Source organism: Sphingobium sp. CECT 9361, from assembly GCF_918741285.1.
Taxonomy (GTDB): Bacteria; Pseudomonadota; Alphaproteobacteria; order Sphingomonadales; family Sphingomonadaceae; genus Sphingobium.
In genome coordinates, this window is record NZ_CAKKNC010000013.1 from 57,672 (window position 1) to 111,363 (window position 53,692).

General features: G+C 60.2%; 66 protein-coding genes (2 of these 66 only partly in view). 33 read left to right on the forward strand and 33 right to left on the reverse strand.

Annotated elements, in window-relative coordinates; all coding sequences use genetic code 11:
• The 3 genes from LQ220_RS16760 to LQ220_RS16770 all read left to right on the forward strand — a co-directional run.
• Nucleotides 1-841, forward strand: the 3' portion of a protein-coding gene (locus LQ220_RS16760) for a hypothetical protein (protein ID WP_230189275.1). 284 nt of this gene lie to the left of the window's left edge; 841 of the gene's 1,125 nt are visible here — the last part of the coding sequence; its start codon lies off the left edge, out of view; the stop codon is at nucleotides 839-841.
• Between the two features lie 184 nt (nucleotides 842-1,025).
• Nucleotides 1,026-1,193, forward strand: coding sequence for a hypothetical protein (locus LQ220_RS16765; RefSeq protein ID WP_230189276.1), 168 nt, complete (start codon nucleotides 1,026-1,028; stop codon nucleotides 1,191-1,193).
• A 9-nt stretch (nucleotides 1,194-1,202) separates the two neighbouring features.
• A complete protein-coding gene (locus tag LQ220_RS16770) occupies nucleotides 1,203-1,364 on the forward strand; it encodes a hypothetical protein (protein WP_230189277.1) in 162 nt (53 codons plus the stop codon).
• A gap of 6 nt (nucleotides 1,365-1,370) precedes the next feature.
• Here the strand turns inward: LQ220_RS16770 and LQ220_RS16775 are convergent, their stop codons facing one another.
• The 4 genes from LQ220_RS16775 to LQ220_RS16790 are packed head-to-tail and all read right to left on the reverse strand — an operon-like array spanning nucleotide 1,371 to nucleotide 2,914.
• A complete protein-coding gene (locus tag LQ220_RS16775) occupies nucleotides 1,371-1,652 on the reverse strand; it encodes a hypothetical protein (RefSeq protein ID WP_230189278.1) in 282 nt (93 codons plus the stop codon).
• Nucleotides 1,570-1,926, reverse strand: coding sequence for a hypothetical protein (locus tag LQ220_RS16780; RefSeq protein WP_230189279.1), 357 nt, complete (start codon nucleotides 1,924-1,926; stop codon nucleotides 1,570-1,572). The genes LQ220_RS16775 and LQ220_RS16780 overlap by 83 nt, the downstream gene beginning before the upstream one ends.
• Nucleotides 1,923-2,324 carry a hypothetical protein gene (locus LQ220_RS16785; RefSeq protein ID WP_230189280.1) on the reverse strand — a complete coding sequence of 134 codons (402 nt, stop codon included), beginning with the start codon at nucleotides 2,322-2,324 and terminating at the stop codon, nucleotides 1,923-1,925. The genes LQ220_RS16780 and LQ220_RS16785 overlap by 4 nt, the downstream gene beginning before the upstream one ends.
• On the reverse strand, nucleotides 2,321-2,914 hold the full coding sequence (locus LQ220_RS16790; RefSeq protein ID WP_230189281.1) for a peptidoglycan-binding protein: 594 nt from the start codon (nucleotides 2,912-2,914) through the stop codon (nucleotides 2,321-2,323). Before LQ220_RS16790 ends, LQ220_RS16785 begins: the two co-directional genes overlap by 4 nt.
• Nucleotides 2,915-3,084: 170 nt before the next feature.
• On the opposite strand from LQ220_RS16790, the gene LQ220_RS16795 reads away from it, so the two are divergent.
• Entirely contained in the window at nucleotides 3,085-3,849 is a 765-nt protein-coding gene (locus tag LQ220_RS16795) for a glycoside hydrolase family 16 protein (protein ID WP_230189282.1), read from the forward strand.
• On the opposite strand, the gene LQ220_RS16800 is transcribed toward LQ220_RS16795, so the two are convergent.
• Nucleotides 3,770-4,927, reverse strand: coding sequence for a hypothetical protein (locus tag LQ220_RS16800; RefSeq protein ID WP_230189283.1), 1,158 nt, complete (start codon nucleotides 4,925-4,927; stop codon nucleotides 3,770-3,772). The genes LQ220_RS16795 and LQ220_RS16800 overlap by 80 nt on opposite strands.
• A gap of 218 nt (nucleotides 4,928-5,145) precedes the next feature.
• Between LQ220_RS16800 and LQ220_RS16805 the strand changes: the two genes are divergently transcribed.
• From LQ220_RS16805 to LQ220_RS16820, 4 genes are all read left to right on the forward strand, one after another.
• Nucleotides 5,146-5,481: a head-tail connector protein gene (locus LQ220_RS16805; RefSeq protein ID WP_230189284.1), complete on the forward strand. Its 336-nt coding sequence runs from the start codon at nucleotides 5,146-5,148 to the stop codon at nucleotides 5,479-5,481.
• Between the two features lie 2 nt (nucleotides 5,482-5,483).
• Nucleotides 5,484-5,996, forward strand: a complete 513-nt coding sequence (locus LQ220_RS16810; protein WP_230189285.1) for a phage head closure protein — start codon at nucleotides 5,484-5,486, stop codon at nucleotides 5,994-5,996.
• Nucleotides 5,997-6,004: 8 nt separating this feature from the next.
• Nucleotides 6,005-6,220: a hypothetical protein gene (locus tag LQ220_RS16815; RefSeq protein WP_230189286.1), complete on the forward strand. Its 216-nt coding sequence runs from the start codon at nucleotides 6,005-6,007 to the stop codon at nucleotides 6,218-6,220.
• A 116-nt stretch (nucleotides 6,221-6,336) separates the two neighbouring features.
• Entirely contained in the window at nucleotides 6,337-6,483 is a 147-nt protein-coding gene (locus tag LQ220_RS16820) for a hypothetical protein (protein WP_230189287.1), read from the forward strand.
• A 44-nt stretch (nucleotides 6,484-6,527) separates the two neighbouring features.
• On the opposite strand, the gene LQ220_RS16825 is transcribed toward LQ220_RS16820, so the two are convergent.
• The 5 genes from LQ220_RS16825 to LQ220_RS16845 are packed head-to-tail and all read right to left on the reverse strand — an operon-like array spanning nucleotide 6,528 to nucleotide 8,350.
• Complete coding sequence (locus LQ220_RS16825; RefSeq protein ID WP_230189288.1) at nucleotides 6,528-6,845, reverse strand: hypothetical protein; 318 nt, start codon at nucleotides 6,843-6,845, stop codon at nucleotides 6,528-6,530.
• On the reverse strand, nucleotides 6,835-7,263 hold the full coding sequence (locus tag LQ220_RS16830) for a phage tail tube protein (RefSeq protein WP_230189289.1): 429 nt from the start codon (nucleotides 7,261-7,263) through the stop codon (nucleotides 6,835-6,837). The genes LQ220_RS16825 and LQ220_RS16830 overlap by 11 nt, the downstream gene beginning before the upstream one ends.
• 3 nt (nucleotides 7,264-7,266) lie before the next feature.
• Complete coding sequence (locus tag LQ220_RS16835; RefSeq protein WP_230189290.1) at nucleotides 7,267-7,647, reverse strand: DUF3168 domain-containing protein; 381 nt, start codon at nucleotides 7,645-7,647, stop codon at nucleotides 7,267-7,269.
• Nucleotides 7,647-8,141, reverse strand: coding sequence for an HK97-gp10 family putative phage morphogenesis protein (locus LQ220_RS16840; RefSeq protein ID WP_230189291.1), 495 nt, complete (start codon nucleotides 8,139-8,141; stop codon nucleotides 7,647-7,649). Before LQ220_RS16840 ends, LQ220_RS16835 begins: the two co-directional genes overlap by 1 nt.
• Nucleotides 8,141-8,350, reverse strand: coding sequence for a hypothetical protein (locus tag LQ220_RS16845; RefSeq protein WP_230189292.1), 210 nt, complete (start codon nucleotides 8,348-8,350; stop codon nucleotides 8,141-8,143). The genes LQ220_RS16840 and LQ220_RS16845 overlap by 1 nt, the downstream gene beginning before the upstream one ends.
• Nucleotides 8,351-8,376: 26 nt before the next feature.
• Between LQ220_RS16845 and LQ220_RS16850 the strand changes: the two genes are divergently transcribed.
• Genes LQ220_RS16850 through LQ220_RS16870 form a run of 5 tightly spaced genes read left to right on the forward strand, consistent with a single transcriptional unit; the run spans nucleotide 8,377 to nucleotide 15,362 of the window.
• Nucleotides 8,377-10,371 (forward strand): phage tail tape measure protein, encoded by a 1,995-nt coding sequence (locus tag LQ220_RS16850; protein ID WP_230189293.1) that lies wholly within the window; start codon nucleotides 8,377-8,379, stop codon nucleotides 10,369-10,371.
• Nucleotides 10,368-10,961, forward strand: coding sequence for a hypothetical protein (locus tag LQ220_RS16855; RefSeq protein WP_230189294.1), 594 nt, complete (start codon nucleotides 10,368-10,370; stop codon nucleotides 10,959-10,961). The genes LQ220_RS16850 and LQ220_RS16855 overlap by 4 nt, the downstream gene beginning before the upstream one ends.
• Nucleotides 10,961-11,581, forward strand: coding sequence for a hypothetical protein (locus tag LQ220_RS16860; protein ID WP_230189295.1), 621 nt, complete (start codon nucleotides 10,961-10,963; stop codon nucleotides 11,579-11,581). Before LQ220_RS16855 ends, LQ220_RS16860 begins: the two co-directional genes overlap by 1 nt.
• Nucleotides 11,581-12,003 (forward strand): hypothetical protein, encoded by a 423-nt coding sequence (locus LQ220_RS16865; RefSeq protein WP_230189296.1) that lies wholly within the window; start codon nucleotides 11,581-11,583, stop codon nucleotides 12,001-12,003. The genes LQ220_RS16860 and LQ220_RS16865 overlap by 1 nt, the downstream gene beginning before the upstream one ends.
• A complete protein-coding gene (locus LQ220_RS16870) occupies nucleotides 11,991-15,362 on the forward strand; it encodes a hypothetical protein (RefSeq protein WP_230189297.1) in 3,372 nt (1,123 codons plus the stop codon). Before LQ220_RS16865 ends, LQ220_RS16870 begins: the two co-directional genes overlap by 13 nt.
• Before the next feature lie 182 nt (nucleotides 15,363-15,544).
• On the opposite strand, the gene LQ220_RS16875 is transcribed toward LQ220_RS16870, so the two are convergent.
• The 19 genes from LQ220_RS16875 to LQ220_RS16965 all read right to left on the reverse strand — a co-directional run bounded on the left by LQ220_RS16875 (nucleotide 15,545) and on the right by LQ220_RS16965 (nucleotide 30,630).
• Nucleotides 15,545-16,843, reverse strand: a complete 1,299-nt coding sequence (locus LQ220_RS16875) for a phage major capsid protein (protein ID WP_230189298.1) — start codon at nucleotides 16,841-16,843, stop codon at nucleotides 15,545-15,547.
• A gap of 23 nt (nucleotides 16,844-16,866) precedes the next feature.
• Entirely contained in the window at nucleotides 16,867-17,490 is a 624-nt protein-coding gene (locus LQ220_RS16880; protein WP_230189299.1) for an HK97 family phage prohead protease, read from the reverse strand.
• Between the two features lie 2 nt (nucleotides 17,491-17,492).
• Nucleotides 17,493-18,767 carry a phage portal protein gene (locus LQ220_RS16885; RefSeq protein WP_230189300.1) on the reverse strand — a complete coding sequence of 425 codons (1,275 nt, stop codon included), beginning with the start codon at nucleotides 18,765-18,767 and terminating at the stop codon, nucleotides 17,493-17,495.
• Complete coding sequence (locus LQ220_RS16890) at nucleotides 18,764-20,566, reverse strand: terminase large subunit (RefSeq protein ID WP_230189301.1); 1,803 nt, start codon at nucleotides 20,564-20,566, stop codon at nucleotides 18,764-18,766. The genes LQ220_RS16885 and LQ220_RS16890 overlap by 4 nt, the downstream gene beginning before the upstream one ends.
• Nucleotides 20,511-20,933, reverse strand: coding sequence for a hypothetical protein (locus tag LQ220_RS16895; RefSeq protein ID WP_230189302.1), 423 nt, complete (start codon nucleotides 20,931-20,933; stop codon nucleotides 20,511-20,513). Before LQ220_RS16895 ends, LQ220_RS16890 begins: the two co-directional genes overlap by 56 nt.
• Before the next feature lie 163 nt (nucleotides 20,934-21,096).
• Nucleotides 21,097-21,357, reverse strand: coding sequence for an HNH endonuclease signature motif containing protein (locus tag LQ220_RS16900; protein ID WP_230189303.1), 261 nt, complete (start codon nucleotides 21,355-21,357; stop codon nucleotides 21,097-21,099).
• Nucleotides 21,358-21,708: 351 nt separating this feature from the next.
• Nucleotides 21,709-22,314, reverse strand: a complete 606-nt coding sequence (locus tag LQ220_RS16905) for a hypothetical protein (RefSeq protein WP_230189304.1) — start codon at nucleotides 22,312-22,314, stop codon at nucleotides 21,709-21,711.
• A gap of 28 nt (nucleotides 22,315-22,342) precedes the next feature.
• The gene (locus tag LQ220_RS16910; RefSeq protein WP_230189305.1) at nucleotides 22,343-22,840 is read right to left on the reverse strand and encodes a hypothetical protein; all 498 of its coding nucleotides are present in this window, start codon (nucleotides 22,838-22,840) and stop codon (nucleotides 22,343-22,345) included.
• Nucleotides 22,812-23,390, reverse strand: a complete 579-nt coding sequence (locus tag LQ220_RS16915) for a hypothetical protein (protein ID WP_230189306.1) — start codon at nucleotides 23,388-23,390, stop codon at nucleotides 22,812-22,814. The genes LQ220_RS16910 and LQ220_RS16915 overlap by 29 nt, the downstream gene beginning before the upstream one ends.
• 14 nt (nucleotides 23,391-23,404) lie before the next feature.
• Complete coding sequence (locus tag LQ220_RS16920; RefSeq protein ID WP_230189307.1) at nucleotides 23,405-23,782, reverse strand: hypothetical protein; 378 nt, start codon at nucleotides 23,780-23,782, stop codon at nucleotides 23,405-23,407.
• Between the two features lie 71 nt (nucleotides 23,783-23,853).
• Nucleotides 23,854-24,375, reverse strand: a complete 522-nt coding sequence (locus LQ220_RS16925; protein ID WP_230189308.1) for a hypothetical protein — start codon at nucleotides 24,373-24,375, stop codon at nucleotides 23,854-23,856.
• The gene (locus tag LQ220_RS16930; protein ID WP_230189309.1) at nucleotides 24,372-24,551 is read right to left on the reverse strand and encodes a hypothetical protein; all 180 of its coding nucleotides are present in this window, start codon (nucleotides 24,549-24,551) and stop codon (nucleotides 24,372-24,374) included. Before LQ220_RS16930 ends, LQ220_RS16925 begins: the two co-directional genes overlap by 4 nt.
• The gene (locus tag LQ220_RS16935) at nucleotides 24,551-24,793 is read right to left on the reverse strand and encodes a DUF2312 domain-containing protein (protein WP_230189310.1); all 243 of its coding nucleotides are present in this window, start codon (nucleotides 24,791-24,793) and stop codon (nucleotides 24,551-24,553) included. Before LQ220_RS16935 ends, LQ220_RS16930 begins: the two co-directional genes overlap by 1 nt.
• 15 nt (nucleotides 24,794-24,808) lie before the next feature.
• Entirely contained in the window at nucleotides 24,809-25,210 is a 402-nt protein-coding gene (locus LQ220_RS16940) for a hypothetical protein (RefSeq protein WP_230189311.1), read from the reverse strand.
• Nucleotides 25,211-25,220: 10 nt separating this feature from the next.
• Nucleotides 25,221-26,390: a DNA polymerase III subunit beta gene (gene dnaN / locus LQ220_RS16945; RefSeq protein ID WP_230189312.1), complete on the reverse strand. Its 1,170-nt coding sequence runs from the start codon at nucleotides 26,388-26,390 to the stop codon at nucleotides 25,221-25,223.
• An 11-nt stretch (nucleotides 26,391-26,401) separates the two neighbouring features.
• Nucleotides 26,402-27,163, reverse strand: coding sequence for a hypothetical protein (locus LQ220_RS16950; RefSeq protein ID WP_230189313.1), 762 nt, complete (start codon nucleotides 27,161-27,163; stop codon nucleotides 26,402-26,404).
• Nucleotides 27,160-29,838: a DNA methyltransferase gene (locus tag LQ220_RS16955; protein WP_230189314.1), complete on the reverse strand. Its 2,679-nt coding sequence runs from the start codon at nucleotides 29,836-29,838 to the stop codon at nucleotides 27,160-27,162. The genes LQ220_RS16950 and LQ220_RS16955 overlap by 4 nt, the downstream gene beginning before the upstream one ends.
• Before the next feature lie 40 nt (nucleotides 29,839-29,878).
• The gene (locus LQ220_RS16960; RefSeq protein ID WP_230189315.1) at nucleotides 29,879-30,400 is read right to left on the reverse strand and encodes a hypothetical protein; all 522 of its coding nucleotides are present in this window, start codon (nucleotides 30,398-30,400) and stop codon (nucleotides 29,879-29,881) included.
• The gene (locus LQ220_RS16965) at nucleotides 30,400-30,630 is read right to left on the reverse strand and encodes a hypothetical protein (protein ID WP_230189316.1); all 231 of its coding nucleotides are present in this window, start codon (nucleotides 30,628-30,630) and stop codon (nucleotides 30,400-30,402) included. Before LQ220_RS16965 ends, LQ220_RS16960 begins: the two co-directional genes overlap by 1 nt.
• 155 nt (nucleotides 30,631-30,785) lie before the next feature.
• Between LQ220_RS16965 and LQ220_RS16970 the strand changes: the two genes are divergently transcribed.
• From LQ220_RS16970 to LQ220_RS17035, 14 genes are all read left to right on the forward strand, one after another.
• Nucleotides 30,786-31,511 carry a S24 family peptidase gene (locus LQ220_RS16970; protein WP_230189317.1) on the forward strand — a complete coding sequence of 242 codons (726 nt, stop codon included), beginning with the start codon at nucleotides 30,786-30,788 and terminating at the stop codon, nucleotides 31,509-31,511.
• A 38-nt stretch (nucleotides 31,512-31,549) separates the two neighbouring features.
• Nucleotides 31,550-32,245, forward strand: coding sequence for a HipA family kinase (locus tag LQ220_RS16975; RefSeq protein ID WP_354958041.1), 696 nt, complete (start codon nucleotides 31,550-31,552; stop codon nucleotides 32,243-32,245).
• The gene (locus tag LQ220_RS16980) at nucleotides 32,242-33,087 is read left to right on the forward strand and encodes a DUF3037 domain-containing protein (RefSeq protein ID WP_230189319.1); all 846 of its coding nucleotides are present in this window, start codon (nucleotides 32,242-32,244) and stop codon (nucleotides 33,085-33,087) included. Before LQ220_RS16975 ends, LQ220_RS16980 begins: the two co-directional genes overlap by 4 nt.
• 4 nt (nucleotides 33,088-33,091) lie before the next feature.
• The gene (locus LQ220_RS16985; RefSeq protein ID WP_230189320.1) at nucleotides 33,092-33,484 is read left to right on the forward strand and encodes an HIRAN domain-containing protein; all 393 of its coding nucleotides are present in this window, start codon (nucleotides 33,092-33,094) and stop codon (nucleotides 33,482-33,484) included.
• Between the two features lie 115 nt (nucleotides 33,485-33,599).
• Nucleotides 33,600-33,758 carry a hypothetical protein gene (locus tag LQ220_RS16990; protein WP_230189321.1) on the forward strand — a complete coding sequence of 53 codons (159 nt, stop codon included), beginning with the start codon at nucleotides 33,600-33,602 and terminating at the stop codon, nucleotides 33,756-33,758.
• Entirely contained in the window at nucleotides 33,755-33,895 is a 141-nt protein-coding gene (locus LQ220_RS16995; RefSeq protein ID WP_230189322.1) for a hypothetical protein, read from the forward strand. The genes LQ220_RS16990 and LQ220_RS16995 overlap by 4 nt, the downstream gene beginning before the upstream one ends.
• Entirely contained in the window at nucleotides 33,892-34,092 is a 201-nt protein-coding gene (locus tag LQ220_RS17000; RefSeq protein WP_230189323.1) for a hypothetical protein, read from the forward strand. The genes LQ220_RS16995 and LQ220_RS17000 overlap by 4 nt, the downstream gene beginning before the upstream one ends.
• 548 nt (nucleotides 34,093-34,640) lie before the next feature.
• Entirely contained in the window at nucleotides 34,641-35,036 is a 396-nt protein-coding gene (locus LQ220_RS17005) for a hypothetical protein (protein ID WP_230189324.1), read from the forward strand.
• A complete protein-coding gene (locus tag LQ220_RS17010) occupies nucleotides 35,036-35,839 on the forward strand; it encodes a hypothetical protein (protein ID WP_230189325.1) in 804 nt (267 codons plus the stop codon). Before LQ220_RS17005 ends, LQ220_RS17010 begins: the two co-directional genes overlap by 1 nt.
• Complete coding sequence (locus LQ220_RS17015) at nucleotides 35,839-36,108, forward strand: hypothetical protein (protein ID WP_230189326.1); 270 nt, start codon at nucleotides 35,839-35,841, stop codon at nucleotides 36,106-36,108. Before LQ220_RS17010 ends, LQ220_RS17015 begins: the two co-directional genes overlap by 1 nt.
• Complete coding sequence (locus tag LQ220_RS17020) at nucleotides 36,108-36,356, forward strand: hypothetical protein (RefSeq protein ID WP_230189327.1); 249 nt, start codon at nucleotides 36,108-36,110, stop codon at nucleotides 36,354-36,356. The genes LQ220_RS17015 and LQ220_RS17020 overlap by 1 nt, the downstream gene beginning before the upstream one ends.
• Nucleotides 36,343-37,356 carry a site-specific integrase gene (locus tag LQ220_RS17025; protein ID WP_230189328.1) on the forward strand — a complete coding sequence of 338 codons (1,014 nt, stop codon included), beginning with the start codon at nucleotides 36,343-36,345 and terminating at the stop codon, nucleotides 37,354-37,356. Before LQ220_RS17020 ends, LQ220_RS17025 begins: the two co-directional genes overlap by 14 nt.
• 125 nt (nucleotides 37,357-37,481) lie before the next feature.
• On the forward strand, nucleotides 37,482-38,576 hold the full coding sequence (locus tag LQ220_RS17030; protein WP_230189329.1) for a DUF2336 domain-containing protein: 1,095 nt from the start codon (nucleotides 37,482-37,484) through the stop codon (nucleotides 38,574-38,576).
• Nucleotides 38,573-39,913: a HAMP domain-containing sensor histidine kinase gene (locus LQ220_RS17035; protein ID WP_230189330.1), complete on the forward strand. Its 1,341-nt coding sequence runs from the start codon at nucleotides 38,573-38,575 to the stop codon at nucleotides 39,911-39,913. The genes LQ220_RS17030 and LQ220_RS17035 overlap by 4 nt, the downstream gene beginning before the upstream one ends.
• 54 nt (nucleotides 39,914-39,967) lie before the next feature.
• Here LQ220_RS17035 and LQ220_RS17040 read toward each other — a convergent pair whose 3' ends face one another.
• Nucleotides 39,968-41,254 carry a citrate synthase gene (locus tag LQ220_RS17040; protein WP_230189331.1) on the reverse strand — a complete coding sequence of 429 codons (1,287 nt, stop codon included), beginning with the start codon at nucleotides 41,252-41,254 and terminating at the stop codon, nucleotides 39,968-39,970.
• Between the two features lie 21 nt (nucleotides 41,255-41,275).
• Entirely contained in the window at nucleotides 41,276-42,730 is a 1,455-nt protein-coding gene (gene gltX, locus LQ220_RS17045) for a glutamate--tRNA ligase (RefSeq protein WP_230189332.1), read from the reverse strand.
• A 109-nt stretch (nucleotides 42,731-42,839) separates the two neighbouring features.
• Between gltX and LQ220_RS17050 the strand changes: the two genes are divergently transcribed.
• Entirely contained in the window at nucleotides 42,840-44,900 is a 2,061-nt protein-coding gene (locus tag LQ220_RS17050) for a ComEC/Rec2 family competence protein (RefSeq protein WP_230189363.1), read from the forward strand.
• A gap of 54 nt (nucleotides 44,901-44,954) precedes the next feature.
• Here LQ220_RS17050 and LQ220_RS17055 read toward each other — a convergent pair whose 3' ends face one another.
• Nucleotides 44,955-45,425: an Hsp20 family protein gene (locus LQ220_RS17055; RefSeq protein ID WP_230189333.1), complete on the reverse strand. Its 471-nt coding sequence runs from the start codon at nucleotides 45,423-45,425 to the stop codon at nucleotides 44,955-44,957.
• A 449-nt stretch (nucleotides 45,426-45,874) separates the two neighbouring features.
• Between LQ220_RS17055 and LQ220_RS17060 the strand changes: the two genes are divergently transcribed.
• The 5 genes from LQ220_RS17060 (at nucleotide 45,875) to LQ220_RS17080 (ending at nucleotide 53,595) form a co-directional block, all read left to right on the forward strand.
• Complete coding sequence (locus LQ220_RS17060; RefSeq protein ID WP_230189334.1) at nucleotides 45,875-47,125, forward strand: lipoprotein-releasing ABC transporter permease subunit; 1,251 nt, start codon at nucleotides 45,875-45,877, stop codon at nucleotides 47,123-47,125.
• Nucleotides 47,118-47,789 carry an ABC transporter ATP-binding protein gene (locus LQ220_RS17065; protein WP_230189335.1) on the forward strand — a complete coding sequence of 224 codons (672 nt, stop codon included), beginning with the start codon at nucleotides 47,118-47,120 and terminating at the stop codon, nucleotides 47,787-47,789. Before LQ220_RS17060 ends, LQ220_RS17065 begins: the two co-directional genes overlap by 8 nt.
• Before the next feature lie 11 nt (nucleotides 47,790-47,800).
• Nucleotides 47,801-48,277: a glutathione peroxidase gene (locus tag LQ220_RS17070; RefSeq protein ID WP_230189336.1), complete on the forward strand. Its 477-nt coding sequence runs from the start codon at nucleotides 47,801-47,803 to the stop codon at nucleotides 48,275-48,277.
• 93 nt (nucleotides 48,278-48,370) lie between these two features.
• Nucleotides 48,371-51,928, forward strand: coding sequence for a DNA polymerase III subunit alpha (dnaE, locus tag LQ220_RS17075; RefSeq protein WP_230189337.1), 3,558 nt, complete (start codon nucleotides 48,371-48,373; stop codon nucleotides 51,926-51,928).
• Nucleotides 51,929-51,990: 62 nt separating this feature from the next.
• Entirely contained in the window at nucleotides 51,991-53,595 is a 1,605-nt protein-coding gene (locus tag LQ220_RS17080) for a long-chain fatty acid--CoA ligase (RefSeq protein ID WP_230189338.1), read from the forward strand.
• A gap of 2 nt (nucleotides 53,596-53,597) precedes the next feature.
• Here the strand turns inward: LQ220_RS17080 and LQ220_RS17085 are convergent, their stop codons facing one another.
• A protein-coding gene (locus tag LQ220_RS17085; protein ID WP_230189339.1) for a PA0069 family radical SAM protein crosses the window boundary here: on the reverse strand, nucleotides 53,598-53,692 show its final stretch. The gene runs 973 nt beyond the window's last position; the window shows 95 of its 1,068 coding nt (coding positions 974-1,068); the start codon falls outside the window, past its right edge; it ends in the stop codon at nucleotides 53,598-53,600.

Genomic DNA, 53,692 nt, shown 5'->3' on the forward strand with positions numbered 1-53,692 from the left:
CGTCCTGCTGGCGGTAGACGACAGCAGAGTAAGTGCCCCGTTCGAACGGATCGATGGGCAGCACAGATGGGCCGGGCTGCTGCGTGCTACGCCGGAAGTGCTGTTCGGTACGCTCGATATGCTCGGGGACTGGGATCTTGAACTGACGCTCATGCGCGCGGTGGTGCAGGCTGGCGCGCATCGGCTTATTGTGTCGCAAGAAGATATACTGGAAGGCCGGGTCGCGCTGATCGACAGTCAGGCGTCGGCCGATCTCGTCTCGCAGGGGCTGTTGAGCAAAGGGTCCGATGCTCTGTCGACCGACGGTGGGGCGGAGCATTACATTCTGTCTCACGCTGCGACGCGACTGGCCCCCATGCTGCTGCGCACGCAAGTTCCCGCGTCGCAAATCCGGATCGGCGGCATGGCCCTGTCGACGATCGGTGTTGTCGCAGCCGCACTTGGCTGGCCGGTATTCGCTATCCTGTTGATGCTAGGCGGTCTGATATTGTCCCTGACGTCGGACCGTTTGGGACTTTTGGCCCGACGTAGCCACGACACCGGATGGGCGGCGCTGGCGCCCGGGATCATTGCGCTCATCGGCTTTACAGTGATCGGCAGTGAAGCAGGCGCACTGATGGATGGCCTGTATCTGTCGTTACTGGTGGGTGTAATCCTGCTGGCGGTGCGGTGGCGTCGCACAAGTTTCGCCAAGCCCTGGGCACTTTTCACTCCGGGATCGGCGTTGCTGGTGGCTCTGGTCGCGATCATTCTGTCGGGCGTCAATGCAGCGTTGGCGGTCGCCACTCTGTGTGCCATCGGATCGATAGGAACGATCGTATTGACTGACCGAAAGAGCTGATCGCCCCTCGCCATGTGATATAGTTTTCACGGCATCTCTCGGTTTATCGCAAATAATCCTTAATCCGCTCAATTCTGCCGTTTCTTATCAGTCGATACGCAAAACCACCCATATATTTATCAACGGGGTAGGGGGCATAGGCAAAACTTTTTCAGTGGCGTATGGTTTATTTTCGGAGGCTGAATTGACCCGATATAGATACGTCAATCCCACTAAACGCGGTCGCTGGCACGACACAAAAGAGGCTGCCGAGGATGCGGCCGTGAAAGCGGGGGAGGGGCATCGCGACGACTGGGGACAGCGCCGGTTCTACCCATCGGTCCTGACCCGCATTGAAATCGACGAAACATAGGAGAGCCAGATGAATGAAGCACTCAAAGCCAGCTTCCGCACCTTTGCCGACAGTTGGAGCGCTGAAGATCACGTCGACGATAGTGGCCTGACCGGTGCCGATTTGAAGATCATCGCAGACCAGTTGGAAGGCGTCGTCCTCATCGAGCGAATCACGCTTGACGGCAAATAGCGCAGGTCACCGCTGCCCCTGCCAATAATCCCGGTTCCAGCCCAGTTGCGACCGACAGTCCTGGCCGGCTTCGCGTAGCGCCATCATGTAGGTCACCGTCGCCATTTCACGGGCATTGACCATCGATCGGATCGCGGTCACGTCGCCTGACCAGTCGACCTTTGGAAAGCCCACACCTTCGGGCTCGCCCTTGCAGGACAGGCGTTCACTCGGGGGCCTTATCTGGCTTGTCGCGCAGCCCGTCAAAATAAGCATCGAGAGGGCTGCCGCCAGTGTCGTGAGCTTCATCGACTTTCTCCTTCAGGTGGTCTTGCGAGGCGCGGAAATCGGCCTGCCGTTTGGTGTCCTTCGCCGTTGCGGCTTCGGAAGAGGTTCGCGACTGGGCCTGCGCCTTGGCATCCTGCCGGGCATCGTGGTTGGCGATCAGCGTGCTGTCATAAACGCACTTCGCGACACCGGCGCCCACGATAAGCAACACTGCAAGCGTCACCCATATCCCGGCACGCGCCAGTTTCTCGCCGAACAGGCGGGTTCCCAGGTTCAATAGAAACAGGGGCATCATTTCGCCTCCACAGTCGGGACAGGATCTTTGGTCGAGTTGGCAACCGTCACGGGCAGCGGCTCGTCGGTCGCTGGCGATGCCGATGCGGAAGCGGCGATGGCTTCGAAAGCCTTGCTCGTCGTCTCTGCGCGCTTGGCGTCCAGCGCATCGGCCCCAGCCTTCGTTGTGAAGTAGAAACCCAGCGCCATCGTCGCCATGCCGGAAAGCTGACCGACGATGTAAGTGATGATGTCCTTGTTATCCTCCGGGATCGACTTGAAGAACATCAGGGGTAGCACGCTGACGAAGGCGGAAATTAGGAAGAAGGCCAGCCAGTTGCGGAACCGCTCTGTATCTCGCGCCTTCGTCGGCCTCCCCAGTATACGGCGCACCGCAGCGTCGAGGTCAGCGTCGGTCATCGCGCCCAATCCCCGGTTTTACGATGCAGCCAGGTCAGGAAGTCGCCGACGGTCTTGCCGCTGAGGATGGACATATTCGCCTGCGTTGCTGCCGAGCCGGCGATCTTGTCGGCTTGCGCACTCACGTCGGCCCCGATCACCGCAGCGGCCGTCACAGGTCCGAAGAAGTGCGATGCGTAGAGCGATGCCTTGTTGATCGGGATATTGCGCTTCCGCAGATAGTCGGCGTTCTTTGCGGTGAACGTCTTGGCGCGCTGTGTTTGCTCTTCAACGGAGGGCGTGAGGCCGCCGAACGCAGCTCCGTTGTTCGATCCCCATTTCCCGCCCTCGCCGATCCATGTCCCCCGAATGAACTGGTACAGCCCGGAGGCACTGGACGTCGACGCCTTGATGTAAGGCCGGTCATTGCTTTCGATCTTGGAAAGCATCGGCCAGTAGTCATCGGGAATCCCGATAACCGGCACAGGCTTCGGAGGCGCGATCGCGTCCAGCGCGGCGAGAACGTCCTTTCCCGCCCAACCATCGACCGTCAGCCCAAAGCGCTCCTGGAACAGGCGGACAAAAGCGTCGTCGGTGATCGTGTCCGTCATTTCTCACTCCCATGAAAAAGGGCGCCCGAAGACGCCCTGTGCTGCGGTCCTGCCGCGAAATTGGTGTTTGGTTTTAGCCTAGGGTCGAACGGGTGCTACCGAACGAGAGGCGCTGGATAGAGCGATAGGGCATGCTATCAGCTACTGGACGGGGTTTGGCGAGGGCGAGGATGACACTAAGACGATTCGCATTTGCTGCCATCGTGCTATGGTCGCCATCACCTGCCCAAGCGCTTCCCCCGGAGGCGCGCAAGGCCGGTTTCTCCAAACTCGTTTTCAGTGACGACTTCTCAGTGCTTGATCTAAGCCCCGATGGTGGCGGCAACCATCGTTGGTTCAACGGTCTCTGGCAACGCGGGCCCGTAAATCCCAAACAGTTCGAACTGATGAATGGATTCGTACGGCTCAAAACTCACGTTGAGCCTCGGCGGATCGTCATGACGACGGCACTTACTACTATGCCGCGAACAAAAGGCTCCTCAACAACTTTTCGCTATGGCTACTTTGAAGCGCGACTCAGGTTTTCTCCCGGACCATATGCTTGGCCGGCCTTTTGGCTACTCTCCGAACAAAGACCTAAAATAGATGACAAGGCCATGAAAAGCCGTTGGTGCGAAATAGACATTTTCGAAGGGGGGCGAGCGACGCACTTCCAAGGCACGGTGCATGACTGGCGGGACTTCAAGTCAACTTCGAATGCAAATCAACATTTCCTTTTGCCGGCGCCGATTGATAAATCCCAATGGAACAACTACGGCATGCTGTGGACACCGAGGACAATATCTTGGTTCTTCAACGGGCGCCTGCTTGGCTCAGCACCAACTCCAGTGGTGTGCAAGCAGCAGAGTTTATTCATCATAATAGGTGCGCAGAAGCGGCAAAACGGCCCAGCGCAGGAGGTGCTCGATGTCGACTGGGTTCATGTCTACCGCTGATGTCGCGCCACAGTCCAAGGCGCGGCGGCGGCAAAATTACGCACCGTCCAAAGGCATTGTAGCCATATGGCTTGCGTCTGTCATGGTAGCGCCATTGCTTATTGGGGTCGCTTGGCCGCTGGCATATGCCTTGGCTCACCCGGATCGTTTGATAGGCTGTTTGCGCCGTGCAGCGCTCCCAAATGACCACATCAGCTTCTTTGCCCGCGTCCTCTTGGCCTAGCGCATCTGCATGTTCCTGCGCATCGAGATAACCTCCCGGCGCACTCGCGCCTGCGCCCATTAAATAGGCCGTCCCCGATGTGAAGTTCGACCCAATGCCGGGCCGGGTAAGCAGGTTCCATGCCGAGGCGATGGTGAAGAAAGTGGTCAGCTTCAGCCGGAAGCTCGTGGGCGAAAGAACTTCGATACATTCGAAGTCGCCATGCGGGCCGGTTAGCGGATCGAAACCCGGCACCTTGGCGATCTTGAATTTACGTGCCGAAGGAATGGCCTGCCCGGCTGTCAACGGCTCTGGGAAAGGTGCGGCAATCTCAAGACGCCATTCGTTCAGTGATAGGCGCTCGAAGCGCGTGATCGTGGCCTTGTTCTCCTGACCGTAATACTTCCAGCTATTGCGCGGTCCCCAGCTTCCCCACGCCCGGCTGTTAAAGACGACACCGGACTGCGGGCGCGCAGCCGTACCGCCAAAGGCGAAGCCGTCCGTCGATTCCGCATCCGTCGCGTCGTGGCTGAACATCGCGGCGAACCACAGATTATCCGTGATCTGTAGCTGCTTCGCGCCCATGTTTGGACCGACAACCCAACCTCGCCGCCCGCCCTTGTATTGGAGCGTGCCCGTGCGCTTGTCGGCGGTGATGTGTGTACCCGCGATAGAAACGTAATCGCGATCATCTTCGTAGGTGAACGCGAGGTTCCCCGCGCGTAGGTCGATCTTCTCTTCAGGGTCGATCAGCGCCTTCCACCATGTCTTCGCACCCGCATCGCCGACAATGGCATTGCTGTTCTGGGTCGCGTGCGCGCCATCGGCGCCTGTCGCTGTTTCGCGCCACACCAGCGTTGCCGTGAGGTACGGCATAGAGCGCTCGAAGCTAGTGGCGGTTACCCCCGTTTCAACGTTGTTTGAAAGCCACTCGCCGATGACGCCTCCGGACGCGCCGCTCCACGGCGCACATTGATGGCCCGGCTGGATGGCTTGGTCGCGCCCTTGGCCCGCAAACGCTAGAGGCCCGGTTCTATCTCGACACATGCCCCGTCGTTCGCCTTCCTTATGGCCCGGTCATCGATCTGGTTTCGGTGAAGTATCTCGATGCCCTTGATGCCGAACAAACTGCAGACTTGGGCGACTTCAAGCTCTTCGGATCAGAAGTTGAGCCTGTAGCCGAATGGCCGTGGCTTGGAGGGTCCGCCCGCCGGGAGGCCGGCAGTATCCGTTATCGCGCGGGCTATGCCAAAACACCTTTGACCGATCCCCTCGAACACAATGTTCCTGCACCGATCATCGCTGCGATCCTTCTGATGACCGGGGATCTATACGCTAATCGCGAAACTGCCATCGTTGGCAGCGCTTCCGCGATCCCGATGTCTACGACGGTGGAGAACCTATTGTCGCCATATCAGGTCTGGCGCTGAAAATGCCATCTCTTCGCCCCGGCGACCTTGACCAGCGGCTGACGCTCCTTGTGCCAACCTTGACTGAGAATGCGTTGAACGAAGAGGTCTCCACCTGGACAGTTCTGCGGACGATCTGGGCGGGGGTGAAAGAGGGATTGGGTAGGGAGTTCCTGCAATCTGCGCAGGTGTCGGCACAGAGCAAAGCAGCCTTCAGAATCCGCTATGCCGCCGACATCACGACCGCCAATCGTGCGCGGTGGGGCAATACGGAATATGAAATCGTCGATGTGACCGGCACCTATCGGTCCGGTGAAGCCTTCAATCGCCACATAGGATGCGGCCAGTGCCTTGATACCATTACTGGTGAAGGATGCCGCCTGCTCGATCTTCTGAAGCGACCGCTGCATGCCGGCAGCCTGGCTGTTGAGGTTCTGCGCCGCTTTGGTGATATTCGTGTTGAAGCTGGCCGTCTGGGCAATCAGGTCAACGACAAGACTTCCGACTTGTGTCATGCTAACTGCCTTTATCGATAGGGGAAATTATGACTGTGATTCTGGATGCCGTCGCAACCATAGGTGCGTTGATCGGCTTACTTCTGGTATTGAGCGGCTTCGGAATGGAAATGTCCGCACCGCAGCAGGCGGTGTCCGCGGCGATGGGCATCGGTATTGCTGCCATTCCCTATTTCATAGCGTCGCTTAATCACCGTCAGGTGCTGCTGAAGGAAATCAAGAATCTGGTTGCCGCTCAGCGCTGAGACCGGGCAGCCGCCCGATCCAGCACAGCATCCCAGACATCCTCGTCGCATTCCTGCTCATCAAACCTGTCGTCCTTGAAAAGCAGAAAGCTTTCAAATTCGACAGAGCCTGTGACATGCGGCGCCTGCGAGGCAGCGGCAATGACAGCAGCACGAAGATCGGCGCGCTTATCGCCGAACGGTTCAATGGCCGCATAGGCCTGCCATTCGGCATATTCGGCATAGCTGAGACGCCGCCCCAGCTCGGCAACGGTACAATGTAAAGCGAGCGCGAGCCGAAACCTGAACCGCCGGTCCGCGCTCGCCTTTAGTTTTTTACCAGATCCTCGGCGGCAGTGCCGCCCATATTATTGACCTTGGTCACCTGCCGCGAAAGCGTGTTGAAGGCACCAGCGCGCAGCTTACGAAGCTTGATCACGTCTTTTTCATCGAACAACCGTACACCTTTGTCGTCAACGATCGCCATGGTCAGCATGACGATACCACTGTTTTTCGCGATATCGGCAAGCTGGTCCACCTCATCGATCGACAACGTCCGGATGAAAGCGCCCTCGACACCGTCCAGCGGCACGAGCGGCGCTTCAGTGGCCAGCGCCAGAATGGCGGCCTTCGGATCAGGCGACACGGGTGATTGCCCCCGAAATGCGCAACGTGGCAGACGATGGCACGACGCCGTCTACTTCCATGCCGATGTCCGTCATCTTCAGGACGACAGCCTTGAAATAGCGTACCTTGGCGTCGGAGCGCGTGATCTTGAACCAGCGCAGCTCCTGTGCGTCGCGTGCTGCGAACAACTCTGTATGCCCCACATCGGTCGTCACCGCATTCATACCGATCGCGACCTTGCCATTGTCGTTGAGCCCCATCAGGAACTCCTTATCGGTCGAATCCAGATCGGTCGTGTCAATCTCGGAGGCTTCGCCATCGGGTTCACCGATCGACTTGACCTTGCCGATCTTGACGAAGGTCGCGGCCGCATAGGCGGTAGCATCCGCATCCTCTTCCGAAATGTGGATGGTCGAACCTTGGCTCTTGATTGCCATGGCTTAAGTCCTTTCCTGCCAGATGAAATAATCGCTGGGCACACCCCAGTGTCGCGTTTCCACGTCCAGGGTGGCACCCTGTTGCGTGATGAATGTGGCGATGCTCTCACCCTCTTCGGGTGCGATGCAGTCGCGGATCGCCTTCGCCAGTTCCAGCGCCGCGAGCGCGGTTGTGGCCCAGGCGGTCACTTGCATGCGCACCTGGTCGAGCGATCCCCCGCCCGTCAGATGGCCTGTCCCCGTCGTCGATATTCGCTGATAGGCGGCGTTTGGCAGCGCCTTTCCGGTTGTCCCGCCTGCCGGAAAGACCCGGTCGCCTGCCAGCGTGCCAAAGCCTATGTCGGCTTCAAGCGCCGATACCAGCATCGTCTCTGCCAGAGCCATCAGCGGATCCGTTTGCCGGTCACGAAACTGGTCTTGCCACTCGCCAGCTTCTTGGCTTCACGTTCGACCCCGCGACCCATGAACTCACCGATCTTGGCGATCGCCTCCACGGCCTTCTCGTCCAGCGCGGGACGCAACCAAGGCTCGGCAGGCATGGTCTTCGTGCCGAATTCGGTGAAGTGCGCATAACGCGAGGGTGTGGCCTTCGTGGCCTTCTTCTCGCCCTTACGCACGATCATGGCGGTAACCCGCGCGACGCCGACTGCGACCACGGCAGAGCCTTGTTTGCTGCGACGACGCGCGCGACTGGTGATGTTCTTTTCGAGTAGCCCACTATCTATCGAAGGATTGGTGCGGACATTGGCCCGTGCTTGCTTTGCGATGATGCGTGCGCCGGCGCGCAGGCCGTTCACGGTGACGTTCTTCGCGACTCTCTCAGGTATCTGCTTCAGCAGCGATTCGAGCTCCTTTGCGCCACGGACATTGACGGCCATCAGTCGTCATCCTCGATAAGCGATCCATCCAGCACGACGGTGTCGCCGTTCACCCTGAAGGCGACGGTCACCAGAATGGCAGCGTGTTCTTCCTGTTCGATCGTCACCGCCGCCTGTTCCGGCAACATCACGCCATGTTCGTCACACAGCACCAGCGCCCGCCCGCCGGGCAGGTTCGCCCCTTCGACCGTACGCACGACCAGCTTCATGATTTAACCTCCGGCAGAGACTGGCAATGCAGCCACATTTCCGCGTCGCACAGTCGGCCCTCGATTATGCATCCGGTCTGGGTGAGGTATCGCAGCAGATCGGCATAACCGTCGAGGATCTGCAGGTGTATCGCTATGCCGCGACACAAGTCGGCGTTTCCCAGGAGGAAATGGAGAAGGGGTTGGGCAAGTTCACCCAGACCCTCGGCAAGGCGCAACTGGGTAGCGCTTCCAGCGCCGAAGTGTTCAGCGCCCTGGGTGTGAGTATCCGGAGCGCGGACGGTGCGCTGCGGACGACCAGCGATATTCTGCCCGATGTCGCCGACGCGATTGCGCGTATTCCCGATCCTGCAAAGCGGGCTGCTATCGAAGTCGCCCTGTTCGGGCGCGCGGGCCAGAAGCTCGACACGCTTTTGTCCAGTGGCAGCAACGCCATCAAGGCGCAGGCCGCCGAACTGAGCAGCTATGGCATTGTCACCGAGGAAATGGCCGCGAAGGCGGACGAAGCCGCCGACAAGATCAGCAAGATGAAGTTCGTGCTGGAAACGCAGATATCTGCGGCTGTTGCGAACAATGCCGATGCCATCATCAAGCTCGCGAACGGGGTTGAGATGCTGACTGGCAAGGCTGTGCGGTTCGTAGCGGAGTATCCCCGCTTTGCCGCTGCTCTTGCAGGTGCTGCCGCGGGATCTCGCTATGGTCTGGTGGGTGCAGGCGTTGGTGCTTTCGGGGGCTATGCGGGTGGCGATGCCGCCGCGAATGCCTATGCCGATGCCGGGACGGATATCGGTTTTCGTAAAAAGCAGCTTCAACAGTCGTTGGCTGAACTGCGCGCCATACAGCGTGCGCAGGCGCCCTCGCAACTTGTCGGCTTGCGCCGGTCCAGTGCCTCGCGCAGCGGTGCGACAGTGGCATCGGCAGCCGCCGAAGTGCGTCGGCAGACTGCTCTCCTCAACAGAGCCGTTGCAGCTTCACGCGCTCCGAAGGTCACATTACCCCCGCTTCCCGCCAATGACGATATCCCTGATTTTCTGGCGGGCAGTGGCGGAAAGCCGAAGGGTGGCGGATCGTCGCGTGCAAAAGTCGATAACAGCGCCGCCAAGCTGGTCGCCGATACCAAGGCGTTCAACGAGGAGATCCGACAGCAGATCGCGCTGCTGACGTTGCGCAACGATGGCTTCAGCTATTCGGCTGATCTGCTCGAAGCGCAGTATGATATCGAGCGGCGCTTTCCGCAGCAGGCGAAGGAAACCAACGATGCCTATCAGGCGCGCATCGCGCCGCTGATCGCGTCGAAGAAGGAACTGCTGAATATCGGCGAGGCGGCGAAGCAGCTTTCGGTCGATCTGAATGCCGGTCTGGAACTGAGCACCAGTGCTCAATGGCGCGTCGATGCCCAGTGGACCCAGATGCTCAACGGCCTGGGCATCTCGACGGAAGAGAAAACGCAGGCCATCAGCCAGAGCTTCACCGAGATGGCGAGCAACATCAACCAGTCGCTGTCGAGCCTCGCCAACGGCATTCGTAGCGGCGGCTTCCTCGACATATTGGGCGGCGTGCTGAATCTGGTGACGCAGTTGGGGAGTGCCGGGCTCTTCGGGGCCGGGGTAGCAAAGAAGCTAAACGCGCCTGCGTTCAAGGGATTTTCGTCGGGTGGCTACACCGGCAGCTTTGGCGTCGGCGATGTCGCCGGCGTCGTGCATGGGCAGGAATATGTGTTCGATGCCGATGCCGTGCGGCGGATCGGGGTGCCTGCGCTGGAAGCGCTGCGGGCAGGTAAGCTCGCAGGGTTCAAGTCGGGCGGCTATGTCGGGTCGGGATCGGTCGGGCGGTACATCAGTCGGCCCGGTGTCAATGACAATGGCCTGCGGGTGCAGGTCGTCAAGGGCGATCTGTTCGACGTGATCGTCGACGGGCGGGCCGCGAATGTTGCCGCGCCGATGGTCGTCGCCGGATCGCAAGCCGCAAGTGCAGGTGCGCAGAAGGCCGTCGCAAAGCGCGGTAGCCGGAGGCTTGCATGATTACATTTCCTGCGGGCCTTGTGCCCAACAACGCGACGCCATCGATGCTGGAATATGGCGGCGTCATTCGTCCCGCTACCGGTGCGGAGACGCTGAATCTGCGGCGCAACGGCAATCGCTTTCGCGTCGACATGACGCTGGCGCCGCAGACGGCGGAAGCGCGGCGGGTGGCCGTGGCGCGTTTGCTGGCGGCGAAGACCGAAGGCCTGCGCGTCGCCTATCCCTTGCAGGGGGTCGACCAGTCGGGCGGGGGTTCGCTGGTGGTCAATGGCGCTGGCCAGTCGGGTAACGCCATTGCGTTGCGGGGTGGCACGCCGGGCTTTGTCATCCGCGAAGGCTGGTGGCTGTCCCTCGTGCGCGCGGACGGTCGGCATTATCTGCACAATGTACGCGCGCCCTGGACCATTGGTGGTGATGGTGCGGCTTTGGTGGCGATCAGTCCGAACCTGCGCCATCCCTTTGCTGACGGCGCGACGGTTAATCTGGCGATGCCGATGATCGAAGGGCTGGTCGACGGGGCAATAAGCTGGAACCTGCAGGTCGGCGGCATCATCGACGGCATCGGTTTTTCGATCGAGGAAGTTGCCTGATGAGCGCGGTCAAGCTTGTAGGGCTGATGAAGATGGAACTGCGCGACGGGCGAACGATCCGCCTGTGCGATGGCGGGTTCGTGAATGCCAATGTTGGGGCGGGGACAGAAACGTTCCTGTCCGCCGATCCGACCTTCGGCGTTATCGGATCGATGGAGACATTCAACGAAGGCGTGGGCGACGAAGTGCCGGCATTCCAGTTGACATTCCTGCCCAACAGCACGGCATCCGCCACCGAAATATCCGCACCGGGCATGCAGGGCAGCGTCACGCGCTTCTGGATCGCCGAACTGGACGTCGCCACCGATGTGCCGGTCGAAGCACCCGACCTGCTGTTTCATGGGCAGATCGATACGGCGCTGCTGCGCACCGGCAAAGGCAAGCGCGAGCTGGACATCAGTTTCGTTTCGACCGCCGAGCGGCTGTTCGCGGGGAATGAAGGCAACAGCCTTAATCCGCTATTCCACAAGCGCGTCTATCCCGGCGAGCTGGGCGAGGACAATGCCACCGGGCTGGGCACGGCGGTCGCGTGGGGGACCGAGGCGCAGCCGGGGGCCGGTTATGGCACCAGTATTCCGCGCACTTACAGCAGCGACGTGCTGCGGGAGATTTACCGCTGATGTCCGACCTGCTGCGGCGCAAGATGGCCACCGAAAAGACGATGCAAAAGTACCGTGCGCGGGCGTTTGACTGGCGGAACCGGTCGACCTGCATCCACCTCGCGCGGTTCCAGATGCGGCAGATGGGGCATCGCCCCCCGGCCATTCCCGATCTGCGGTCGCCACTGGGTGCACGATCCGCGCTGAAGGCCACCGGGCATGACCATCTGGCAGCGCTGCTCGACAGCCTGCTGCCCCGGATTGCGCCTGCAGCGATGCTATTGGGCGACCTGGCGCTGGTGGCGGGCGATCCGGAGGATGCAGGTGGCTTCGACAGCATCGTGGTGTCGGCAGGCGACAAGCTGCTGGGATGGCATCCCGACGATCCGAGCGGAATCAAGCCGCTGATCGTGCGGGAACTGATCGGAGCATGGCGGCTGTGAGCAAGACGTTACGTACGGTCGCGGTGATTGCAGGTGCGGTGGCATTGGTCGCGACCGGTGTCGGCGCTGCGGCGGGAGCGGGATTGATCGGCACAGCGGGCGCAACTGCCGGTGCGGCGACCGTCGCGGGGATTTCCGCCAGCACATTGGCGACGATAGGCACGATCGCGTCGGTGGCCGCGACGGTTGCCAGTATCGGTGCACAACTGACGGCGAAGAAACCGCCTGCCCGCGGCGCCGTCAACCAGGTGCTGATCGCCAGCGACGCGCCGTCGCCCTATGTCATGGGACGCACCTATATCGGCGGTATCTTGCGGCACGATGTCGGCTATGGCGCGACACTGAAGAAAGTCCCGAACCCCTATCGTGCCATGGTGCTGCTGCTGTCGGTGGCAGGGCCGGTGCAGTCGGTGGAAGCGACCTATCTGGACTATGCACCCGTGTCGTTCAGCGCCAACGCCGCCACGGGCTATTATTCGGGCTTCCTGTATCGCGATATCCGACTGGGACAGGGCACCGAAACCGCGCTGACGCCGAGTTTCGCGGGTGTCCCGGGTTGGTCGAGCGCGCACAAGCTGTCGAGCAAGTGCGCTGTGATGTTGAACCTGAAGTTCGACAAGGACGGCAAGCGCTTCGCCAGCGGCGTGCCCTCGATCGGGCATGTGGTGCTCGGCGTGAAGGTGTACGATCCCCGCCTCGACAGCACCTATCCGGGTGGGTCGGGCGCGTGCCGCATCAATGATGAATCTACGTGGGTCTATTCGGAAAATCCCGGCCTGCACGCGCTGAGCTACGCGCTGGGGCGCTATCGCGTGGGCAAGAAGGTGTTTGGCGTCGGCCTGCCCGGCGAAGGCATCCGGATCGCCGATTTCGTCACGCTGGCCAATGTGTGCGATGCCAATGGCTGGAAGGTGGGCGGCGGGATTTACGAACCGGGCGACCGCTGGGCGAACCTGAAGGAGATACTGCAGGCCGGTGGCGCAGAGCCGCTGTTCACCGGCGGCAAGCTGGGCTGCAAGATCAACGCACCGCGCGTGTCGCTCGACACCGTCACGGCCGTCGACCTGGCCGACGACGATGCCGAGACGACGCCGATGCAAAGCTGGCGCAATCGGCGCAATGGCATCATACCGAAGTATCGGTCTGAAGCGCATAAGTGGGAATATGTGCCTTCCGATCTGGTGAGCGTGCCCGCCTATGTCACCGAGGATGGTGAGGAGAAGATCGAGGAGCGCCAGTATAATCTGGTGCAGCAGAAGAACCAGGCGGCGCAACTGGCTGCCTATGAACTGGTGAACGGGCGAGAGCTGTTTCCGATCACGCTGGTGTGCAAGCCGCGTCTGCGCAAGTTTGGACCCGGCGACATGCTGACGCTCAATCTACCGACCGACCATGGGCTGGCCGATGTTGATGCCGTGATCGTCGATCGCTCAATAGATCCGGCGACCATGAAGGTGACGCTGACCTTTGTATCGGAGACCGATGGCAAGCATGATTTCGCGCTGGGCCGCATCGGGACCGCGCCGCCGACACCGTCGCTGACCTCGCCGGAGGATCGCGACAACATCGCGGCGGAAGTGGCTTTTGGCACAGATGGCGCACCAGGCACTCCTGGAGCAGACGGAGTGACGCCGTACACTTGGATAGCCTATGCCGACAGCGCCGATGGCCAGATCAACTTCTCAACCGGATCGCCCGGCGGTCGCGCCTATATCGGCATCGCAGTAAACAAGACGACACCGACGGAATCTACGAACCCGGCAGATTACCAGTGGTCCGCTTATCGCGGTCCTTCAAATTTCGGGCTGGTCAATTTCAACGGCAACTCGATCGTAGGGCCCAACTTTGCGCAGAAAATAGCGGGCAGCGGTTTCCCGACATGGGGCGAAGCATCCGTTTATTCCAGCGAAAATTTCAGGGGCGGCGCTCAGACAAGCTTTACGTTCAACGCCGGCCAAGAGGTAATGGCGGGCCTGAATACCGACCCAACCACGACAGCCAGTTACACGGATATCGATTATGCTTTCCACCTCGACGCGGGGGGCGGCAACATCAATATATTCGAGAATGGAACGTATATTCAGTTGGTCGGAGCATACGTTGCCGGAACGCTTATGCAGATCGTCTACAACGGCCGAACTGTAAAATATCTGTACGGCGCCGCGCTGGCGAGAGAAGTGCCTGCCCCGCCCAATTTGCGGTTATATTTCGACAGCGCCATTGCTCCGATTGGGGGAAGGATCGAAAACATAACATTTGCGGCCGCGGGAACGGCTGGCAGCGACGGCAGCGATGGCGCCCCCGGTGCGCCAGGTGCGGATGGCTTTACGCTTTATGAATGGAACGCCTATGCCGACAGCATAGACGGGGCCGTTAATTTCACGACTGGTGCGCCCGGAGGCCGTGCGTTTATCGGCCGCGCCATCAACAAGACGACGTCCGTCGAAAGTACAAACCCGGCGGATTATCAGTGGGCTCAATACACCGGCCCGGCCAATTTCGGCTTGGTCAATTTCAATAGCAACACGATCGTCGGCCCGAATTTCATCCAGAAGGTAGGCGGGTCGCCGGTGATTTGGGATGCCTCAGCTTATTCGTCGGAGTCGTTCACTGGAGGTGCGGCGCTTAGCTTCAAGAACCCTACAAATGTTCACGGCATCATGGTCGGGTTGAACTCCGATCCGACCACCGATGCCAGCTACGCCAGCTTGGATTATGCCTGGTATATGGCGGAAAATAGCCACCTTCAGATATGGGAAAGCAATTCCCTGATTGCAGATTATGGCGTGCAGCCCGCCGGGGTAACGATGCAAATCGTCTACAACGGCAAAACCGTTCGCTATTACCACGGCGCCACGTTCGTTCGAGAAGTCGCAACCACAGCTGACCGCCGGTTTTGGTTCGATACTTCCCTAATTACGCTTGGCGCGCGTATCGAAAACATCACTTGGGCGGCGGCGGGCGCGGCGGGCAACGATGGCGCAACCGGCGATACGGTTCGCCGCATCTGGATCAGGTCCAGCGGCGCGCCCGCGGCGCCAACAGGTAATCTTACGCCATCGGGATGGGCAAACGACCCTCCTGCCCCCAATGGACTGCCCCTATGGAGCAGCGACGGGCGGATAAGCGGCGCGGACAACGTTACGCTGATCGGTGCATGGAGCACGCCCGTGGCCGCCGCAACCAGCGCCTCGACATATGCCTTTTGTTCGGCATCCCCGTCGAGGCGCAGGTGTGCGTCGATCTCCTCCCACGATACAATAGGGTCAGGAGGAGTGACGACGACAACTCGCATCAGCTTGCGGAAGGTTTCGGTTTTGGGGCAGGGCGTGTCGCTTTGGGCGCATCTGGCGCTTTAGGAAGATCTTCCGGCGCGCGAGCGACTGCCTTCAGGCCCTCCAACATGGTGAAATCAGCCTGACTGAATTCGCGTTCAGCGCCCTCTGGCTCTCCATCTAGTGGTTTTAGAAGTATTGCCTTGATCATGGCCATTCTCCGACATGGGAAAGACCGGGGCGGGCCGTAGCCCGCCCCAGAGAGGTTACACTACGCGGCCGAGATCGCCGTACACGAATGCCTGCGGGCGATAGATCGCCAGTGCAAGCCGCTCTTCTGCGCGGATCGTAACCTTGTTCTTGATGAAGTTGTCCTGATCTTCGGTCGACACCTCAACGGTCGCATCCTGCCGGTCAAAGATCTGAGCGCCGAGATTAAAGGCACCAACCAGCGCCTTGTCGACGGTCATTGCCTGCGTTTCGACCACTGGCAGACCCCACAGACGCTTATCGATGGTGCCCTGGGGATTGCCGATCAGGTATCGGCCCTGACCGTCCTTCGCCATCTCGATCGCTGCCATATCGATGGGGTTCATCACGATGCCGTTGGCGGGATATTCCGCCAGGGCCACCTGAAGGATCATCAGGCGGACGATATCGATCTGGCTCGAAGCGGTCAGTCCGCCAGCCGCTGCATACGCGGTCGCATTGGTGACGAGACCGGGCAGGTTCTGGCCGGTGCCAGACCCGTTGAGCAACTGCAGCTCTTCATTGTAGGCGAGACCATAGCGCAGGCGCTGATCGATCATCGACCGCAGGGTCGGGATATCAGCAAGCACCTGCACCGATGCACGCATCCAGTGTGCGATCGTGCGGACGGTGGCGACGGCATCTTCGAACTGCAGTTCCGACTGCGGCTTGGCGGTGCCTTCGGCTACGGGCGCCGCGTTGTTGGTGAACAGCTTCTCGCGTTCGTATTCGATCGAGTTGCTGGACGTGTTGCCAGGCGCAATCAGCGCACGCACGGTCATGCGGCGCTGCGGCAGCATTACGGGCGCTGCTCGGTCTGGACGGATCAAAGCACCAACGCTGCCAGCCGCATCGGTCGTCAGTGAAGAGATATCCTTCACATCGACGAGAATACGCCCACGCGGCCGGGTTTCGCCTGCGAACGCCTTGAACTTCTCGTCGGCAACGAAGCGCTCACCCGGTGTTGCAGGGCCATCTTCTTCCGAAGTGCGACGCGCCATCTTCTGCTCCATCTCGTCCATGCGAGACTTAGCTTCATTCATGCCGGTGATGGCCTGGTCAGCCAGCTCCTTGGCAGTGGCGGCAAGCGGAGTACCCTTTTCGGCTTCGGCAAGCGCCTTCTCGGCGATAGCCTTGACCTCATTGTGCTTGGTTTCGAAAGTGGCCTTAGTCTCGGCAGCCAGCTGCTCAATGGTTTTAGTCTGGGGAGGGTGACCCTCACCGTCGCGGATGTACCGCCCGAGGCGACGTTCATTGGCAGTGATCACGCCGAGGAAACCAATGGCGCCCAGCGCCATGAACATATTCTTCTTCATGTGTATTCTCCGTGAGAAAGGGATTAGGCGCGCATCAACTCAAGATAGCGGCGCATGTCATCATCGGCCTTTGCCTCGGGCTCCCCCCGAAGAAGTGGCGCAGCCTTGGCCGCAATCGCGACCGACAGGCTTTTCGAGCACCCTGAATCCCTCAAGAATTGCTCAAATTCGCGAACCGTCGGCACCTTGCCGTCGGCCATAATGTCCTTGACGCTGGAAATGAGAGCGCGCTCGTTCATCGGGATCGCCACAAGCGACGCCTCGTGCAGTCCGACCTCGATCAGTTCGCGAGCCTCTTCCGTGTAGCGCTCTTTAACGGCGCGATACCCGATCGATAAGCCAGAGAGAGCGCCGTCGCGGGCAAGTGCCAGCGCTTCCTGTCCGGTAGACGTCGCTTTCGAAATCTTGCCGGTCATCTTCAGACCCTTGGCCGTATCCTCAAACGAGTTCCAAACGCCGATCGGCAGACGCTGATCATGATAGAGAAGCATGGGAAGCGCCTTGCGACCCTTCAGAGTCTTGGTGAACGCGCCTGGCAGAATTACATCGCCGCCGTAATCGACGTTATTATAGGCTGCAGCCAAGCCCGTGATCGTACCGTCTTCGCTGACATCCTTCAGGTCCAGTGGAAAATCCAGATGTATCATCGCTATTCCTTTGTCCCGGCAATGACGTCCTGAAGCGGCACGTCCTGCATCTGCGCCATGAGCACATCGCCGCCGGCAATAGGGGGGAGCCCCTCGATTGCTCGGATCTCGTTCTTGGTCATGAACTGCTTCATGATGTTGTAGAAAGTGGCTCGACCTTCGCTATCGCCGCGCAGGAAGCCTTCGATGTTAAACTCGATCGACACGCCTGCATCGCGATCTGCGCGCGTTAGAAGCTGCTTTTCGAGGGCACCCTCTATGCGTTTGAGGCGCTTGCGCAGCTTGAACTTCACAAAGCCGAGCGTCTGTTCCTTGATGCTGCTGCCCAGCGTGGTGTTGCCTTCGGTGTGGCCCACAAGGTGCGGCGGAACATCAAAAATCCGGCAAATCTCTTCGACACCAAACTTGCGGCTTTCCAGCATCTGCGCATCGCCTGGATCGATCGACAGCGCTTCCCACTTAAGGCCACCATCCAGCAGCATCGGGCGTCCGGCGTTCGCCGACCCAATGAACTTCTCCTGCAGCAGCAGTTCCAGATCGGCGCGCTGCTCCTTCGTCAACGTCCCGCCTTCCTTCGTCAGGATGCCGCTCGATAGAACACCGTTTGCAAACACTCTGGCCGCTGCGCTGTCGGCTGATGCGGCGGCCGTAAATGCCTGACGGCACACCGTGAGCGGCGAGAGTCCGCCAAGAGGAGATCCGCCGAAGCCCCGGATGTGCAGCATTTGCTCCTGCGTCACGGTCCGCTGCCTGCCATCATCGGTCCATTTATATTCGATGTCGCCACTGGCCAGCCGCCGCGCATTGATAATGTCGGGCCGGATAGGCGTCAGTGCGGTGATATAACCGCCATTGCGCGCCGAGATCTCCGCATAGGCGTTGCCCTGCAGTTCGATCGAGGCGGCCATGAACTCCCAAAAGTCGAACGCAGACTGATCGTAGTTCGGGCTGGTATGCAGCAGCCAGTACAGCGGATGTTGTTTGTCCTCGACCGGCACACCACCGGGCCCGTTTCGATAGACGGTGAGGGGCAGCGATGCGATCGTCCCGGCAATAAAGTTGACGCACGCCCATGTGGTTGAAAGCCCCAGAACATTCTTGCTCGTGCCGGAATCGTTGTGTTCGGCGACCGTTATGCGGTTGGTGACGAAGTTATCCCGATCATGGGCGCCCGCAGGTTGCCCTCCGCGGAATACCGTCACGTCCTTGCGCTCCATCGACTGCGCATACCGAGCTTCGGCAGCAGCAGCACCAGCGGACAGTCTGTAGCCGGTCATGCGTAGCTCTTGATCCAGCTGTCGATGTCCAACGATTCGTCGGGCAACTGCATGGGTGCCATCGCATTGATGGTCGCATCGATGCCGTCGATCTTATTGAGCGACATCGGCGTCTCCTTTTTCGGCATGATCGATCCGTTGACCCGTCGGTCAACCACCGCATTCCCGGCCATCCACGTCATTACTGGATTGCCGTCGTGAACAATCTGATGCGCGCCAGCCTTGACCCGCGCTTCGAGATCCTTGGCAGGATCCGTGACATTGTTGGCGTTCTTCGACAGGATGCCGGCAAGCTCATTGTCACCGTCGCCCAGATCTTCATTCAGTTTCGACGCCATGGCCTGGGCTGCGGCAAACTGGTCGAACGTGATCTTCTTGACGTTCAGCGCCGAATGCAGCCGCCGAATGTGGCGCTCCACTTTGTTGTGATCGACGAAATCTCCGCGCGTCGTCCACAGGTGACGCCCAGCTTTCCACTGACGGTATAACTCGACGATCTGCTTGGATGCCGGGTCAGCTCGTGACAGTGCGGCATCTGGCAGGAAGAACCATGTTTTCAATAGCAGCTTGCCGCTCGCATCAATCGCCGCGAGCGCCACAGCTGTGATGTCATCCTTGTCGGCAAGGTCGGCGCCGATGTAGCAATCCAGTCCCCGGAAGTCCGATAGCTTCAATTTGTCGTTGCCGCAGGCAATCCACTGACTGACATTGAGCCATGCCGATGCAGCACCGATCCATATGTTCAGCCGCTTGGTTTTGAACTCACCTTCCGCAGATGGGCTGTTCTGTGCCTCTATTGCGTACTTTCGAAGCTCGTCCAGCTGCACCGCGGCGCCGAGAAGCGGATTGGCCTTACCCCAGTTCCGCTCATCGTAAGGATCGTCGCCCTTTTTGCGCTCCGGCGTGAAGTCTTTCGGGCCATCGAGCGTAAATATGATGCCGAAGATATGCTCGGCGATAACTGACCGCTCAAGCACCTTCGTCGCCATCGTCCGCTGCTCGTAGCAGACACCATGAGTATTCGATCCGGCTGTCGTAATCTGCCAGAGCATAGGCTGCTTACGGGCACCGAATGCCGAACGCATCACGTCATAGAGGCCGCGATCAGAGTGAGCGTGCAGCTCGTCCATCGTAACCAGGTGCGGGTTGTGACCGTCCTGAGTCTTGGACTTTGCATGCAACGGCTGCATGTAGCCACCATTGTCTGCGCACGTGATGGACTTTGCCCATGGGATAATCCCGAACGCCTCCTGCAGTTCGGGCATCTTCTCGACCATCCGTTTTGCGGGATGGAAAACCTTCTTCGCCTGGTCGAACGTCGTGGCGGCCGTCAGGATCTGCGGACCGACCTCATTCTCGCACGCCAGGCAATAGAGCGAGACGCCGGCCGTCTTGGTCGACTTCGCGTTCTTGCGGGCAACTTCCTCATACACAACCGTGAACCGACGTAGGCCCGTGGCTTTGACACGCCAGCCGAACACGACTGCGAGGATGAATATCTGCGCAGGCTCCAGGACGATGGTAGGCTTTTCCCAGACGCCCTCGATGTGCGGCAGCTTCTCCATGAAGTCGCAGATGTCATTGGCGTGCCACGGGTCGAACCGGTAGCCCCAGTCCTTAGCCCGTTGCCGCTTCAGATCGTCTAGGTGACGCTGCGCGGCGAGGCGAACCCACTTGCAATGATCAAGTTGTTGTTTGTCACCAGCGGCACGTTTCGCATATGCGAGCGCGATGCTGGCATAATCACGTGCGTGCCCGGTGTCCGTTCCGCGCGAACGGGTTGCCCGGCTTGGCGGCATCCGATGTTCCTCCGCCACCTACGCGGCTTTTCGGTCCGGCGATCCGCAGCAGCTCCTCGTGCTGACGAAGTACCGTGAGGTATGCGGCTGGCGGAGGTTCGCCCCCGGCCTTGAACGCCAGCCGCACCAAGGCTTCGAGCGAACAGTATCGCGCGAAAAGAGCGCTATCGACCTCGGTCACCCCTGCCGACATGACGCGCCCAATAGTTTCCTGCCACACGTCGATCGCGCCGGACGTGAGATAGTCGGGCATGATCGGCGGATCGCCGGGAACGATGATCTCTGTTTTGACGCCATCGCGGACCGGCTGAAATGTGCCGCGCGAAAGCTTTACCGAAGGGGTCTCCGGCTTCGGACCTCTCTTCATAGCGCTCTCCGAGAAGCGAATTACTCGCAATAACAGTAACATGAACGTGCAATTTAATTGGTGGCGAAAGTTTAATTCACCCCAAAGGTTTAATCCGCACGCGCGAAAATTTGACTAGGGGCGCGGTCAGGAGGCGGCCGGCTGGGGACTTTTCGACCCCCCCCTACCTCTGTCGAGAGGCGGCCGATGCCCGCGCGCTTTCCTTGGCAGTCTTGGCCTTGTGGCAGTCGTTGCAGATGCCCTGCATGTTGAGCCTGTCGCCGGTCCCACCTTCGGCCAGCGGGGTAATGTGATCCGCTGTCGTGGATGCCGTCACGCGGTTCACTGCGAGGCATGGTCGACACAGCGGCTCTTCACGCAACACGATGATGCGCATCTGTTGATGCGCCCAGCCATAGCCGCGAGCAGTTGTCTTGCGTTCCATGCTATGTGCCCAGGACTTCGGCTTGCCCGCAGGCTTGCCTATGCCAACCTTCACCTTGGGTGGACGGCTGGGCATCAGCCTCGACCACGGACCACAGCGCGTACCTCGTTGGCAATGCGCTCGGCCTCAGCGATCAGGCGATCGGCACGCTGCACACAGTGCGATGGCTCACCGTAGTCGAATGCAAGCAAGTGCAGGTCAGATGCCAGTTGCTCAAGCCTACGTGAAGCGGGCAGGGCTGTCGGCATCGATGACCTCCAGATACGACAACGCCCGCTCACCGTGTCTCGGTTGCGGGCGCAATTCCTATGCCGTGATATGTGCCACATACGGCACCCCCGATCAAGCGCTTTATCCAGTCCTGATATAGGGAATGACGCGCTCGGTCATGCACGCGACAGCCTGCAAGAACTCATCCCGTATCACTCCGGCATGCTTGCCCGAGCGTGGCACAATCTTCACCTTATGCGCGCCGTTCAAGATCCAGCGCTGCTCGCGACTGCCCCAGCGATCCATGGCCACCTGGGCATAGCTCTTGTCGTCCAGCGCCACGGCGCGCAGCGTATGAACCGTCGCGCCAATGCCGACCTCAGCGAACGACACATCGCCTGTAGCAAATAGTGCAGCCAGCAAGGGGCCATCACCACCACCACCGACATCATCGCGATTGAGCACCGAGCGAACAGGCGAGCGCTGGCCTGCCTCCCATGCGTTGCGATAGAAGCGCAGGGCGCGCAGTGTGTCGTCGCTGATGCCGGTTGCCTCGCGACGGGCCAGCTCCTCGAAATAGGGCTCTCGGCGATAAGCCTTGCCGATGGACACGGCAACCTTGCCCGGCTCGATGTCCACAATGTCCTGCATGGCATAGTTCGCGCGCAACTGCTGTTCAGGCGTTGGCGCTATTATGTCCTTCGGTGTCCGATCCGCGCGCTTTGCCGCATTCCGTCGACGTGCCATTACCCTGTAACTCCGTTCTCTTCTTGTTCTACCTGTGTGTCGGGTGCAGCGCCAGCACCTGACCGACCATTTCCGTGACCTCGTGCCGCTGTTCATCCGTCAGTGGCTCAGGCTCCGGGCGCCATTCACGCTCATGCTTGAGCACGAGGAACTTCGCGCGCGACCAAAGCCAGTCCCTGCGGTTACGGCTGGGCGCCGCTGCTGCGATGATGTCGGCGACCGAGGGGAAGAACCGGGCCTCGCGGATCAGCTTCTGATAGGCGAAACGCAGATCGTGCAGCGGGATCGTCCGCAGGGTTTTCCAGTAGATCTCCAACCTTGCCGCGGCTTCCGTGTCGGATGACTGGGCTTTCGGCAGCGCGATCGACAGCTCGCCCAGCATCTTGTTCACGTGACCGCGCTCCGGCAGCGGTGGCGGAGGTGCGGCAAGATATTCGCGCAGGGCATTGGCGCTAACCGGGCCGACGGCTGGCAGGTCGAGGATGTTGCCCGGCGTTTCAAGCAGATCCTGCAGCTTCTGAGGCAAGGATGGCGCGGACCATGGGATCTCGGATGTCGTCACGGTCTGATGGTCGGTTGTGGTGGCGAGGTGTCCCATCTTCGTCAGCTTTCTCAATCCATGTTCGAAATGCGGCTTGCCAGTCTTTCGACGTTCGGCCCTTGTCGGAGGCGTGATCGCGGAAGCGGCGAAGCTCCCGCTCGATCTTGCCCGGTGGCCATCCATCGACGATCTGCTGCGCCCGTGCTGTCAGGATGGGCTGCCAGTCATCCGGCAAGCGGGATGCGGCCCTCGTACGCGTGGGTGTTTCTCTCACGGGGGTGTGGGTGGGGGTGGGTTTGTTGGAGGGGTCTGGGGAGGAAGAAAGGGAGGGGGCGGGAGAGGGGGTGACGGCGTCAATGTCCTGTGACTGTCCTGTGACTGTCCTGTGACTGTCACGCTCCCGGTCACGCTGACGACGTTTCCGTTCGGCGGCCTTCGCCCTGGCTTCATCCACTTGACCCTGCGCCTGCTCCACAGCGTCCACCGCCATGATGATAGCCTCTATCGGCGCGCCCGCTTCTACCATGCGCCGCATCAGCGCTCCGATGCTCACAGCGTCACCACGATGCGTCCAGCCGGTACCGGCTCATGAAACAGGAACGTCAGATCGAAATGCGCATCATCGACCCTGATCGCATCGGCGACGCCATCAAGGATGCTCTTGCATGCGCCCTTCATCCCGTCCTGATCGCGACGGCGACGGTCCGGTGGATAGACGTCGATCAGGACACTGACCTTGCTGCCATCGGCGCTCCACTCCGGCACTAGCTTCGCTTCCAGTGCCAAGCCCCACGCCAGCTCTCGTTGCGCCTTCACGAGGCCGCTGTAGGCGCGCCAATGGTGACTCTGGCGGAAGTTCGGCCATACTTGCGGCGCAGGCCAAGGCATCACGATCGAATTGACCGGGGCAGCGAAGGGCGCTGGCATAACAGATGTCGCCCTGCGCTTGGCTGGGGCCTTTGCTGCCACACCGCACAAAGGATGAAACCACCGCCGTTTCATGCTCCGGCGCGAACCGACTGCTGCAACTGGCCGGTGACGTGGAACTTCTCCATGTCGACCTGGATCTGGCGCTCGATGATCGCGCGTGCATCGGCCGCATTCAGGCCCTTCGAATAGATCAGACGTTTGTAGTCATCCCGATATTCGATTGGGCACCACTGGTAATAATTGCGCAGGCGTGACGCGACAGCCCGGCGACGCGGTTCCGACCCTTTGGGCATCGCCGCATGTCCCACCTTGCCCAATCCAAGCGCACGCGCCTGTTCGCGCAATACCGCCAAGCGCTCGGGGTTTGCCGCGAGCATGCGGCGCAGGCCATCATGGGCCTTGGCGAGGTTCTGTGCCTTGAACACCGGATCCGCGAAGTGCGCCTTCATGATCGCACGTGACTTGGCAATCCGGCTGGGGTTGCTGCCATTGGCCTTGCGCGAGCATGCCTGGCACAGTGTTGTCGTGCGCCGTGGGTGGTTCGTGCGCGGCGCTCCGCACGTCGAGCACGTGTATCCGGTGTCTGTCATTGTGTCCTGCCCTGCAGTTCGGCCTTGATCTGCTGCGCCTTTGCCAGCGCGCGGCGCCGATCCTCATCATCACGGACCTTGCGCGCCTCTACCGCCACACGGCGACGCTCGCGCAGCGCGGTGGCTGCGGGATGACGCACATAGTGGCGATAGAGGTTGATGATCCGCGCACGCATCAGTCGAGACCGAGCGCCGCCTTGTACGTCTCCAGAAGCGCTTCGGCTTCCTGACGCACATGGTTTTCCATCTTGCGGAGCCGGACGATCGCCTTGACGGTCTTCACGTCGTATCCGGTCGATTTAGCTTCGCCGTACGTGTCCTTAATATCGTCAGCGATGCCCTTCTTTTCCTCCTCCAGCCGCTCGATACGTTCGATCAGGAGGCGGAGTTGGTCGGCAGCTACATTTGGTTCTGACATGATAGTTCCTTTTGTTCAGCAGGCATCGATGAAGCGGAGTTGGCGCGGATCCGGCTGGACCTTCGCGCGCAGGGCGACTTCCACCATGCGCGCGGCGTCGGGCCACTGGTCGAGAGCGCGGCACATAAGGATCGAGGCTATCGCGCGATCGCCAGCGATCAGCGCGGCAATGCCATCCTCCAGATCACGGACGCACGGCTCCATGCCCGCTATCGCGTTTTCCGTGATCTCCTCTTCGTCAGGAGCTTCGCTGGGATCGATGTAACCCGCTACTGCGGCGCATTCTGCTGCATCTACGTCCACGTCGATATCGACCGTGTCATGCTCATCGATGATGTTGAGCGCTGAGGATGGCAGCGCCTGAAGCTCCAGTGCATCCATGAGGGTGCGGACCGGGACGGATACGGTTTGCATCATGATCGGACCCTCACGCGTTCATCGGCATAATGCCGCACAGGACACCTGGGCGATCATCACTGGAGAAGAGGAACAGATCCCGCGTACCCGCCATCGCGATGCGCAAGGTCGATGTGGTGCCGAATGCCTGTGCCACAGCCATTGCGAACTGGAAGTTGACGCCGATCGTCAGCGGTTCACCGACATAGTCACCCTCGATCGGCTCCACGGCGCGGCCACCGTCCGATGCGGCACCTGAGGCTTCGCAATGATCGGGGCCGAGCTCTAGCCGCACCGCACGTGTCTTGCCATCGGACGCGGCGCCGGCGGCCCGAATGCAGCGAATGAACTCGGCGGACTGCACCGTCAGCACATTGTCATTCTCACGTCGCGGCAGCACCCGCTGATAATCCGGATATGTGCCGTCCACGAGCTTGGCGCTGAGCGTGGCATTCTTGTACGCGACGATGAACTGCGAGCCCGTGACGTTCACCGTGATCATCTCATCGGCCTTGGCGTCTCCCAATAGCTGCCCGATCAACTTCACGCCCTTCGACGAGATGATGACGCCGCGCATCTCGTCAGCTTTGTCGGGCAGGCCACCCTGCACCTGCATCACGCGATGCCCATCGGTGGCAGCGGCGAACAGGCGGCCGTCTTGAACGTGCAGGAATACGCCGCACAGGTAGTAGCGCGTTTCTTCCGTGCTTTGCGCTACCCGCGCCGTCTCCAGCATGATCGCCAGCCGCTCGGCAGGCATGACAAATGCTGTCGTCTCACCGCGGGGTTTGCCCATCGGGAAGTCGTCTGCCCGAATCGTGGGCAGCTTGCGGCTGGAACGACCCTGCCGGATCGTCATCGTCCCCGCGTCGAGCGTCACGTCGATCATGCCCGGGCGCATCGTATCGATGGCGCCGATCAGCCGGTCGGCCGGAACGGTCGTGTCCATATCCGCACCGAAGCATGCAAGGCCCTGCTCGAACCACGTGTCGAGATCGGTGCCCACGACCGTGAGCCAGCCGCTCTTTGCCATCAGGCGGAAGTTGGATAGGATCATGATCGTGTTTCGTGCCTCGATCACGGCATTGACCGAGCGGATTGCAGCCAGCAGCGCATCGCGATCAACGCGCAAGGTGGTGCGGTCAATCTGCCCGGTGGTATCGGCAGCAGCGGGTCGTTCAAGGGTATCGACGTCTGTCATGGTCATTCCTTTCAATGGCGCAGGAAGGCGATGGTGCGGTCGGACTGCCAGCACAGTGCGCAGGTTGCGCAGCAGTCGGTTTTGTTGAGCTGGGAGGGGCAGACGATGTGCGGGGTCGGCTCGTCGCGCTCGATCGTCTCGGCGCCCAGGCTGTGGAAGCCAGCGCCTGAGAAGCGCAGGGCGAACCGGTCCCAGCCGTTCACCGCCATGTCGAGAAGCTGCGCACCGATCTCGCTCTCGGGCGGGTGTGCGGTGTATCCGAACACGTGAAGCGCCGGGAACTGGGTCAGGGCATCGCGCCAGAACTGCACATAGTCAGCGGAATAGAAGTCGCCCAATATGTGGATGCGCACGACGAAGCCGCCCGGGTGGCGCTTTTGTAGCGCCGCGAGCTCATCGTGCAGCTTGGCTTCGAACGCCTCGCCGCCAATGTGCCGGCGGGCATAGGGCATGTTGTTGCCGTAGCAGCTTGCCCACTGCTTGCAGGACGAAGGGCAGGTGGCGCACTCTTCAAGGGTCAGGGTGAAAATCCGGAAGCCCCTCCACTTCCCCTTCATGACCTTGCGGCCGATCTTGCGCTGGTTGAGCCCGTCGATCAGCACCCGTGGCGAGACGGACGCATGCACGACCGTCGAGGGGAACAGCGTGCGGGCCGTCTCCATGGCGGAGTGACCCGGCATCAACACTACACCGCCGCGGCGCCCGACCGGCTTGGCGATACGGTGCTGGCTTCCGCCATAGGCCCGTACAGGATGCTTGCGCGCGGCCGTCACGCTGCGGCATCCTGAACGCGGGCTTCATCATGCTCCAAATCGAGCAGGTCGAAGAGCGACGGGACGGCCATCTGATCTTCGGTCTCGCGCAGGTAGGATACGCTGCACGCCCAGTAATCGGGATTGAGCTCGCTGCCGGCGCCGCGCCGATCCTTTAACAGTGCGCGCATCGGTACGGTGCCCAGACCGCAGAAGGGGTCAAACACCAGATCGCCGGGATTCGAGTAGCGGTCGATAAGGCGATCGACGATATCGAACTGCAGCGGGCACACATGCTTCTCGCGACCCTTTTGGACCTGCTCGCCGTTCAGCGTTCGCATGCGCACGACGTCATCCCAGACGTCAGGATGATGGCTGCCCGGGGAGATCGCCATATATGTGCGGGGCAGGTGGCCGCGCTCGTCATTCTCCGGCCGGGCATCGATGGCTTCGCCGATGTCGATATGCGTCTTGTGGCAGTGGATCAGGTCGCGCGTTTCCTCACGGAAGCGCTTGACGATCCGGCCCGTCGCCATGTCCTTGAACCGGTCGGCGACTTCCCAGAGCTCAGGGATCATCATCGGACGGTCGCCGCTCGAACGCCAGAATGCGTGCGCATCGACCTGCCAGCGCGCCAGACTATATTCGTCCTTCGCCTTCGTCACGGGCACATCAGCGTAACCGCGGCTGCGATCCGTCTGAGGTTTGCGCATCAGCAGAACATATTCGGGGCTGCCGCACCCCATCTTGGTCCCGTCCTTCAACATCTCTGTGTAGGACAGGCGGTACGTCTGGTTGTTCTCCCGCACGACATCGGTGACGACCGTGATCATGCCCATGAACTGGAAACCGTGGCGCATGTAGTGCTCGATGCACCGGGCGTGGAACGGGTTTACCGTCGGCACGCCATCGCCGGTGACGGACCCGAACAGTATCCGGTCCTTCACGTGGATGCAGGCCAGCCGCCCCGGGGCCAATGCGCGCATCAGGGCCGGGGTCAGGAAGCCCATCTGCGCAAAGAAGTGCGCGTCGTCGTCGGTGTGACCGAAGTCGTTGTAGCTCGGCGTATATTCATAATGATTGGAGAAGGGGATGCTGGTGACGATCAGGTCGACCGATCCCTCGTCCAGTTGCCGGGCTTCCTCCACGCAATCATTGTGGGCGAGCGTCCAGCCGGTGCCGCTCTCTACGCGACGCTCGCATCCAATGGCCCGCTTCATTCCCTCGGCTGCGGCTGAGTGATTGAGCCCATAGGTGCGGATCAGGTCCGACATGGTGACGCGAAACTCGTCGTCACGTGCCCATTTCGCCTTCAGGTCGCGGACGACTTCGCTTTCGGTTTCCGCATAGATGATGTCGATCTGGACCGGGAACTCCTGCCCAAATCGCTGTATGCGGTGGATCGCCTGTATGAAGTCGCGGAACTTGTGGCCGATGCCGATGAAGATCGCCCGGTGACAGTAGCGCTGGAGATTGACGCCCCCGCCGAGCATGACTGGCTTTGCAGCGATCAGTCCGAGTTGCCCGGTGGCGAAGCGCGAAACGATGCCCTCACGAACCTCCAGCTTCTGCGCGCCGAACACTGCCTCGCACTCTGGCAGGGCGAGCTCCAGTGCCCGACGCTCATCTTCCAGATCATGCCAGAGTATGAAGTTATCGGCGTCTGACGCGGCTACGATCTCGACAGCTTTATCGATGCGGACATCAAGGGTGCGGCGCTTTTCGCGGCTGGCCTCGACAATGCCGAGCGCCGCGTTACGCATCAGGCGGCCCTGTCCGTTGCTCTCGGCTGTCGCATCGGCGATGTCGGTTGTGACGCAGTGCCAGCGAACCTCGATCGGGGGCAGGTCATAGCCTTCGTCGGAGAAGCCGAGATCTGACGGGCGCTGAATGCAGACCGCCCAGCTGTTCACCCACGTCCAGAACTCATCGACCTTATGCGGGTAGAGCGTAAGATCGCCCGCCTTCTGCGCATTACGCTGGAAGAAGCGGGTCAGCGCCTGGCCGGTGTCCATGATGCCAAGGAAACCGGCGTAGTGGATCATTTCCTTGTAGCGGTTCGGTGCGGGCGTGGCGGTCGCAACAAAGCGATAGGGCACCGCTTCGAAGAGGGGCAGAAACTCCTGAAACGTCTTCGATCCATAGGACCGCAGCACGTCAGCTTCATCAAGGCTGGCGGCGCGGAAGCGGGAGATCGTGATCTTCCCTTCGCGCACGCTCTCGTAGTTAGTAAGGAAAATGCCGCCGCAGTCACCGGATGCTTCGATATCGGCATCCGACTGCACAAAGCGCACCGGTATATCGAGCAGCTCAGCGTCTTTGATGAATTCGCGACGGACGTTCAGGGGGACGACGATCAGTCCATCGGGGCGGAAGCCCTCGGCGGCTTCGAGCTTACGCAGAATTATGTCGATGATCAGCAGTTGCTGCATCGTCTTGTGGAGCCCGAAGCTTTCGAACAGCCCGCGCCGACCGCCTTCAACCGCCCAGCGCACGATATGACGGACATGCGGTTTCATTTCCCGGCCGTCAGTCAGGTGCGTGCGAACCTCGTCCAGCGCGCAGGGCAGACCCGCGGGCAGCGCCATCGCGATCTTCGCTTCTAGAAACGCGCGGTAATCGCCGGTTTCGCTGGGTTGCAGTTCATCATCCGCAGGAACGACCATCGCCGCACCTGCGCTCTCGCGCATATCCATGTTCATGTCTCCGGTGCGGCTGGGCCGCGTTATCAGTGTCTCAGCTTGCGGCGGCCCTCAGGCGTACGGTGTTTCGGCGGTTGTCGAGCATCGTGGAAATGTCGTGCAGCAGGTCGATCACGCCCGCCTTATCCAGCTCGCGCACATCTGCGTCACAGCACTGGCCGTCGGCGAGCAGGGTCATCAGCAACGGCAGCGCCTTGGCGATCGCGACTGGGATAGACCCCACATCGCCAACGCACACCGCATCGACAGGGACAGCCTTTGCACCGATCAGCGCCATCACCGTGGAGAGGGAAGCAGGTCCGAACGCCTTGCCGATCGACAGCATGGCAACCGAAGACAGGTCGCCTTTGCGGTTACGGGCGTTGCCGACGGTGGCGGCGGACGTGCCGAGCAGATCGGCCATGTCCTGGTCGGACAGCCCGCCTTCGCGCGCAGCGACGCCGATCATCGTCTGGCTGATCGCCTCGCGATAAGAACTTTGGGTGAGACGGTGCGAATTGCCCAACACGTTGGGTGCGCGCGAGGCTAGACCGGCATCATGAGAACGCACAGACATCACGCCGCCTCCCGATGCACATTCGGGCACTCGCGCACATTGCACGCCCGCACAGTCGGATCGTCCAGCCGGTGGTCGCAGGTGGTGCATAGGGCAGGGGATGCAGCACCCACCTCGATAAAGAGGCGGACCTTTGCCTCAGTAGCGGGCCAGACCTTGCGACCGTTGCGAATGTCCCGCACAAAATGCGGATCATTCAATGCCTTTCGTCCGAAGGTAACCTCGGACATGCTACACTCGGAGGTGAAGCGCTCAATATCCTTAAGGAGTTCTGGGTGCTGGAGCATGATCAATGCTTAACGTAGGATGCGTCCTACCGTCAAGCGAAATACATAGGACAAGTCCTAGTATAGATGTTGGCCTACAAATGTGGGATGCGCCCTACATGGAAAAGCCCCTTGAGACGGCACTTCAGGCCTTCGTGCGGAAGGCGATCGCGCAGACGCCGCGAGCGCGCGATCACTTTGACAGCCTCATACGTCGCCAATCGGGGACGAAGGGCAAACCACTTTATGACCTGTCGCGGGGCAAAGGGCTCAAGCCCAGTGCGACCATGTTGGGTCATATGGCTGCGGCGCTAGACCAGCCGCTAGAATTGTTGGTTAAGGCTGCGCAAGGCGAAGATGTCGAGCCGGTCGCGACTGGGCTACTTCCTTCGCCGACGGACCGACATACTAAAGACATTGATGTTGAGGAAAACGACACGGCGGACGTCCAGGAGATGGATCTGGCCTATGGCATGGGCGGGGGCACGTATCTCGATGTGCCGGTAAAGAGCACGCCGCTGACGTTTTCGCGCAAGTGGCTTCGCATGTTCACCGAAGCACCGCCTGAGAAGATCTTCGTCGCGCGCGGCATGGGTGATTCCATGATGCCCACGATCCTTGATGCAGACATCGTTCTCATCGACACTTCAGACAATCGCGTCATGGCGGGCGATAAGATCTGGGCCGTGGCATACGGGCAAACCGGATTGATCAAGCGGCTCCGGCCGATGCCCGACGGCAGTGTGAAAATCCTGTCGGACAATCCCAGCGTGCCGTCGGAGACGGCATATGATGGCGAACTGAACGTAGTGGGACGCGTCGTGGCGATCGTGCGGAAAACCTGATCCCAATGGCGCTAGACCGTCTTACTGTGACCGAAGTAATGAGGGCCACGAAGAGCGGACAAACTCGCCCTTTCCAATGCATCCTAGAGGATGGGCAGATCTACGCCGTGAAGGGGCGTGGTGCCCAACCACATGGTCTTATCGCTGAAGTATGTGCGGCTCGCCTCGGGCGTCTTATAGATTTGCCGGTGCCGGATTTTGTGATAGCTGACGTGCCCGACGCACTAATCAGAGAATCCACCCTCGAAGGTGTTTGGTCAGGGCTAGGGGCTGGACCCGCCTTTGGCTCGAAGTGGCACGATGCTGCAGAGCCGATCACACCTTCAATGAGAGATCGGTCTGATCCTTATATACTCGCAACCATTTATGTGTTTGATCACTGGATCGCCAACGCGGATCGTACCCTTGGGGAAACTGCCGGCAATCCAAATCTTCTTTATAAGCTGGCAGATGGCAGCCTTGTAGTTTTCGATCATAATCTCTCGTTTGATTCAGAATATTCGTGCAATGAACTATATTACCATGCCGGGCGGACCAGCTGGCAAAAGGTGTGCCAGGATGTCTCATTTCGTAACGACATCCTCATGAAATTGGCGTACGCATTTCATAAATTAAACGAGATTATGTCGGATTTGCCTGATGAGTGGCTAGAGGATGCTCCTTGGATGCCCGGATTAGTGTTGCAAACGCTTGAACGTAAGAACCACAAGATTTTTTGGGATCAGTTAGGATGAAGGAAGTCTATCGCTACTCCATCATTCGGTTTCAGCCATTTGCAGACCTCGGCGAGTTCGCAAATGTTGGTGTCGTTGCAATTAGTCCATCTCATGGGGCTGCGGCGTTCAAGATCGCGCGGAAAAGGTTCGGGCGCCTTCATGACTTTTTTGGTGACGATGCATATCGGGCATACGGACCGGCGGTAGATTATCTGCGAGAGGAACTGGGCCGCTTGGTGATGTATGGCGGTTTGGGCGCCAGCCGAGAGGCAATCCAGATATTCAATCACCTCACGCGCGAACACGAATCTACGCTTGTCTTCAGCGAGGTACGCACTGTCCTTTTTGAGGCAGGAATAGACGAGCTTGTGCGATCGCTGTTTGCGAGGCTCGTGATGCGCCAGCTGCAAGAAGCCAATGATCTCACCTTGATAACGGAAATCCGGCAGGCGTTGCGAGAAAACGGGATTAGAAGTTTTAAAGCCATTCGGCTGGATGACGATGTCGTTCCCGTCAAATTCCCAATAGCCAATGATGATGGTCGCCTGCGTGCCATACATCCCCTTGCTTTCAATCAAAAAACGCCTTTAGCTGTTTTTGATCATGGATCACTGTGGAGGAAGCGCCTGAGCTATTTGTTGAACCAAAACAAGATTGACGAAGGTGCCGTTCTATTAGCAGTGGAACCGCCCGAAAACGGTGCGAGCCGGTCGATCCAACATGCATTCAACGAAGCTATGGGCGAGATACAATCGCTGCCGTTCGAACAGGTCGAAGGGCAAATACATGGGCAAGTAAATCCCCGGATCATCCAATTTGCGGATGCAGTGATCAGCAGGCGCAGCCCACTGTTCAACTAATTCTATGCGCCAACTATCCCTTGCCGTCGTGGGCGCCCAGTTCTCCAACGCCAACGCTAAGGGTCCGACACGCCTCTTTGAGATCCGTATCTGTGCGCCAGGCGAGCATGTCGATCTGATCCCCGAGCCCAGAAACCCAGCCGATCCACGAGCCATCGCGGTCTATAGCTGTCGTGGTATCCAGCTAGGCTACCTGACAGCCGAGCGCGCCCCTTGGATTGGCAACATCCTGCGGCAGGGATTGGAAATCCGAGCCATCTTTCAGTCTGCTACGCAAAGCGGCGCTATTATTCGCGCGACGTTGGACGGGAGCAATCCTGCCTTACCTCCGCCACCTCCGGCGCGACCAGCCGCAGATGACGACTTTTGGCCAGATTATATCCCGCCTGACGAGTAGATAGGACATATCCCACTTTCCTATTGCAAGGTAGGACGCGTCCTACTACAAGCATTCCATCACCTGACCTCTTCCGCCTCATGCGGTTGACGCGAGACGGTTCTGGGAGGCCAGTATGTTTCACAAGCAATCACGCGATCTGCCCGATCCATTCGCCTATGAGTGGATGGACGACGCCCCCAATGTTCCCATATTCAAAATCCTCGTCAGCTGCGCTGCGCTCTGGGCGATGATTATCGGCACATTGTGGGCGTGGCTGGATTGGGTCTCGTGACCGCCATCCTGTCGCTCGCCATTCCCGCGCTGATCGGCATCGCCCTGATCGCTCGCGCCGTTCGTCGCAACGACGTCGACACCGCCATCACCACCGTGAGCGCGATGATCGTCTTCTTCGGGATCGTCCTGCCATGAGGGTCCGCATCCATACGACGGGCACGGACCCGTTGCGCAAGGTGCCGCGCACTGCATGGCAGGCGGAGCGGGAGAGGGGCGTGATCCTGCCCATGGCGCAGCCTGCGCGCGACCAGAGCCGCCACCGCTTCACGGTCGCGGCCATCGGCGCGCTGCTCACGCTGTTCATGCTTATAGCGCTGCAGGTGTTCTCGTGATCGATCATGCACCCCTGCGCGCCGCGGCTGTCCGGTCGTTCGCGCAATCCGCCGCCGTGGTCGCGACGTGCAGCCGCATCCAGTTTCCCAATGACCGGGGAGGTTGTCGTACGTCCCCCCGCAAAGCCGATCCGGTCACAGCCTCGCGCATCACTCCCCCCGATGCGAATTCTCATCCAAGCCGGTCGGTTGTCGAGGCCGATCGACCGGCGCGTGTTTCGTCATGCGGATGATCGCAATGGCAGCGCCCTGCATCGTATGCACGCTGGTCACGGGGTATTTCGCTATAACGGTTAGCCCGTGGTGGCTTGTCGGAACCGCCCTCTGCATGATCCTCGCCGAAGAGGTCAAAGACAAATGAGCCACCGCATCACCGGCACCGATAGCTGTATCGAATGCGGCGCCACCCCAGCATCGCACAACCTGCTTTGCGAGGCCTGTGCGCCATCGTACGCGGACCCAGCCGATGAGTGCCTGTGTCCGGTGTGCCAAAGCGACATGGCGCAGATCCATCCGTGCCTGCGTACGGAGCAAGATAGGGCAGGGGCATGACAGAAGCTGTCACCCTGCGCGTCGATCGCTTCGGCATCCCGCACCACGCCTACCTGCAGGCTGACGGCCGCTATTTGCTGTGCAAGCGCCGGGTGGAACTGTGCAAGGCATGTAAGGAGGGCGGTGTTCCTCCGATCCCGGCCGATCCATATCAAATTGCACTCGACCTGTTCCGCAAGCACTGGGGGCTGCGGTGGCGCGAACACTATCGCTTGCCCGCGATGATGCAGGACGACGCGACCGTCGACGAGGCCACCGGTGCCCATATCATTGCCCTGTCGGGCGATGGCACCGAAGTGACCGTGCTTGCCCAGTTCGGCATGGACGAGAGCGTGATGCTCGGCCTGGGCGCGCTGGTCGCTGTGCATAACGAAAAGATCGGAGAGATTTGATGAGAAAACCACCCGCAGCCACGGTCGCACTGTTGGACCGCGCCGAACGTGCATGGCAGCGATTTTTCTATCCAGCCGCAGATTGCTTTGTGAGTGATCTGGGGGACAAGCACTTGTCTGTCGATCTGGAGGTAGCCGACTGCCTGCGCCTCGTATTGGCAGAATTGGGCCGCTCGGTAGTCACACCGGACGGCGATGTGCCTCTCGAATCTTTCACCACAGATGCGGGCGAAGATGCCGGTTCGGATTGCTTCAACTGCAATAAGCCTATCCGGGTCGGACAAGTCGTGCTGCCCTGGAACGATGCAGGCGAATGCCACGCCAATTGCGATGCTCCCTATGCGCTTGGTTATGTGCGCCAAGAGGGCGACCCGGAGCCGGTCGTCTTACTAGGGTCGCCGATGCGGTATTGTGATCTGCCAGATAAGCGGTCCACCACCTTTCAGCAGCGCGTCCAGCCGTGGCTGTTGGCGTGCTTCGGACCGATGATCGCGGGCGACAAGGAAGAGCGCAATCATCGCTTCATGGAAGAGTCGTTGGAGCTCGTGCAGGCATGCGGCTGCACGGCCAGCGAGGCGCACCAACTGGTCGATTATGTCTACGGACGCCCGGTCGGCGAGCCGTCGCAGGAGGTCGGCGGCGTCATGGTCACACTGGCGGCACTATGTCTCGCCAACGATCTGGATATGCACGCCGACGGCGAGACCGAACTGGCGCGCATCTGGACGAAGGTTGAGGCGATTCGCGCCAAGCAAGCGGCTAAGCCGAAGCACTCGCCATTGCCAGAAGGTGGAGAGGTTTGATGGACCATTCTCGTACTCTGCCGAGCCAAGCCGCTATGGATCGTACCGCAATGGCGTTTGGCGCTCCCAGCTTAGGTGCGATGCTGGCAGTAATGTCCCCTGCGTCCAAAGCTATGTTTCGGCGTTGCTGCAATCAGGATGATGAAATTGTCCGGCTCAAGGGCCTTTTGGCTGAAGCGTTTGCCGACCCCGAGAAGCTGTACAAGAGCGAAAGCTTTAAGAATATCATAGCCGACGCGATCAGCTGTCCTCTTGAGGAAGCCGCCTGATGGGTCTCCCGATGGAAAAGCTGCCCGACTGGCCGCGCATGTTGAAGCGCGCGACGGCGGCTGCCTATCTCGACATATCGGTCGCCGAGTTCGAGCGCGAGATCATGGGCGGCAGGATCCCGCCGCCGGTGTCGCTGGGCAATGGGCCACACTGGAGCCGCGTTGAGCTCGATGCCTACATGGAACGGCTAAGCGGCGGGCCAGCCGACGACTGGCGCTCCAGGACGAACCTTTATGCCTCGCGGTAGCCCAACCCTGATGTATGTGAAGCAGGTGCGGGCCAAGGGAACCCTGTACCTCTACTTCGACACCGGCCAGCGCGATTCCAAGGGCAAGAAGATATTCAAGCGCCTGCCTCCGAAGAGCGATAAATCGTTCGGCGGCGCCTATGCGGCCATGCTCGGCCATCGAAGCCGCCGCACCCAGGCGGAGAACCCGCTGCTGCTCAAGCACTTCGTCGATCTCTATCAGGGCAGCGCCCAGTACAAGAAGCTCCAGCCGTCGACGCAAAAGCTCTACCGTATCTATCAGCAGTCTCTGGCGATGGCGTTGGGGGAGGGGCCAGCCGGAGAGATCGAGCGCAAGGACATCATCCTGATGCTCGATCGCATGGCCGACAAGCCGGGCGCCGCGAACATGGTGCTGGCTGCGGCTCGCGCGCTCTACACATGGGGGCGCAAGCGTGGTCACGTCGACAACGATCCCTGCCGCGATATCGATATGATGGAGGTCGGCGAGCATGACGCGTGGCCCGTGGATCTGGTGACGGCCGCGCTCGCTGCCGAAGATGACCGGGTCCGGCTGGCCGTCAATCTGCTCTACTACACCGCGCAGCGAATCGGCGACGTCTGCGCCATGCGCTGGTCGCATATAGGTAATGACAGAATCGCCGTCGTGCAGGAGAAGACCGGCAAGGTGATGGAGATCCCGATCCACGAGGCACTGGTCGCCGAGCTGGCCAAGCATCCGCGCGGGCTGGGGACGATCCTCAATTACCACGGGAAACAGATCGCCGCGGCGACGCTGCGCAAGTCCATCAAGGGCTTTTGCTCGGCGCGTGGCTTCGACATCGTGCCGCACGGATTGCGCAAGAATGCCGTGAATGCGCTGCTCGAAGCAGGGTGCTCGGCAGCCGAAACGGCGGCGATTTCCGGGCAGAGTTTGCAAATGGTTGAGCACTACGCGAAGGGCCGCTCGCAAAATAAACTGGCATCGGCGGCGATCCTGAAATGGGAAGGCGCTCGTTAGTCGGCTGGACCAGCCGCTGGAACAGATTGCGGACATTCAAACACTTGCAAACCGCCCTTTTTACCCGCCGTTTTTCGTGCTTTGAGGTTTATCGCAAATTAACGACACGCGCTTATAGCGGCCAAATGAGCGCCCCTCCGTTCACTATTACGGACTCCAATCCTGCGGACTTCTGGCCGTCGTCGACCGTTGACAGCGTCACGGTGGGTGGAGCGGTGCGTCACCTGATCGATTTCAATCATTTTTTCGGAAACGACGCGCGCCGCTGGCCCGATGCGCTGACCAGCGAGGCACGCCGACATCTGGCGGGATGCCTGAACACCGTAGAAACGGCGATGACACTGTTAACGCGCGATACGAAAATTGGGCGGCTTCTGGGGGGACTTGAAAGCTCCGCATCATGGTCTTCCGTGCAGCGCATGCCGTTCATGCTGTCGCCCGAACTGATGGCACACATGCGCCTTCGTGCGGCCATCAGCCTGCTGGGCGGACAGTCGGTGCGGGTGGACGGCGATCCTTCGGCGGATGCCGTTTCTGGTACTGGTCTGCTTATCGGCGATGCCGACCCTGAGATTGCGGATATGGCAGCCAATCTGTTGCTGGCCGATGCGCGCTGGTCGGCCAGAGATGCAGGCGTAAGCACGATGCAAGCGGATTTGCCTGCGGAGCATTTCGCCGAACTGGTGTGGACGACGGCTGCGGTTCTGGGAACGGAACTGTATCGCGCGGGGCTGGTCGAGCAAAACGCCGCCATGACGGCAATGGCTACCGCCGCTTATGCTCTGCTGGCACGCCATAATGAGGGCGCGGGGCCATTTGCTCTGGCCAAGCGGCTCGCGCGGAGCCTGTGCCATCAAAACCGCCATGCCGAATTACTGGGGCAAGCTTTGGGAGAGCGCCGCTATCTGCTCTTTGCTGCGTTGGCAGGGGAAGTGACGCGGATCGAGATGGAAACCGTGCTCGATGTGCTGGTGCACGGCAGTGACGCGCAACTGGCGGCATTGTGCAAGGCGTTGGGCGGAACTGCTTTCGATTATCGCCACTTGCTCGTCGACTTGCGCATTGTTCGCGGCGAGCGGGACGATCCGACGCTTGTGCGTCTGGCGGCACGCTATGACGACCTGCGCGATGAAGATGCGATGGCGCAGGCCGATATGCTCCGCTGCCCCCCGCCACTGCGTGCCAAGTTGGCGCTAATTCCCGCGGTGCGCGCTGCATGACGGGGGCTTCGGATATCATTCGCGCCGTTGTGGACGGTGACGGAACGCTGATCTCGGCCGATCCGCCGATTGCCACGCTGCAAATGCAGGCTGGTAGCGCGATTGGCGGGCCTTTGGCGGTGCCGCAGTTGGCAGCGTTGGCCCGACTGTCCATTCGTATGAACATCCCGCTGTCCCGCTCGATAGTGGCAGCGTGTGGCAGTGCAGATATCGACATGTGGGTGCGGGCCAAGCCCCGCGACGGCAAAGTGGAATTGGCGGTCGTCGAATGGCGCGAACGTATCGCGCACAAAGTAGCCAACGATTCTGCCGGCCGCGAGGCCGATCTCGTCGCGACGCAGGACGGCTGGAGCTGGCAGATCGATCCGCAACTGCGCATCCTCATGATCGATGCCGACAACGCCTCCAACGACTATCCGAAGGTCGGCACTCCGTTGACGGCATGGTTTCGGATCACAGCGGATGAGGATGGCCAGTTGCCGATACTCCATGCCTTTGCTGAACGCCGATCCTTTTCGGCGCAGCAGGCCACGGGCAAAGATGGCAGTGTATATCTCCTGTCCGGTATGCCGATGTTCGACGCAGGAGGACGGCTAAGCGGGTATCGTGGTAAAGCATCGCTGGATGTGGCCGAGGTTGAACGCCATGCTGCGCCGACCGAGACCGGAACACCCTTATTCGGGCGGCGGCTTGACCGCGCGTTGCGGCAGCCGCTGGGGCGTATCATTGCCAATGCCGATACGATCAGCAGCCAACTGGAAGGTCCGCTGCGCGAAGATTATGCCAGCTATGCGGCGGATATCGCTACGGCCGGTCGCCATCTGATGGAGCTTGTGGACGATCTTGCCGATCTTCAGGCAATCGACCGGCCCGATTTTACGGTGACGCATGAAGAGATCGATTTGGCCGATCTGTCTCGCCGTGCTGCAGGATTGCTCGCGGTAAAGGCCGCGGATCGCGCCATCCGCGTCGACGTGCCGCAGAGCGACGAAATCGTTCCTGCTGTCGGTGAGTTTCGACGGACCTTGCAGATATTGGTCAACCTGATCGGCAACGCCATCCGCTATTCGCCTGAAGGTTCGATGATATGGGTGCGCGCGGAATCGATGGATGGCGTAGCGCAGGTGACGATTGCGGATCAGGGGCGAGGCATCGCCCACGACGATCAGGATCGCATTTTCGACAAGTTCGAACGACTGGGCCGCGATGAAGCGGGCGGCAGCGGCCTTGGCCTTTATATCTCCCGCCGGTTGGCGCGGGCGATGGGCGGGGACATTACCGTAGACAGTGCGCCGGGGCAGGGCGCCCGTTTCGTTCTGCGGTTACCCGGCGCCTAGACACAAAAAGGGCGGCGTCTCGATGGAGACGCCGCCCTTTTGAACGTTTGCCGATTAGCGCTGCGCTACTGGCACATAGTCGCGCTGCGACGGGCCAGTGTAAAGCTGGCGCGGACGACCGATCTTCTGTGCTGGATCCGATATCATCTCGTTCCACTGCGCGACCCAACCCACGGTGCGGGCAAGGGCGAACAGCACGGTGAACATCTCGGTGGGGAAGCCAATCGCCGACAGGATCACGCCGCTGTAGAAATCGACGTTGGGATACAGCTTCTTGTCGATGAAGTAGGGATCGCTCAGTGCAATCTGCTCCAGTTCGCGTGCCGTATCCAGAACGGGATCGTTGATACCCAGCTTGTCGAGTACTTCCGATGCAGCCTTTGACAGCACCTTCGCGCGCGGATCGAAATTCTTGTACACGCGATGGCCAAAGCCCATCAGGCGGAACGGATCGTCCTTGTTCTTGGCGCGGGCGATATATTCGGGAATGCGATCTGGCGTGCCGATTTCGCGCAGCATGTTGAGCGCCGCTTCGTTGGCACCGCCATGCGCCGGACCCCACAGACACGCGATGCCTGCGGCGATACAAGCGAAGGGATTCGCGCCCGACGAACCCGCGAGGCGCACGGTTGAGGTCGAGGCGTTCTGTTCATGGTCGGCATGGAGGATGAAGATCTTGTCCATCGCCGATTCGATGATGGGATCAACTTCATATTCTTCGGCTGGCACGCCGAAGGTCATACGCAGGAAGTTGCCGGTGTAAGACAAGTCGTTCCGGGGATAAACGAAAGGCTGACCCACGGAATATTTGTATGCCATTGCCGCAATGGTCGGCATTTTGGCGATCAGACGATGGCTGGCGATGGTGCGCTGCTGCGGATCGTTGATGTCCGTGGAATCGTGGTAGAAGGACGACAGCGCACCAACGACACCGCACAGGATCGCCATAGGGTGCGCATCGCGACGGAAGCCGCGATAGAAGGTCGAGAGCTGTTCATGGACCATCGTATGGCGCGTGATGGTGTGTGTGAACTTTTCCAGCGTCGCGGCATCGGGCAGTTCGCCGTTCAGCATCAGGTACGAAACTTCCATGAAGCTGGACTGTTCGGCCAGTTGCTCGATGGGATAGCCGCGATGTAGCAGGATGCCTTCGTCGCCATCGATGTAGGTCAGCGCGGATTCGCAGCTTGCCGTCGATGTAAAGCCGGGGTCGTAGGTGAACATGCCGGTATTGGCGTACAGCTTGCGCACGTCGATGACCTGCGGGCCGACCGAACCGCTGAGGATGTCGTAATCCTTCGTATTGTCTCCGATCGTGAGGGTGGCTTTGGTGTCGGCCATTGTGTTCTCCTATATTGTGCGTCAGCCCGCGGGGGACTGCCGTACGTCCGAAAGTCGTGACAGGGTTTCGTCTTTCCCAAGAAGAAAGAGCACGTCGAATATGCCAGGTGAAGTAGTACGCCCCGTTAAAGCGGCACGCAGGGGCTGCGCTACCTTACCAAGACCAAGTCCGGCATCCTCTGCGACATGTCTTATTGCTTCTTCGATCGCGTCTATCGTCCAGGACTGGACGGGGGAAAGGGCGTCGACGGTTGTTCCTATGAGCACGCGCGCGGCATCGTCTAGCAGAGACAGCGCCTTCTCGTCAAAATCCAATGGGCGTTTTTTGAAGAGGAAAAGCGCGCCATCGGCGATTTCATCCAGCGTCTTTGCGCGCGGCTTCAGCGCCGCCATGGCCGTCGTCAGCAACGTGACATCGGCGGGTGACAACTCGTTGCCCGTGAGCGTAGCGACGCGGGGTGCGACAAGCGCCGCAAGATACGCATCGTCGGCTTCGCGGATGTAATGGCCGTTCAGATTTTCCAGCTTCTTGATGTCGAAACGGGAAGGAGAGCGACCGACCCCGGCCAAATCGAACAGTTCGATGGCGCGCGCGATGGGGATGATCTCCTCATCGCCATGACCCCAGCCCAGACGCAGGAGATAATTGAGCACCGCTTCGGGCAGCATCCCCATCTCATCGCGATAGCTGTCGACGCCCAGGGCGCCATGCCGCTTTGACAGCTTCGCGCCATCGGTGCCGTGGATCAGCGGGATATGGGCGTAGGTCGGTTCCTTCCAGCCCATTGCGCGAATGATGCACAGCTGACGGAAGGCGTTGTTCAGATGATCGTCGCCGCGGATCACATGAGTGACGCCCATGTCGTTGTCGTCCACTACGACCGCCAGCATGTAGGTTGGTGTGCCATCCGAACGCAGCAGTATCATGTCGTCCAGCTCGGCATTCTGAACGACGACGCGACCCTGTACTGCGTCTTCAATAACGGTTTCGCCTTCGCGCGGTGCTTTCATGCGGACGACATAAGGCGCACCGGCAGGCGCTTCGGAAGGATCGCGATCGCGCCAGCGCCCATCGTAGCGCATGGGCTGCTTGGCAGCGCGCTGCTGCTCCCTGAGTTCAGCAAGCTCTTCGGGCGTTGCGTAGCAGCGATAGGCGTGACCGGCGTCGAGCATCGCGTGGGCCACTTCGGCATGGCGGGCAGCGCGGGCGAACTGGAACACCGGCTCCTCGTCACCGCCAAGGCCTAGCCAGTCCAGACCATCGAAAATGGCCGCAATCGCCGGTTCGGTCGAACGCGCACGGTCGGTGTCTTCGATCCGCAGCAGGAACTTGCCGCCATGATGCCGAGCGAACAGCCAGTTGAACAGTGCGGTACGGGCGCCGCCGATGTGCAGGAATCCGGTTGGAGAAGGAGCGAAGCGCGTAACGACAGAAGTATTTTCAGCAGTTGCGCTCACGCAATGATTCCCCGACATTCCAGATGTACAAACTATGACTGCGACGCCCCCTAGCATGGCTTTTGAGCCGGGACAAACCCGCGATGACGCGGGATTGCAGCGCTATGGGACAGCCGTTCTCGATACAATGGAGCGCTGGCTGGAAAAGGAGCGCGAGCATGTCCCGCTCTGGCTGCCGGTGGGTCTGGGCAGCGGGATCGCCGCATGGTTCGTTTTACCCGATCCGATGGCATGGGCAGCGTTTTGCTGCGTGGCGCTGGCCGTGGCGTTGGGCGGCGCTTTCTTGCCGGAAGGAGGGAGGATCAGGCGGATCGTTATCGGTGCCGGATTGCTGGCTTGTGCCGGGTGCCTGATCGTTTGGGGAAAGGCCATGATCGCCGGGACGCCACCCATTGCCCGTCCCGCCTTTGTCGAGATTACGGCGAAGGTGCAGTCCGTGGAGCCACTGCCGGCGCAGGAGATGACGCGGCTGATTCTCCGGCCGGTGGCGCGCGACGATCTGCCTGCAAAGATCCGCATCAATGTCGTGAACAAGGATTGGCGTGAAGGTATTGCCGCCGGGGCGACGATCCGTTTCCGTGCAAGGCTGATGCCCCCGGCACCGCCCGCCGTGCCGGGAGCCTATGACTTTGCACAGAAAGCCTATTTTCAGGGTATCGGTGCAACGGGGCGTGCCGTTCCGCCGATAACCGTTGTCCAAGCTGCTGACACTTCCTTGCCACCTGTCAGGCAAAGGCTGTCGAGCCATATTCAGGCGCAGATGGCGGGCGGGGCGGGCGCAATCGCGGCAACGCTGGCGACTGGTGACCGTGGGGCGATCAGCGAAGCCGATGCAGACGCGATGCGCCGCAGCGGATTGGCGCATCTCCTGTCGATCAGCGGTCTTCATGTAACGGCTTTTATTGGCGCAGTGATTTTCCTGATTTTCCGGCTGCTGGCGCTGAGCCGGAGGGCCGCGTTGCGGTGGCCGCTGATGTTGATCGCTGCGCTGGGCGGGGCCGGTGCCGGGATCGCCTATACGCTGATGACGGGCGCGGATGTCCCGACCGTGCGGTCCTGCGTATCGGCATTGCTGGTGCTGGGTGGCCTTGCGCTCGGGCGCGAGGCGTTGACCTTGCGATTGATCGCGGCGGGTGCGGTATTCGTTTTGCTGCTCTGGCCCGAATCATTGGTGGGGCCGAGTTTTCAAATGAGCTTTGCGGCCGTTGTCTCTATTGTTGCGTTGGCGGAGCATCCCCGTTTTCGTGCCCTTACGCATGGCCGCGATGAAGCTTGGCCGCTGCGTTTGGCGCGCGGCGTGTTGGTATTGTTCCTGACCGGCATCGCAGTGGAAATCGTACTTGCTCCGATAGCGCTGTTCCATTTTCATCAGGCGGGGATGCTGGGGTCGCTGGCCAATCTGGTGGCCATTCCGCTGACCACATTCATCGTCATGCCGTTCGAGGCGCTGGCGCTGCTGATGGATGGCATAGGGCGTGCATTCGGTATCGGCTTGGGTGCCCCGGCCTGGTGGGTCGTAGAACATTCGCTTCGGCTGTTGCTGTTCGTGGCGCATGCAGTTGCCGCGCAACCCTATGCGGTGGCTCTGTTGCCGACATTCGGCGCAGGAGCCTTCGCGCTGGTTATTGCCGGTGGCCTGTGGTGCTTGTTGTGGCGCACGCGGGCGCGCTGGTTGGGAACTGTGACGATAGCGGCTGGCCTTCTGCTGATGCTCAGCGCACGCCCGCCCGATGTGCTGGTGACGGGCGATGGACGTCATGTCGCCATTCGGACAGCGGCGGGAGATATGGCGCTATTACGCGAGAAAGCGGGTGACTATGTCCGCGATACGCTGTCAGAAAGCGCAGGATACGATAGGGAACTGCTGGCTATGACGGCATTGCGTCAGGCGCGATGCAGTGAAGATCTGTGCGCCGTGACCGTGACACACGGCAATAGAGCGTGGCGCGTGCTGACCACGCGCAGTCAGAATATGGTGGACGTGCCTGTGCTCGCAAAAGAATGCGCCGCGGCAGATATCGTCATCAGCGAACGGTGGTTGCCAAGAACTTGCCTTCCCCGTTGGTTGAAGATCGACAAGGCCATGCTGAGGCGGACGGGCGGCGTTGCAATAGACCTGAAAAACGGTTCGGTGCGAGCCGTGCGCGCGCCAGGAGACGCACATCCCTGGATCGCGGCCACGCATTAAAAAGGGAGCCGCTCGATTGCGGCTCCCTCATCAGTGTCGGGATCGATGCGGCGATTATGCGGCGCGCTGATCCTTGTTGATATCGACAAGCTGACCGCCATTGATAGCGATCTTCTTGGGCTTCATCGCTTCGGGAACTTCACGAACCAATTCGATGACGAGCAAGCCATCGGCCAGATCGGCATTTTCCACGCGCACGAAATCGGCCAGTTCAAAGCGGCGGTCGAAGCTGCGATTGGCGATGCCGACGTGCAGATATTTGCCCTGTTCGGACTTCGACACATCTTCCTTGCGACCGCTGACCTGCAACAGGTTCTGCTGCGCCGTGATTTCCAGTTCATCCGAACGGAATCCGGCAACGGCGAGCGTTACGCGATACCGATCTTCGCTAAGCCGTTCGATGTTGAAGGGGGGGTAGTTGTCACCCTGGTTCACACGCGCGTTGTTTTCGATCAGGTCGAACAGACGGTCGAATCCAACGGTGGAACGGCGATAAGGGGTCAAATCAAAACCACGCATTGTCATATCTCCTATGAGCATATTCCATATTGCAGCGAGCCCATACCGGCACTCGCCACCTGATTGCCCAGCCCCATATGGCGGCCGGACAAGGGAAATATGGTTTGCTCTGGAGCGCGTTCAAGAGGGATTTTCAGGTCTGGAATCATAAACGCCCGGACCGTTGCCGATCCGGGCGTAGATGGACGATTGCTCGTCTCCCCCTTGGTACTGCGTCGACCGTTCTTTCAGCCCCCAAGCTCCAGAACGGGACTGCAGCGTCCCTGAACCACGGCCATTGCCTATGTTTCATTTATGTTGCTATGCGCGCCCCGCGTTGCTGTCACGGGTAAAGTGTGTCGGTGATTCATTTTGGGAACAGCCTGTGTTCTTGGTGCAACAGCCCGTCGTTCTTGCCTATAGCGAAGGCGCTGCCTAGAGCAGCCCATGCACTGGCCAGGATATCAAGTAATTCCATGATTCTTTCGCGATATGAACGAATGATTGCGCGGCGGTATTTGCTGCCGGGCAAGGGGGAAGGGTTCATCTTCCTGGTGGCTGGAATCAGCCTTGTTGCGGTGATGCTCGGCGTGGCGGCGCTGATCATCGTGATGAGCGTGATGAACGGCTTTCGCGCGGAGCTGTTCGACAAGATTGTCGGCTTGAACGGCCATGCCGTCGTACAGGGTTATGGCGGGCGTCTGCCCGATTGGCGCGATATCTTGAAAGAGGCCAAGGCTACGCCCGGCGTCACCAGCGCGACGCCGCTTATAGAGCAGCCGCTGCTGGGCAATTATAACGGACGAGTCGAAGCCGTTCTGGTTCGCGGCATGACCGTGCAGGAAATTCGCAGCAACGAAACGCTCAAGGGCAAGGTGCTTGCCGGGAGCCTGGCATCGTTGACGCCGAACAGCGGCAAGATAGCCATTGGCGCGCGTCTGGCCGAAAATCTGGGCATTTCGGTTGGGGGTCGACTGAGCATCATCAATCCGGCGGGTCGCGCCACCCCCTTCGGCACTGTCCCCCGCGAGATAAGCTATGAAGTCGGCGCGATTTTCGAAGTGGGCGTGTACGAATATGACAAGGCGTTTGTCATCATGCCGATGGAAGACGCGCAAACGCTGCTTTTGCTCGGCGATGTCGTGGGCATGATCGAAGTGCAGACGGTCGATGCCGACGACGTTCAGAATATCCTTGCTCCGCTAGCGGACAAGGTGACGGGCCGGGCAGTCATTCAGGATTGGCGGCAGATGAACGCTTCATTGTTCGAGGCGCTGGCCGTCGAACGTGTCGCGATGTTCGTGGTGCTGTCGATCATCGTGCTGGTCGCCGTGTTCAATATTCTGTCGTCGCTCATCATGCTGGTGCGCGCCAAGACGCGGGATATTGCCATTTTGCGAACCATGGGCGCATCGCGATCCGGGCTTATCAAGATATTCATGACCGTCGGTATCACGATCGGCACGTTGGGCATGGTCGCAGGAACGGTGCTGGGCTTTACATTCCTGTTTTTCCGCCAGCCTATCGTTAACGCTATTCAGTTCGTGACAGGGCAAAATCTGTGGGATCCCTCGATCCGCTTTCTCACGGAATTGCCGTCCCAGTCTGATCCTGCGGAGATTATCACGATCTGCCTGATGGCACTGGTGTTCAGCTTCCTGGCCACGCTGTACCCTGCGTTCAAGGCAGCAAATACCGATCCTGTACAGGTGCTGCGCTATGAATGATGTGCTGAAAGTGACCGATCTGCGGCGGAGCTTTACGCAGGGCGATGTGACGATCGATGTGCTGTGCGGCGTGAACCTGACGGTCGGTGCGGGAGAAATCGTCGCGCTGCTTGGGCCTTCGGGTTCGGGCAAGTCGACCTTGCTGCAAGCCGTCGGCTTGTTGGAAGGCGGTTTCGACGGGTCCATCCTGATTGGCGGCGAGGAAGCGGCACGGCTTTCGAATGATGGCCGCACGCGGGTGCGTCGGGATAGTTTGGGCTTCGTGTATCAGTTCCATCATCTTCTGCCGGACTTCAATGCGGCGGAAAATGTCATCCTGCCGCAGATGATCCGCGATGTGAGCGCGGCGGACGCGAAGAAACGGGCGGATGCGCTATTGACGGCATTGGGGCTCGGTCATCGGCTGGATCATCGACCGAGCCAGTTATCGGGTGGCGAGCAGCAGCGCGTCGCGGTGGCGCGCGCGCTGGCCAATCGCCCCGCTTTGGTGCTGGCCGATGAGCCGACCGGCAATCTGGACGAAAAGACCGCCGACGTCGTCCTGGCGGAATTTCTGCGTCTGGTACGCGAGGAAGGTTCGGCAGCGCTGGTCGCCACGCATAATGAACGATTGGCGGCAAAGATGGATCGCGTCGTGCGCTTGCAGGGCGGGCGACTGGAATAGGAGCGGCGCGGATGGGCATTTTCGACTTTTCGGTGAAGGCTGCGAACGGCGAAACGAAACCGCTGGCGGATTATGCCGGCAAGGTGCTTTTGATCGTCAACACCGCCAGCAAGTGCGGGTTTACGCCTCAATATGCCGGTCTAGAGGCGCTGCACCGGGATTATGGGAATCGCGGGTTCGAGGTACTGGCCTTCCCCTGCAATCAGTTCGGCGCGCAGGAACCGGGCGATGCCGCTGAGATCGCCAATTTTTGTTCGCTCACTTACGATGTCAGCTTTCCTGTTTTCGACAAGATCGACGTCAATGGCGACGGGGCCGATCCGCTCTTTACCTGGCTGAAGTCGGAGGCTCCGGGCTTGTTGGGGACGCAGGGCATCAAATGGAATTTCACGAAGTTCATCGTGGATCGCAGCGGCAAAGTGGTCTCCCGCCATGCGCCTACGGTAAAGCCCGAGGCGTTGAGGGCGGACATCGAAGCGCTGCTGTAAATTTCGTCGTTTGGGGGCATGACCGCAAACAACCCACAGCTTTCGATGGGTAGGGGGCTTTAACGAATCGCGCGGAGCGTCCAGAATAGCTTTATGTCCCATGCCACGTTCGTCCCGCTTCGCGTATTTTCCTGTTACACGATGCTGGACGGTGCGATCGAGCCAAAGGCAATCGCAAAGCAAGCAAAAGCGCTGGGCTTCCCGGCAGTCGCCTTGACGGACCGCAACGGTCTCTACGCGGCAATGGCCTTTTCCGATGCATGCAAGAGCGAAGGCGTCCAGCCGATTGTGGGCGCCATGCTGGGGGTCGCGCGTCCCGGACGCCCTGCCAATGCCCCGCCGGTGCACGACTGGCTGGCGATCTACGCGCAGGACAGCACAGGATATGATAACCTCTGCGCGCTGGTATCGATGGCGCATCTGGATCGGCCTATCGAAGAACAGGCGCATGTTTCGCTGGACGATCTGGTCGGCCGAACCGACGGGTTGATCGCGCTGACGGCAGGTGGGGAGGGCGCTCTTGCCCGGCTGTTTGCCGAGGGTCAGCCGGACGCCGCCTTTGCCTATGCCGACAGGTTGCAGCTATTGTTCCCCGACCGGCTGTATGTCGAGATCGTACGGCGGCTCGATGCCATTGAAGGCAAATCGGAAGCCGATCTGCTGGATCTGGCGTATGCCCGTGACCTCCCGTTGGTTGCCACCAATCCCACCTGCTTTGCAGAGCCGCATTTTCATCCGGCGCATGATGTCATGCTGTGCATCGCCGATAGCGCGTATGTCGACAGCGACGACCGCCGGAAGAGTTCTCCGGACGCCTGGATGAAGCCCGCCGCCGAGATGAAGCGGTTGTTCGAGGATATGCCGGAGGCGCTGGCCAATACTCTTGTGGTGGCGCAGCGCTGCGCCGTGCTGGCACCAAAGCGTAAGCCCATTTTGCCCAGTCTTGCCGGCGATCTTCGCGGTGAGGAGATCCAGCTACGCGGTGATGCGACGGCGGGTCTGGAAATGCGTTTGCGCAAGCTGGTCGCGATTCATGAAGGTACGGACGTGTCGTCCCTTGATGGCGATGCGCTGCGTGTGCGTTTTCCCGAGTATTTCACTCGGCTGGAATTCGAGCTCAATATCATCGTCCAGATGGGTTTCCCCGGCTACTTCCTGATCGTGGCCGACTTTATCAAATGGGCAAAGACGAATGACATTCCGGTGGGGCCGGGACGCGGTTCGGGCGCGGGTTCGGTGGTTGCATGGGCGCTAACCATCACCGATCTGGACCCGCTGCAACTCGGCTTGCTGTTCGAGCGATTCCTTAATCCCGAACGTGTGTCCATGCCTGACTTCGATATCGACTTCTGCGAAACGCGGCGCGGCGAAGTCATACGTTATGTGCAGGCCAAATATGGCACGGACCATGTGGCGCAGATCATTACCTTCGGTAAGCTCAAAGCGCGCGCGGTGTTGAAGGACACCGGTCGCGTGCTCCAGATGAGCTACGGACAGGTGGACCGCCTCGCCAAGCTGGTGCCGAACCACCCTACCGACCCGTGGACGCTCGACCGGACGTTGAACGGCGTCGTAGAGTTCGCGCAGGAATATAAGAACGACGCGCAGGTACGGCGGCTGGTCGATCTGGCGCTGAAGCTGGAAGGCTTGCCGCGCCACAGCTCCACCCACGCGGCGGGCGTGGTGATCGGCGATCGACCGTTGCAAGAACTGGTGCCGCTGTACCGCGATCCGCGTTCGGATATGCCGGTGACGCAGTTCGACATGAAATATGTCGAAGGCGCCGGGCTGGTGAAGTTCGATTTTCTTGGCCTCAAGACGCTATCGGTTCTGCAGAAAGCTGTGCAGTTGCTGGCGAAGCGTGGCGTCGTCATCGACCTCGAAACACTGCTTTGGGACGATCAGGCAGTGTATGATCTGCTCCAGCGTGGCGACACCGTGGGTGTGTTCCAGTTGGAATCCGAAGGGATGCGCAAAACGCTGGCGGCGGTGAAGCCGACCAACTTTGGCGACATCATCGCGCTCGTTTCGCTCTACCGTCCCGGTCCAATGGATAATATTCCCATGTTTGGACGGCGCAAGAATGGGCAGGAAGACATCCTCTACCCACATGATCTGCTCCAGCCGATCCTCGAAGAAACCTACGGTATCTTCGTCTATCAGGAACAGGTTATGCAGGCTGCGCAAATCCTGGCGGGCTATTCGCTGGGCGACGCCGATCTTCTGCGCCGTGCGATGGGCAAGAAGATTAAGGCGGAGATGGACGCGCAGCGTGAGCGTTTCGTAAGCGGCTGCGCCGAGCGAAGCAAAATCCCCAAAGCTAAAGCCAATGAGCTGTTCGATTTGATCGACAAGTTCGCAGGCTATGGCTTCAACAAGTCGCACGCCGCCGCCTACGCATTGCTGGCCTATCAGACCGCATGGTTGAAGGCGCATTATCCCGCTGAATTTTATGCCGCTTCGATGGCCTTCGACATCCATCTGACCGACAAGCTTACTGTGTTCGTCGACGACATGCGGCGTATGGGCCTCACCTGCTTGCCGCCCGACATCAATGTGAGCGAAGCGGATTTCTCGGTGCAGGGGGTGACGCCGCCTGAAGACAGGGCAGACGACCCCCGATTTGGGTTCGCAGTGCGGTATGCGCTGGGCGGCCTGAAAGGCGTCGGTGAGAAAGCGATGGAAACGCTTGTCGCCGAACGTCTGGCCCATGGCCCGTTCAAGGATCTCGATGACTTTGCAGATCGCGTCGAACCGCGACTGTTAAATCGCCGACAACTGGAAAGCCTGGCGGCCGCCGGTGCCTTCGATGGCATACACGATGATCGGGCGGGCGTGCACGCGGCCGCAGAGACGATCCTGTCGGTTGCATCGAGCGCAGCAGAAGCGCGCGAGAGCGGGCAAGGTGGGTTGTTCGGTGGCGAGGAAATCGCGCATGCCGATGTGCACATTCCGCCTCATACGGCGTGGTCCGTGGCGGATCGCATGGCACAGGAAAAGGACGCATTCGGCTTCTACTTTTCCGCGCATCCTGTGGATCGCTATCGACACATTGCCGAGGCCAAGGGCGCACGCAGTTTTGGTGCGATCTGCGCCAATCCCACGGCCCTCAATTCTGAAGGCCGCGCGCACGCAATCATGGCCGCGCTGGTCGAGGATGTGCGCTGGCGCGATACACGGCGCGGAGGGCGATACGTCTCCGCTACATTTTCAGACAGCAGCGGGCAGTTTCAGGCAAGCTGCTTTGACGAGGACGCCTGCAAAGCGATCGAAGCATTGGGTAAGGATGGCGATTGCGGTTTGTTGACTGTCGAGCTGGACCGGCAACCGGGCGAGGAGACGCCGCGCGTCACGGTCCGCGGGGTGCAAGCGTTCAATCGCATCGCCGGGACCACTCGCATGGAACTGTGGCTCGACGTAGCGCACGACAGCGCGATCAGCGGCATATCGGCGATATTGTCCACAAGTCGTGGCGGTCGCAGCGAAGTCGGGATTCGTTCGATGATGCCGGACGGTCAGATCGTGCGTCTCCGGCTGGGTCGGGATTTTCTGATCGATGCGGAAATCGCAGAAAAGCTCGCTGGCGTGGCAGGAGTTGTGGGGCATAGGTTCTCCGCGCCTGAACCGCCTCGGCTCGCCTTGGTATCCTAACTATGGCCTTGTGTCCGTGGAGGACGCAAGGCACCACTGCTCAAAGCATAAGGAGAGTAGTGATGATTGGCGGCATGCAGGACTTTGCGCTGCGTATTTCCTCGATAATAGACCATGCGGCTAATGAGCATGGCGCGCGGGGAGTCGTCAGCCGCTATGCCGATGGTCACATCGAGCGCAGCAATTGGGCGGAGATACGGCATGATTCACGCCGTTTTGCTCAGGCGATGGAGACGCTCGGCGTTAAGCCGGGTGACCGCGTAGCAACGTTGGCGATGAACCATGGGCGGCACGTCGTCTCATGGTACGGTACCATCGGCATGAGCGCCGTACTGCACACGATCAACCCGCGCCTTTTCGACGAGCAGATCGTTTTCATCGCCAATCATGCCGAAGATCAGGTGCTGTTCTACGATGCCGCCTTCGCTGCGATCGTCGAGCGGCTAAAGCCGCAATTCACGACGATCCGCCATTTTGTGTGCTTCGACGATAATGGACAGCGCAGCGACGACGTAACTTACGCCGCCTTGCTCGCTGCCGAGGATGGCAACTATGTCTGGACCACCGGAGATGAGCGCGACCCTTGCATGCTGTGCTACACCAGCGGCACGACTGGCGATCCCAAAGGCGTGCTGTTCAGTCACCGTTCCACCGTGTTGCATGCATTGGCAGGAATTCAGCCCGCGTGCCTGGGACTGGGACCGGACAGTTGCATCCTGCCGGTCGTACCGCAATTTCATGTGTGTGCCTGGGGTATACCCTTTGCCGCAGCGATAGCAGGGGCCAAGCTGGTTCTTTCGGCCACCAATGATCCTGCCTCGATGTGCGATCTGATGCGCGCGGAAAAGGTCACGCATAGCGCGGCCGTTCCGACGGTCTGGCTAGGAATGCTGGCTTATGCGGATGAAACGGGGATCACGCCGCCGCCTTTGGAAAAGGTCGTCATCGGTGGTTCCGCGGCGCCCCGGACACTTGTGGATCGCCTGATGAATATGGGCATAAGTGTCAGCCACTTATGGGGCATGACCGAACTGTCGCCAATTGGCACCGTGTCGCGCAAGGGCCACGATTTCGCGAGTATGTCGCGCGAAGATCAGTTGGACCTGCTGGCCTATCAGGGCGGGGTTCCCTACGGCGTGGAGATGCGGATCGTTGATGCGGATGGTGCTGCTTTGCCACGAGACGGCGCGACATCCGGGCGATTGCAGGTTCGCGGACCGTGGGTGATAGAGCGGTATTTCCGTGACGAAAGTGGTCCGGCGGTCGATGTCGACAACTGGTTCGACACGGGTGACGTGGCGATCATCACGCCCGAAGGCGTCATGCAGATCAAGGACCGCGTGAAGGATGTCATCAAATCCGGGGGAGAATGGATCAGCTCCGTCACTCTGGAGAATGAAGCGCTGGGATGCCCGGGGGTCGCAGAAGCCGCAGCAATCGGCTTGCCGCATCCAAAGTGGGATGAGCGCCCGATATTGATCGTGGTTCAAAAGGACGGTGCGGATGTGCAGGAAGCCGATGTGCTGGCCCACCTGTCGGCGCGCGTAGCCAAATGGTGGTTGCCGGACCGGATCGTTTTTGCCGACAGCCTGCCGCATACGGCCACGGGCAAGCTGCTCAAGACGGCATTGCGCGAGACATATGGCACCATATCGCTGTCGGCCTAGGCCTATAGCAGGCGATACTGATCCCCTGCAGGCGGGCGAAAGAGATCGGTGCGAAGAGCCACGCGCTCGCCATCCAGACCTGCGCGGGCACGAGCCT

Bases quoted from the DNA above. Each gene is read 5' to 3' on its own strand.
- LQ220_RS16925 (WP_230189308.1), bottom strand. From the start codon at position 24,375: ATGACAGACACCGGATACACGTGCTCGACGTGCGGAGCGCCGCGCACG.
- gltX (WP_230189332.1), bottom strand. From the start codon at position 42,730: ATGTCGGGGAATCATTGCGTGAGCGCAACTGCTGAAAATACTTCTGTC.
- LQ220_RS16865 (WP_230189296.1), top strand. From the start codon at position 11,581: ATGTCCGACCTGCTGCGGCGCAAGATGGCCACCGAAAAGACGATGCAA.
- LQ220_RS16965 (WP_230189316.1), bottom strand. From the start codon at position 30,630: ATGTCCGAGGTTACCTTCGGACGAAAGGCATTGAATGATCCGCATTTT.
- LQ220_RS17040 (WP_230189331.1), bottom strand. From the start codon at position 41,254: ATGGCCGACACCAAAGCCACCCTCACGATCGGAGACAATACGAAGGAT.
- LQ220_RS16940 (WP_230189311.1), bottom strand. From the start codon at position 25,210: ATGATGCAAACCGTATCCGTCCCGGTCCGCACCCTCATGGATGCACTG.
- LQ220_RS16860 (WP_230189295.1), top strand. From the start codon at position 10,961: ATGAGCGCGGTCAAGCTTGTAGGGCTGATGAAGATGGAACTGCGCGAC.
- LQ220_RS16880 (WP_230189299.1), bottom strand. From the start codon at position 17,490: ATGATACATCTGGATTTTCCACTGGACCTGAAGGATGTCAGCGAAGAC.
- LQ220_RS16795 (WP_230189282.1), top strand. From the start codon at position 3,085: ATGACACTAAGACGATTCGCATTTGCTGCCATCGTGCTATGGTCGCCA.
- LQ220_RS16935 (WP_230189310.1), bottom strand. From the start codon at position 24,793: ATGTCAGAACCAAATGTAGCTGCCGACCAACTCCGCCTCCTGATCGAA.
- LQ220_RS17030 (WP_230189329.1), top strand. From the start codon at position 37,482: ATGAGCGCCCCTCCGTTCACTATTACGGACTCCAATCCTGCGGACTTC.
- LQ220_RS16810 (WP_230189285.1), top strand. From the start codon at position 5,484: ATGCCATCTCTTCGCCCCGGCGACCTTGACCAGCGGCTGACGCTCCTT.
- LQ220_RS16800 (WP_230189283.1), bottom strand. From the start codon at position 4,927: ATGCCGTACCTCACGGCAACGCTGGTGTGGCGCGAAACAGCGACAGGC.
- LQ220_RS16835 (WP_230189290.1), bottom strand. From the start codon at position 7,647: ATGGCTCTGGCAGAGACGATGCTGGTATCGGCGCTTGAAGCCGACATA.
- LQ220_RS16900 (WP_230189303.1), bottom strand. From the start codon at position 21,357: ATGGAACGCAAGACAACTGCTCGCGGCTATGGCTGGGCGCATCAACAG.
- LQ220_RS17005 (WP_230189324.1), top strand. From the start codon at position 34,641: ATGACAGAAGCTGTCACCCTGCGCGTCGATCGCTTCGGCATCCCGCAC.
- LQ220_RS16830 (WP_230189289.1), bottom strand. From the start codon at position 7,263: ATGGCAATCAAGAGCCAAGGTTCGACCATCCACATTTCGGAAGAGGAT.
- LQ220_RS16820 (WP_230189287.1), top strand. From the start codon at position 6,337: ATGCGGCGCCTGCGAGGCAGCGGCAATGACAGCAGCACGAAGATCGGC.
- LQ220_RS17080 (WP_230189338.1), top strand. From the start codon at position 51,991: ATGATTGGCGGCATGCAGGACTTTGCGCTGCGTATTTCCTCGATAATA.
- LQ220_RS16775 (WP_230189278.1), bottom strand. From the start codon at position 1,652: ATGAAGCTCACGACACTGGCGGCAGCCCTCTCGATGCTTATTTTGACG.
- LQ220_RS16815 (WP_230189286.1), top strand. From the start codon at position 6,005: ATGACTGTGATTCTGGATGCCGTCGCAACCATAGGTGCGTTGATCGGC.
- LQ220_RS16915 (WP_230189306.1), bottom strand. From the start codon at position 23,390: ATGCGGCGCATGGTAGAAGCGGGCGCGCCGATAGAGGCTATCATCATG.
- LQ220_RS16985 (WP_230189320.1), top strand. From the start codon at position 33,092: ATGCGCCAACTATCCCTTGCCGTCGTGGGCGCCCAGTTCTCCAACGCC.
- LQ220_RS16960 (WP_230189315.1), bottom strand. From the start codon at position 30,400: ATGTCTGTGCGTTCTCATGATGCCGGTCTAGCCTCGCGCGCACCCAAC.
- LQ220_RS17065 (WP_230189335.1), top strand. From the start codon at position 47,118: ATGAATGATGTGCTGAAAGTGACCGATCTGCGGCGGAGCTTTACGCAG.
- LQ220_RS17070 (WP_230189336.1), top strand. From the start codon at position 47,801: ATGGGCATTTTCGACTTTTCGGTGAAGGCTGCGAACGGCGAAACGAAA.
- LQ220_RS17050 (WP_230189363.1), top strand. From the start codon at position 42,840: ATGGAGCGCTGGCTGGAAAAGGAGCGCGAGCATGTCCCGCTCTGGCTG.
- LQ220_RS16970 (WP_230189317.1), top strand. From the start codon at position 30,786: ATGGAAAAGCCCCTTGAGACGGCACTTCAGGCCTTCGTGCGGAAGGCG.
- LQ220_RS17025 (WP_230189328.1), top strand. From the start codon at position 36,343: ATGCCTCGCGGTAGCCCAACCCTGATGTATGTGAAGCAGGTGCGGGCC.
- LQ220_RS16980 (WP_230189319.1), top strand. From the start codon at position 32,242: ATGAAGGAAGTCTATCGCTACTCCATCATTCGGTTTCAGCCATTTGCA.
- LQ220_RS16770 (WP_230189277.1), top strand. From the start codon at position 1,203: ATGAATGAAGCACTCAAAGCCAGCTTCCGCACCTTTGCCGACAGTTGG.
- LQ220_RS16855 (WP_230189294.1), top strand. From the start codon at position 10,368: ATGATTACATTTCCTGCGGGCCTTGTGCCCAACAACGCGACGCCATCG.
- LQ220_RS16785 (WP_230189280.1), bottom strand. From the start codon at position 2,324: ATGACCGACGCTGACCTCGACGCTGCGGTGCGCCGTATACTGGGGAGG.
- LQ220_RS16840 (WP_230189291.1), bottom strand. From the start codon at position 8,141: ATGGCCGTCAATGTCCGTGGCGCAAAGGAGCTCGAATCGCTGCTGAAG.
- LQ220_RS17010 (WP_230189325.1), top strand. From the start codon at position 35,036: ATGAGAAAACCACCCGCAGCCACGGTCGCACTGTTGGACCGCGCCGAA.
- LQ220_RS16790 (WP_230189281.1), bottom strand. From the start codon at position 2,914: ATGACGGACACGATCACCGACGACGCTTTTGTCCGCCTGTTCCAGGAG.
- LQ220_RS16905 (WP_230189304.1), bottom strand. From the start codon at position 22,314: ATGGCACGTCGACGGAATGCGGCAAAGCGCGCGGATCGGACACCGAAG.
- LQ220_RS16895 (WP_230189302.1), bottom strand. From the start codon at position 20,933: ATGAAGAGAGGTCCGAAGCCGGAGACCCCTTCGGTAAAGCTTTCGCGC.
- LQ220_RS16890 (WP_230189301.1), bottom strand. From the start codon at position 20,566: ATGCCGCCAAGCCGGGCAACCCGTTCGCGCGGAACGGACACCGGGCAC.
- LQ220_RS17055 (WP_230189333.1), bottom strand. From the start codon at position 45,425: ATGACAATGCGTGGTTTTGATTTGACCCCTTATCGCCGTTCCACCGTT.
- LQ220_RS17000 (WP_230189323.1), top strand. From the start codon at position 33,892: ATGAGGGTCCGCATCCATACGACGGGCACGGACCCGTTGCGCAAGGTG.
- LQ220_RS16955 (WP_230189314.1), bottom strand. From the start codon at position 29,838: ATGGATATGCGCGAGAGCGCAGGTGCGGCGATGGTCGTTCCTGCGGAT.
- LQ220_RS17020 (WP_230189327.1), top strand. From the start codon at position 36,108: ATGGGTCTCCCGATGGAAAAGCTGCCCGACTGGCCGCGCATGTTGAAG.
- LQ220_RS16875 (WP_230189298.1), bottom strand. From the start codon at position 16,843: ATGAAGAAGAATATGTTCATGGCGCTGGGCGCCATTGGTTTCCTCGGC.
- LQ220_RS16780 (WP_230189279.1), bottom strand. From the start codon at position 1,926: ATGATGCCCCTGTTTCTATTGAACCTGGGAACCCGCCTGTTCGGCGAG.
- dnaN (WP_230189312.1), bottom strand. From the start codon at position 26,390: ATGACAGACGTCGATACCCTTGAACGACCCGCTGCTGCCGATACCACC.
- LQ220_RS17035 (WP_230189330.1), top strand. From the start codon at position 38,573: ATGACGGGGGCTTCGGATATCATTCGCGCCGTTGTGGACGGTGACGGA.
- dnaE (WP_230189337.1), top strand. From the start codon at position 48,371: ATGTCCCATGCCACGTTCGTCCCGCTTCGCGTATTTTCCTGTTACACG.
- LQ220_RS16870 (WP_230189297.1), top strand. From the start codon at position 11,991: ATGGCGGCTGTGAGCAAGACGTTACGTACGGTCGCGGTGATTGCAGGT.
- LQ220_RS16850 (WP_230189293.1), top strand. From the start codon at position 8,377: ATGCAGCCACATTTCCGCGTCGCACAGTCGGCCCTCGATTATGCATCC.
- LQ220_RS16885 (WP_230189300.1), bottom strand. From the start codon at position 18,767: ATGACCGGCTACAGACTGTCCGCTGGTGCTGCTGCTGCCGAAGCTCGG.
- LQ220_RS17060 (WP_230189334.1), top strand. From the start codon at position 45,875: ATGATTCTTTCGCGATATGAACGAATGATTGCGCGGCGGTATTTGCTG.
- LQ220_RS16845 (WP_230189292.1), bottom strand. From the start codon at position 8,350: ATGAAGCTGGTCGTGCGTACGGTCGAAGGGGCGAACCTGCCCGGCGGG.
- LQ220_RS16990 (WP_230189321.1), top strand. From the start codon at position 33,600: ATGTTTCACAAGCAATCACGCGATCTGCCCGATCCATTCGCCTATGAG.
- LQ220_RS17015 (WP_230189326.1), top strand. From the start codon at position 35,839: ATGGACCATTCTCGTACTCTGCCGAGCCAAGCCGCTATGGATCGTACC.
- LQ220_RS16930 (WP_230189309.1), bottom strand. From the start codon at position 24,551: ATGCGTGCGCGGATCATCAACCTCTATCGCCACTATGTGCGTCATCCC.
- LQ220_RS16975 (WP_354958041.1), top strand. From the start codon at position 31,550: ATGAGGGCCACGAAGAGCGGACAAACTCGCCCTTTCCAATGCATCCTA.
- LQ220_RS16920 (WP_230189307.1), bottom strand. From the start codon at position 23,782: ATGCCAGCGCCCTTCGCTGCCCCGGTCAATTCGATCGTGATGCCTTGG.